The 56,794-nt window shown below is 60.1% G+C and carries 58 protein-coding genes (2 of these 58 only partly in view); 22 read left to right on the forward strand and 36 right to left on the reverse strand.

Annotated features, from left to right (window positions below):
• From AACY25_RS12610 to putP, 12 genes are all read right to left on the reverse strand, one after another.
• Positions 1-975: the 5' portion of a flagellar hook-length control protein FliK gene (locus tag AACY25_RS12610; RefSeq protein ID WP_339524888.1), read on the reverse strand. 276 nt of this gene lie to the left of the window's left edge; the window shows 975 of its 1,251 coding nt (coding positions 1-975); it begins with the start codon at positions 973-975; its stop codon lies beyond the left edge, outside the window.
• Positions 976-1,093: 118 nt separating this feature from the next.
• Positions 1,094-1,447: an Hpt domain-containing protein gene (locus tag AACY25_RS12615; RefSeq protein WP_339412131.1), complete on the reverse strand. Its 354-nt coding sequence runs from the start codon at positions 1,445-1,447 to the stop codon at positions 1,094-1,096.
• 31 nt (positions 1,448-1,478) lie between these two features.
• Positions 1,479-3,173: a fused response regulator/phosphatase gene (locus AACY25_RS12620; protein ID WP_339524890.1), complete on the reverse strand. Its 1,695-nt coding sequence runs from the start codon at positions 3,171-3,173 to the stop codon at positions 1,479-1,481.
• Positions 3,174-3,188: 15 nt separating this feature from the next.
• Positions 3,189-3,494: an STAS domain-containing protein gene (locus AACY25_RS12625; RefSeq protein ID WP_339524892.1), complete on the reverse strand. Its 306-nt coding sequence runs from the start codon at positions 3,492-3,494 to the stop codon at positions 3,189-3,191.
• A 162-nt stretch (positions 3,495-3,656) separates the two neighbouring features.
• Complete coding sequence (gene fliJ, locus AACY25_RS12630) at positions 3,657-4,103, reverse strand: flagellar export protein FliJ (protein ID WP_339524894.1); 447 nt, start codon at positions 4,101-4,103, stop codon at positions 3,657-3,659.
• A 3-nt stretch (positions 4,104-4,106) separates the two neighbouring features.
• Entirely contained in the window at positions 4,107-5,468 is a 1,362-nt protein-coding gene (gene fliI / locus AACY25_RS12635; RefSeq protein WP_339524896.1) for a flagellar protein export ATPase FliI, read from the reverse strand.
• Complete coding sequence (gene fliH, locus AACY25_RS12640) at positions 5,458-6,321, reverse strand: flagellar assembly protein FliH (RefSeq protein ID WP_339524897.1); 864 nt, start codon at positions 6,319-6,321, stop codon at positions 5,458-5,460. The genes fliI and fliH overlap by 11 nt, the downstream gene beginning before the upstream one ends.
• A 25-nt stretch (positions 6,322-6,346) precedes the next feature.
• Positions 6,347-7,363: a flagellar motor switch protein FliG gene (gene fliG, locus AACY25_RS12645; RefSeq protein WP_339524899.1), complete on the reverse strand. Its 1,017-nt coding sequence runs from the start codon at positions 7,361-7,363 to the stop codon at positions 6,347-6,349.
• Positions 7,356-9,149, reverse strand: a complete 1,794-nt coding sequence (gene fliF, locus AACY25_RS12650) for a flagellar basal-body MS-ring/collar protein FliF (RefSeq protein ID WP_339524901.1) — start codon at positions 9,147-9,149, stop codon at positions 7,356-7,358. The genes fliG and fliF overlap by 8 nt, the downstream gene beginning before the upstream one ends.
• Positions 9,150-9,163: 14 nt before the next feature.
• Positions 9,164-9,493 carry a flagellar hook-basal body complex protein FliE gene (gene fliE / locus AACY25_RS12655; protein ID WP_339524903.1) on the reverse strand — a complete coding sequence of 110 codons (330 nt, stop codon included), beginning with the start codon at positions 9,491-9,493 and terminating at the stop codon, positions 9,164-9,166.
• 94 nt (positions 9,494-9,587) lie between these two features.
• Positions 9,588-9,809, reverse strand: a complete 222-nt coding sequence (locus tag AACY25_RS12660) for a VF530 family protein (protein WP_339524905.1) — start codon at positions 9,807-9,809, stop codon at positions 9,588-9,590.
• Positions 9,810-10,126: 317 nt separating this feature from the next.
• On the reverse strand, positions 10,127-11,611 hold the full coding sequence (putP, locus tag AACY25_RS12665; protein WP_339524907.1) for a sodium/proline symporter PutP: 1,485 nt from the start codon (positions 11,609-11,611) through the stop codon (positions 10,127-10,129).
• A gap of 443 nt (positions 11,612-12,054) precedes the next feature.
• Here putP and AACY25_RS12670 point away from each other — a divergent pair, with 443 nt between their 5' ends.
• A complete protein-coding gene (locus tag AACY25_RS12670; RefSeq protein WP_445262141.1) occupies positions 12,055-12,915 on the forward strand; it encodes an HDOD domain-containing protein in 861 nt (286 codons plus the stop codon).
• Here AACY25_RS12670 and AACY25_RS12675 read toward each other — a convergent pair.
• The 5 genes from AACY25_RS12675 to AACY25_RS12695 form a co-directional block, all read right to left on the reverse strand.
• Positions 12,912-13,331: a group I truncated hemoglobin gene (locus AACY25_RS12675; RefSeq protein ID WP_339524909.1), complete on the reverse strand. Its 420-nt coding sequence runs from the start codon at positions 13,329-13,331 to the stop codon at positions 12,912-12,914. The two genes, AACY25_RS12670 and AACY25_RS12675, sit on opposite strands and share 4 nt — an antisense overlap.
• A gap of 2 nt (positions 13,332-13,333) precedes the next feature.
• Complete coding sequence (locus AACY25_RS12680; RefSeq protein WP_339524911.1) at positions 13,334-14,191, reverse strand: DUF3034 family protein; 858 nt, start codon at positions 14,189-14,191, stop codon at positions 13,334-13,336.
• A gap of 2 nt (positions 14,192-14,193) precedes the next feature.
• A complete protein-coding gene (locus tag AACY25_RS12685) occupies positions 14,194-16,530 on the reverse strand; it encodes a putative bifunctional diguanylate cyclase/phosphodiesterase (RefSeq protein ID WP_339524913.1) in 2,337 nt (778 codons plus the stop codon).
• Entirely contained in the window at positions 16,517-17,203 is a 687-nt protein-coding gene (locus AACY25_RS12690) for a methylamine utilization protein (RefSeq protein ID WP_339524914.1), read from the reverse strand. The genes AACY25_RS12685 and AACY25_RS12690 overlap by 14 nt, the downstream gene beginning before the upstream one ends.
• Before the next feature lie 164 nt (positions 17,204-17,367).
• Positions 17,368-18,120 carry a helix-turn-helix transcriptional regulator gene (locus AACY25_RS12695; protein ID WP_339524915.1) on the reverse strand — a complete coding sequence of 251 codons (753 nt, stop codon included), beginning with the start codon at positions 18,118-18,120 and terminating at the stop codon, positions 17,368-17,370.
• A gap of 248 nt (positions 18,121-18,368) precedes the next feature.
• Here AACY25_RS12695 and AACY25_RS12700 point away from each other — a divergent pair, with 248 nt between their 5' ends.
• The 5 genes from AACY25_RS12700 to cmoB all read left to right on the forward strand — a co-directional run bounded on the left by AACY25_RS12700 (position 18,369) and on the right by cmoB (position 22,082).
• Positions 18,369-19,103 carry a hypothetical protein gene (locus AACY25_RS12700; RefSeq protein WP_339524916.1) on the forward strand — a complete coding sequence of 245 codons (735 nt, stop codon included), beginning with the start codon at positions 18,369-18,371 and terminating at the stop codon, positions 19,101-19,103.
• Positions 19,104-19,143: 40 nt separating this feature from the next.
• Positions 19,144-19,536 carry a protease inhibitor I42 family protein gene (locus AACY25_RS12705; protein ID WP_339524917.1) on the forward strand — a complete coding sequence of 131 codons (393 nt, stop codon included), beginning with the start codon at positions 19,144-19,146 and terminating at the stop codon, positions 19,534-19,536.
• Positions 19,537-19,634: 98 nt separating this feature from the next.
• Positions 19,635-20,270 (forward strand): lysoplasmalogenase, encoded by a 636-nt coding sequence (locus AACY25_RS12710; protein WP_339524919.1) that lies wholly within the window; start codon positions 19,635-19,637, stop codon positions 20,268-20,270.
• A gap of 70 nt (positions 20,271-20,340) precedes the next feature.
• Entirely contained in the window at positions 20,341-21,117 is a 777-nt protein-coding gene (gene cmoA / locus AACY25_RS12715; RefSeq protein WP_339525017.1) for a carboxy-S-adenosyl-L-methionine synthase CmoA, read from the forward strand.
• Entirely contained in the window at positions 21,114-22,082 is a 969-nt protein-coding gene (gene cmoB / locus AACY25_RS12720) for a tRNA 5-methoxyuridine(34)/uridine 5-oxyacetic acid(34) synthase CmoB (protein WP_339524921.1), read from the forward strand. The genes cmoA and cmoB overlap by 4 nt, the downstream gene beginning before the upstream one ends.
• Here the strand turns inward: cmoB and AACY25_RS12725 are convergent.
• Complete coding sequence (locus AACY25_RS12725) at positions 22,079-22,369, reverse strand: hypothetical protein (protein ID WP_339524923.1); 291 nt, start codon at positions 22,367-22,369, stop codon at positions 22,079-22,081. The genes cmoB and AACY25_RS12725 overlap by 4 nt on opposite strands.
• Positions 22,370-22,539: 170 nt before the next feature.
• Between AACY25_RS12725 and AACY25_RS12730 the strand changes: the two genes are divergently transcribed.
• Entirely contained in the window at positions 22,540-23,412 is an 873-nt protein-coding gene (locus AACY25_RS12730; protein ID WP_445262142.1) for a LysR substrate-binding domain-containing protein, read from the forward strand.
• Between the two features lie 267 nt (positions 23,413-23,679).
• Here the strand turns inward: AACY25_RS12730 and pdxJ are convergent, their stop codons facing one another.
• From pdxJ to rpoE, 12 genes are all read right to left on the reverse strand, one after another.
• The gene (gene pdxJ / locus AACY25_RS12735; protein WP_339524925.1) at positions 23,680-24,426 is read right to left on the reverse strand and encodes a pyridoxine 5'-phosphate synthase; all 747 of its coding nucleotides are present in this window, start codon (positions 24,424-24,426) and stop codon (positions 23,680-23,682) included.
• Positions 24,419-25,117 (reverse strand): DNA repair protein RecO, encoded by a 699-nt coding sequence (recO, locus tag AACY25_RS12740; RefSeq protein WP_339524927.1) that lies wholly within the window; start codon positions 25,115-25,117, stop codon positions 24,419-24,421. Before recO ends, pdxJ begins: the two co-directional genes overlap by 8 nt.
• Before the next feature lie 62 nt (positions 25,118-25,179).
• Positions 25,180-26,082, reverse strand: coding sequence for a GTPase Era (era, locus tag AACY25_RS12745; protein WP_339524928.1), 903 nt, complete (start codon positions 26,080-26,082; stop codon positions 25,180-25,182).
• Positions 26,075-26,764, reverse strand: a complete 690-nt coding sequence (rnc, locus tag AACY25_RS12750; RefSeq protein WP_339524930.1) for a ribonuclease III — start codon at positions 26,762-26,764, stop codon at positions 26,075-26,077. Before rnc ends, era begins: the two co-directional genes overlap by 8 nt.
• A complete protein-coding gene (locus AACY25_RS12755) occupies positions 26,761-27,138 on the reverse strand; it encodes a DUF4845 domain-containing protein (RefSeq protein ID WP_339524932.1) in 378 nt (125 codons plus the stop codon). The genes rnc and AACY25_RS12755 overlap by 4 nt, the downstream gene beginning before the upstream one ends.
• A 105-nt stretch (positions 27,139-27,243) precedes the next feature.
• Positions 27,244-28,098 (reverse strand): signal peptidase I, encoded by an 855-nt coding sequence (gene lepB / locus AACY25_RS12760; protein ID WP_339524934.1) that lies wholly within the window; start codon positions 28,096-28,098, stop codon positions 27,244-27,246.
• 6 nt (positions 28,099-28,104) lie between these two features.
• Positions 28,105-29,904: a translation elongation factor 4 gene (gene lepA, locus AACY25_RS12765; protein ID WP_339524936.1), complete on the reverse strand. Its 1,800-nt coding sequence runs from the start codon at positions 29,902-29,904 to the stop codon at positions 28,105-28,107.
• Positions 29,905-30,051: 147 nt separating this feature from the next.
• Positions 30,052-31,431 carry a DegQ family serine endoprotease gene (locus AACY25_RS12770; RefSeq protein WP_445262153.1) on the reverse strand — a complete coding sequence of 460 codons (1,380 nt, stop codon included), beginning with the start codon at positions 31,429-31,431 and terminating at the stop codon, positions 30,052-30,054.
• An 82-nt stretch (positions 31,432-31,513) separates the two neighbouring features.
• Positions 31,514-31,969 carry a SoxR reducing system RseC family protein gene (locus AACY25_RS12775; protein WP_339524939.1) on the reverse strand — a complete coding sequence of 152 codons (456 nt, stop codon included), beginning with the start codon at positions 31,967-31,969 and terminating at the stop codon, positions 31,514-31,516.
• Entirely contained in the window at positions 31,966-32,913 is a 948-nt protein-coding gene (locus AACY25_RS12780) for a MucB/RseB C-terminal domain-containing protein (protein WP_339524941.1), read from the reverse strand. Before AACY25_RS12780 ends, AACY25_RS12775 begins: the two co-directional genes overlap by 4 nt.
• A 22-nt stretch (positions 32,914-32,935) precedes the next feature.
• Positions 32,936-33,529, reverse strand: a complete 594-nt coding sequence (locus AACY25_RS12785) for a sigma-E factor negative regulatory protein (protein ID WP_339524942.1) — start codon at positions 33,527-33,529, stop codon at positions 32,936-32,938.
• 31 nt (positions 33,530-33,560) lie between these two features.
• Positions 33,561-34,142, reverse strand: a complete 582-nt coding sequence (gene rpoE, locus AACY25_RS12790; RefSeq protein WP_339412179.1) for an RNA polymerase sigma factor RpoE — start codon at positions 34,140-34,142, stop codon at positions 33,561-33,563.
• Between the two features lie 365 nt (positions 34,143-34,507).
• Between rpoE and nadB the strand changes: the two genes are divergently transcribed.
• A complete protein-coding gene (nadB, locus tag AACY25_RS12795) occupies positions 34,508-36,124 on the forward strand; it encodes an L-aspartate oxidase (RefSeq protein ID WP_339524943.1) in 1,617 nt (538 codons plus the stop codon).
• On the opposite strand, the gene AACY25_RS12800 is transcribed toward nadB, so the two are convergent.
• Positions 36,093-36,545 (reverse strand): protein YgfX, encoded by a 453-nt coding sequence (locus tag AACY25_RS12800; RefSeq protein WP_339524944.1) that lies wholly within the window; start codon positions 36,543-36,545, stop codon positions 36,093-36,095. The genes nadB and AACY25_RS12800 overlap by 32 nt on opposite strands.
• A complete protein-coding gene (locus AACY25_RS12805; RefSeq protein ID WP_275963009.1) occupies positions 36,529-36,783 on the reverse strand; it encodes an FAD assembly factor SdhE in 255 nt (84 codons plus the stop codon). The genes AACY25_RS12800 and AACY25_RS12805 overlap by 17 nt, the downstream gene beginning before the upstream one ends.
• Positions 36,784-36,957: 174 nt before the next feature.
• On the opposite strand from AACY25_RS12805, the gene ygfZ reads away from it, so the two are divergent.
• The 3 genes from ygfZ (at position 36,958) to AACY25_RS12820 (ending at position 39,615) form a co-directional block, all read left to right on the forward strand.
• On the forward strand, positions 36,958-37,899 hold the full coding sequence (gene ygfZ, locus AACY25_RS12810; RefSeq protein ID WP_339524945.1) for a CAF17-like 4Fe-4S cluster assembly/insertion protein YgfZ: 942 nt from the start codon (positions 36,958-36,960) through the stop codon (positions 37,897-37,899).
• 49 nt (positions 37,900-37,948) lie between these two features.
• The gene (locus tag AACY25_RS12815; protein WP_339524946.1) at positions 37,949-38,785 is read left to right on the forward strand and encodes an HDOD domain-containing protein; all 837 of its coding nucleotides are present in this window, start codon (positions 37,949-37,951) and stop codon (positions 38,783-38,785) included.
• Between the two features lie 68 nt (positions 38,786-38,853).
• Positions 38,854-39,615, forward strand: a complete 762-nt coding sequence (locus AACY25_RS12820; protein WP_339524948.1) for a substrate-binding periplasmic protein — start codon at positions 38,854-38,856, stop codon at positions 39,613-39,615.
• Between the two features lies 1 nt (position 39,616).
• Here AACY25_RS12820 and AACY25_RS12825 read toward each other — a convergent pair whose 3' ends face one another.
• Both AACY25_RS12825 and AACY25_RS12830 read right to left on the reverse strand, forming a co-directional pair.
• The gene (locus tag AACY25_RS12825; protein WP_339524949.1) at positions 39,617-41,032 is read right to left on the reverse strand and encodes a sensor histidine kinase; all 1,416 of its coding nucleotides are present in this window, start codon (positions 41,030-41,032) and stop codon (positions 39,617-39,619) included.
• Complete coding sequence (locus tag AACY25_RS12830) at positions 41,025-41,696, reverse strand: response regulator (protein WP_339524950.1); 672 nt, start codon at positions 41,694-41,696, stop codon at positions 41,025-41,027. The genes AACY25_RS12825 and AACY25_RS12830 overlap by 8 nt, the downstream gene beginning before the upstream one ends.
• A 206-nt stretch (positions 41,697-41,902) precedes the next feature.
• On the opposite strand from AACY25_RS12830, the gene AACY25_RS12835 reads away from it, so the two are divergent.
• The 6 genes from AACY25_RS12835 (at position 41,903) to AACY25_RS12860 (ending at position 48,309) form a co-directional block, all read left to right on the forward strand.
• Positions 41,903-43,174 carry an OprD family porin gene (locus tag AACY25_RS12835; RefSeq protein WP_339524952.1) on the forward strand — a complete coding sequence of 424 codons (1,272 nt, stop codon included), beginning with the start codon at positions 41,903-41,905 and terminating at the stop codon, positions 43,172-43,174.
• Between the two features lie 29 nt (positions 43,175-43,203).
• Entirely contained in the window at positions 43,204-44,181 is a 978-nt protein-coding gene (locus tag AACY25_RS12840; RefSeq protein WP_339524954.1) for a Bug family tripartite tricarboxylate transporter substrate binding protein, read from the forward strand.
• Positions 44,182-44,304: 123 nt separating this feature from the next.
• Positions 44,305-44,748, forward strand: coding sequence for a tripartite tricarboxylate transporter TctB family protein (locus AACY25_RS12845; RefSeq protein WP_339524955.1), 444 nt, complete (start codon positions 44,305-44,307; stop codon positions 44,746-44,748).
• A gap of 2 nt (positions 44,749-44,750) precedes the next feature.
• Positions 44,751-46,268, forward strand: coding sequence for a tripartite tricarboxylate transporter permease (locus AACY25_RS12850; protein WP_339524956.1), 1,518 nt, complete (start codon positions 44,751-44,753; stop codon positions 46,266-46,268).
• A complete protein-coding gene (locus AACY25_RS12855) occupies positions 46,261-47,292 on the forward strand; it encodes an AbrB family transcriptional regulator (protein ID WP_339524958.1) in 1,032 nt (343 codons plus the stop codon). The genes AACY25_RS12850 and AACY25_RS12855 overlap by 8 nt, the downstream gene beginning before the upstream one ends.
• A 147-nt stretch (positions 47,293-47,439) precedes the next feature.
• Positions 47,440-48,309 carry a DUF6279 family lipoprotein gene (locus tag AACY25_RS12860; RefSeq protein WP_339524959.1) on the forward strand — a complete coding sequence of 290 codons (870 nt, stop codon included), beginning with the start codon at positions 47,440-47,442 and terminating at the stop codon, positions 48,307-48,309.
• Positions 48,310-48,316: 7 nt separating this feature from the next.
• Here AACY25_RS12860 and ung read toward each other — a convergent pair whose 3' ends face one another.
• Positions 48,317-49,009, reverse strand: a complete 693-nt coding sequence (ung, locus tag AACY25_RS12865) for a uracil-DNA glycosylase (RefSeq protein ID WP_339524960.1) — start codon at positions 49,007-49,009, stop codon at positions 48,317-48,319.
• A gap of 511 nt (positions 49,010-49,520) precedes the next feature.
• Between ung and AACY25_RS12870 the strand changes: the two genes are divergently transcribed.
• The gene (locus tag AACY25_RS12870) at positions 49,521-50,759 is read left to right on the forward strand and encodes an MFS transporter (RefSeq protein ID WP_339524961.1); all 1,239 of its coding nucleotides are present in this window, start codon (positions 49,521-49,523) and stop codon (positions 50,757-50,759) included.
• A gap of 103 nt (positions 50,760-50,862) precedes the next feature.
• Here AACY25_RS12870 and AACY25_RS12875 read toward each other — a convergent pair whose 3' ends face one another.
• Complete coding sequence (locus tag AACY25_RS12875; protein WP_339524962.1) at positions 50,863-51,744, reverse strand: AraC family transcriptional regulator; 882 nt, start codon at positions 51,742-51,744, stop codon at positions 50,863-50,865.
• A gap of 133 nt (positions 51,745-51,877) precedes the next feature.
• Between AACY25_RS12875 and AACY25_RS12880 the strand changes: the two genes are divergently transcribed.
• The 4 genes from AACY25_RS12880 to AACY25_RS12895 form a co-directional block, all read left to right on the forward strand.
• A complete protein-coding gene (locus AACY25_RS12880; protein ID WP_339524964.1) occupies positions 51,878-53,386 on the forward strand; it encodes a CoA-acylating methylmalonate-semialdehyde dehydrogenase in 1,509 nt (502 codons plus the stop codon).
• A gap of 99 nt (positions 53,387-53,485) precedes the next feature.
• Positions 53,486-54,733 (forward strand): ABC transporter substrate-binding protein, encoded by a 1,248-nt coding sequence (locus AACY25_RS12885; protein WP_339524966.1) that lies wholly within the window; start codon positions 53,486-53,488, stop codon positions 54,731-54,733.
• Between the two features lie 6 nt (positions 54,734-54,739).
• Positions 54,740-55,906 (forward strand): isobutyryl-CoA dehydrogenase, encoded by a 1,167-nt coding sequence (locus tag AACY25_RS12890; RefSeq protein WP_339524968.1) that lies wholly within the window; start codon positions 54,740-54,742, stop codon positions 55,904-55,906.
• A 219-nt stretch (positions 55,907-56,125) separates the two neighbouring features.
• Positions 56,126-56,794, forward strand: the 5' portion of a protein-coding gene (locus tag AACY25_RS12895; protein ID WP_339524969.1) for an enoyl-CoA hydratase. It continues 150 nt past the right edge of the window; the window shows 669 of its 819 coding nt (coding positions 1-669); the start codon lies at positions 56,126-56,128; the stop codon falls past the right edge of the window.

The raw sequence follows: 56,794 nt of genomic DNA on the forward strand, positions 1-56,794 counted from the left end.
GAAGGTAACCTGGCTCTGCTCCTGGTTGACGCTGATACGTACTTCCAGACGGCCCAGCTCGGCCGGGTCGAGCTGAATTTCGGCAGATTTGAGGTTCTGGCTGGACATCACCATCACCCGATCCACCACCGCTTCACTCCAACCGCCCTGCTGCATGGGCACCGGCTGCCCAACCACTGGCGCGCGCGCCGACAACGGGGTCTGTTGGCCAATGGCTTGGCTCAGTGCAGTGAGCTTGCTAACAAAGTTCTCAGGCGTGTTGTTCGCCGTGCCTTCCTTCAGCGCTTCAAGGCCTTTGCCGGTGAGGGCTTCGAGCTGTAACTCCGGCAGTTCCAGTGCATCACCCTCTACCGGCATTTCGTCCTGCATCACCTGGCTAGCCAGCAGGCTCTGACTAACGTTCTGCGCTTGCGTTGAGGGGGCAATCGCCTGATCGGCTTGCAGCTTTTCTTTCGCGCCCATTTCCAACGCCATGCGCACCGCCGGCAGCTGATTGAGCGAATCCAGCTCAGCATCGAAGCTGGCCTCGGTCATGCTCGCCGGACCAGAACTGGTCAGGCTGCCTGTAGTGACCAGCAGTGGCGCAGGCTCCGTGTCCGGCACCAACTCTTCAACCTCTTCCGCTGGCAGCTCGCCGGTTATGCCGAGCAACAGCAGTGGATCAAGCACTGCACCCTCGCTTGCCGGATCAGTCGGCAAAGGCTTGCCGCTATCGGCAACCTCCGCCTGCCCTGCGGCAGCCAGCGCCTGTGCATCTTGCGGATCTTCTTTGTCTACCTTGCTCTCACGCGCAGGCTTAGCAGGCGCATCACTGCGCTCAGCCGCCTTGGCCTGACGCTCCTTGGCGTACACCTGAGAGAAGCTGGAAGCCTCATTTCTATTGGGTTGCGCGGGTTTTTCCGGCGGTTTTGAGGCAGCAGCTCTGGGCTTTACTTCAGGAGCCGACTTAAGCAGCAGATCGGGGGCAACGGACATGGATACTCTCCGTTCGGGGTTGGTCGTGCGGGGAGTTTTGCAAGGCGCGGGCCAACTTGTTGGCAAGCAGATTCAGCGGGGTGAAATACAGCCACATCGGGAGATAGCAACAGCAAAGCTAGTGCCTATAACGCTGACGCTCGGACTTGAGCAGGATGCGCACGATGGCAAACTCGCGCTCGATCTGCTCGACCAACTCAGGGGCCTGCTCCAGCTGCTCGCGCCGTCCGGCCTCCTCCAGCTGCTTGCACAACCCAGCCAACATCAGTGCGCCCATATTGCTGCAGCTGCCTTTAAAGCTGTGCGCCGCCAGACGCAAGCTTTGCGCATCAGCCGCCCGCTCAGCCTGGCGCAATACCAGCAAGCGCTCTTCGGAATCGACCAGAAAGGTATCCAGCAGCACCGGATATTCATCCTCCATGACGTCCTGCAAAGCCGCCAATACTGCGCTATCAAGGTGAATATCGGACAACGGCTCGCTCCCCCTGGAGTTATGCCCAGGATTATGCCCCAGGCAACCAGGAAAACTCCACGCGCACACCCGGTTCGCCGTCGCCCCAAATGCAGCGCTCGCTCAATTGCCTGACCAATGCCAAGCCGCGCCCGCTCAAGCTATGGGCATCGCGGGGTTCTGTCGGCAATTGCTGCGCATCAAAGCCCGAGCCGCTGTCTTCAACTCGTACGATCAACCGTCCGCCCGCGCCCTCAGGCAGCAATTTCAAGTGAAAACGCACAAAGCCGTCGGTCAATGCCGCTAGCCGAATACTGCGCTGACGGTAGTACTCGGCAAAGCCCTCGGCATTGGCTTTGAGCGCCGAATCCAGGCCCAGCACGCCGTGCTCCAGCGCATTCGAATACAACTCGGCCAGCACACTGAACAGGGCGCCACCCTGGGGTCGCAAACCCTGCACCTCGAGCAACAGCTGCAAGAGAAACGGCAACGGATTGAAATGACGTAGGGTTTCCCCACGAAACTCAAAACTCGCCGACCAGTCCAGCGAATGGCTCTGACCGTTGTCGGCAAAGGCCAGCGGCGGCCGGCTCAGTTCGGCGTCATCGACCAGGCTGACCTCGAGCAGGCTGACATCATCCTGCTGCTCGCCACTGAAATCGGTAAGCGCCTGTTGGATTTCACCAAACAACGCCGTCTGCTGTCGATTGGCGGCAAACACATCAAGCAGACGCCCTTCACCAAACAGCACGCCCTGCTTATTGCAGGCCTCCAGCACGCCATCGGAGAGCAGGAAAACCCGATCGCCAAGCGCCAGTGGATAAACCTCATATTTGTCGTTGAATGCAGTCGGCTCCAGCACGCCCAGCGGCAAATGCCGCGATATCAGTGGCAAGCGCTCGCCGCTCCCGCGCAGCAGATAGCCATCCGGCAAGCCGCCGTTCCACACCTCGACCACCTGACGCTGGAAGCTGATATTCAGCACCGTGGCGCAGCAGAACACCCCGACCGGAAGAATGCGTTTGAGCTTGGCATTGATCTCGCGCAGCACCTCGGCCAGCGAATAACCCTTGGCCGTCATGCCGTAGAACACCTCGGCCAGCGGCATCGCGCCAATCGCTGCGGGCAGACCGTGGCCGGTAAAGTCACCCAATAGCACATGCATGCCGCCGGACGGTTTAAACGCAGCCAACAGCAAATCACCGTTAAACACCGCAAAAGGCGATTGCAGGTAGCGGATATTCGGCGCATCCAGGCAACCGGAGTGCGTGACCTTGTCGAACACCGCCTTGGCTACACGCTGCTCGTTGAGCAGGTGTTCGTTGTGCATGGCGATCAGGTCGCGCTGCTGCAGCACAGTATCCTGCAGGCGCCGCAGGCGATCCATGGCCTTGATCTTGGCTTCGAGAATGACCCGGTTGTAAGGCTTGGCGAGAAAGTCGTCACCGCCGGCTTCCAGGCAACGCACCAAAGCTTCGCCTTCGGTCAGGGAGGTGAGGAAGATGATCGGTACCAGCTCTTCGCCAGCGGACTGCTTGATTCGTCGCGCGGCCTCGAAACCATCCATCAGCGGCATCAGAGCATCCATCAGCACCAACTGTGGACGCTCCTGCTCGAACAGGGCCACCGCCTCCAGCCCATTGCTGGCGGTCAATACCCGGTGCCCCTGGCGACTGACAATAGTCGACAACAACATGCGATCAGCCGCGTTGTCCTCGGCGATCAGAATGGACAAGCGCTCTGGCATGACACGCGCTCCGTGTCAGGCGATTTTGAACAGCTGCTCGAAATTCGAGATAGCCAGAATTTTGCGCACGTCGGGGTTGCAGTTGAGCAGGCGAATCTGCGCACTGTCACCCCCGGCATGATCACGCAGCAGCAACAGCATGCCGAGCGCCGAACTGTCCAGGTAAGTGGTGTCCTTGAGGTCTACGACATAGCGCTGCGGGGTTGTATTGACGCGCTCGTAGGCGTTGCGAAATTCCTGATGCGCACCGAAATCGAAGCGTCCCTGAATCAGAATGGTCAGCTCTTGCCCATCGGTTGAGGGCAGCGAGGTGATGGCCATGAATTACTCCTATAAACGAAAAGACCAGGCCGCACGCTCAGGTGGGCCAGACGCAGGTTATGCATGATCAAGATGTAGCATCGCAATGCCCAGGCGGCAACTGTTTAGGCTGAGTTGATGTGTCGCCTTCAGTTTCAGGCAAACGGCAATTGCCGCTTAAGCCTAAGCGTCCCGGGCGGATATGCGCTGCGAGAGCTCATCGAGTAATTTCTGCTCGCGCTTGTCTTCGGCCAGACGCGCCTCGTCCTGATAGCGTTTTACCAGCTTGCGCAAGCCTTCCAGGCGGGCGTAGCGCTGCTGCCAGGCCTCGCGAACCTTTTCCATATTGGCGCGGTGCCAGTCAACGCTGTTGCGCTGCTGGCCGATGGCGGTTTCCAGCTGGGTAAGAAAGCGCTGGTAGTTCATCAGCCATTGCCCGGAAACACCGCGCTGGCCTTCACTGATCCATTGCTGCTGATAGTCTCCGCGGTAGCGCTCCAGGTCTCCCAGCTGCACTTCGGCCTGGCGTAGCAAACCCTGGCAATGGCCCAACTGCAGCGCTGCTTCACGCTCGGCACGCGCGGCCATGTCGACCACTGGGGTCAGCCGCGCAGCGCGGGTTTGTGCCATGGTTTACGCGCCCGTCGCGGCGGGATTGAAGACTGCAGCTAGCTGCGCGCTGCTGCGTTCCAGGCTTTCGTTATCCTGCAGACTCTGCCGTAGGTATTTGACCATGGCCGGTTGACGGGCGATGGCCAGGTCAGTGTCCGCATCGCCACCGGGCACATAGGCACCGACGCTGATCAGGTCGCGGCTCTGCTGATAACGCGACCACAGCTGCTTGAAGCGTTGTGACAAGCGCAGATGCTCTTCACTGACCACCTGCGGCATTACCCGGCTGATCGAGGCTTCGATATCGATGGCCGGATAATGCCCCTCCTCGGCCAGGCGACGCGACAGCACGATATGCCCGTCGAGTACACCACGGGCGGCGTCGGCAATCGGGTCTTGCTGGTCGTCACCTTCACTGAGCACGGTATAGAACGCGGTAATCGAACCGCCGCCCTTCTCCGCATTACCGGCGCGCTCCACCAACTTGGGCAGACGGGCAAATACCGAAGGCGGATAACCCTTGGTTGCCGGCGGCTCGCCAATCGCCAGGGCGATCTCACGCTGGGCCTGGGCGAAACGGGTCAGCGAGTCCATCAGCAGCAGCACGTTCTTGCCTTTATCGCGGAAATACTCGGCGATGCGCGTGCAATACATCGCCGCGCGCAGGCGCATCAGCGGCGCATCGTCAGCCGGCGAGGCCACCACCACCGAGCGTTTGAGGCCCTCGTGACCGAGGATCTCGTCGATAAACTCTTTAACCTCACGGCCCCGCTCACCGATCAGACCGACCACGATAATGTCGGCCTCGGTAAAGCGCGTCATCATGCCCAGCAGCACCGATTTACCCACGCCGGTGCCGGCAAACAGACCGAGGCGCTGACCACGACCGACAGTCAGCAGGCCGTTGATCGAACGGATGCCGACATCCAGCGGCTCGCTGATCGGATGACGGTTGAGTGGATTGATCGCCGGGCCATCCATCGGCACCCAGTCTTCGGCCTTCATCCCGCCTTTGCCGTCGAGGGCGCGGCCCGTGCCGTCTAGCACTCGGCCAAGCATCGACATGCCCATGGGCAAGCGCCCGGTATCCGGCAGCGGCACCACGCGGGCACCCGGGGCGATGCCGGCCAGGCTGCCGACCGGCATCAGGAAGATCTTGCCGTTGGAAAAGCCCATCACCTCGGCCTCGACCTGCACCGGGTGATAGCTGTCGTCGTTGATCACCAGGCAGCGACTGCCCAGAGCAGCCCGCAGGCCTTCGGCTTCCAGCGTAAGGCCGACCATGCGTAGCAGGCGGCCTTCAACCAGCGGTTGAGTGGGCAGCGCCACGGCCTCGCTGTAACCGGCGAGGCGTTTGGCGAAACTCACCCGATCAAGGCGCATCAGGGCTCGCCTGGCTATTTATCTGAAGAGCATCCACCTGAGGATCATCCTTCTGAGGAGCCTCCATCGGCAAGGCATCCAGATCAGTGTGCAAGTCGGCCTCCAGCGGATGCGACGCCTGTTCGCGCTGTTGCTCGAACAACTGCTTGATCGCCTGATTCAGCCGGGTTTCCACGGTGGCGTCGATACGGCTGAGCTCGCTCTCTACCCGGCAACCGCCAGGCAGCAGGGAAGCGTCTTCGAGAATCCGCCAGCTCTCTTCATGGCGTTCGCGCAAGGCTTTAATCATCTCGAAGTCTTGCGGATTGAGGTGAATGCGGATGTTACCGGCGCCCATCGGCAGTAGCTTGAGCGCCTCGCTGAGCACCTGGCGAATCTGGCTGGAGTCGCTGACCAGTTCACGCTGAATCACCTGGCGCACCATCTGCCCAAGCAGGCCGACCATGGCTTCTTCAAGCTGTTGGTCCTGCTCGGCAATCGGCTCGAACAGCTGGGCCATCAACTGCTCCAGCCCGGCCATTTTGGCGGCCAGGGCGATATCGGCTTCCTGCTTGGCTTTCAGCTGGCCGGCATGAAAACCGTCTTTCTCACCGGTGGCAAAACCTTCGTTGTAGGCGTCCTGCCGGATGGCTTCCAACTCATCCAACGTCAAGGGTTTGACGTCTTCCAGGGCCACTTCTTCGCTCTCAGCCGTCGCCGGCTCGCTCGCTTCAATCGATTGCTCGCCAGCCTGTTCCTCTTCGCTGGGCTCAGGCGTTTCCACTTCCGGGTCGAAGCTGGGCAGCGCCCACACATCAACGCCCTTGAGGTCCCTGGCGCGAATCAGTTCGCTGGGCGGCTCTTTACTGGACATGCGTTAAACCATTACTGGCCATGTGTTAAACCATTTCCTCGCCGCCTTTGCCGCCCAGGACAATTTCCCCGGCCTCGGCCATACGCCTGGCGATGGTAAGGATTTCCTTCTGCGCGGTTTCCACGTCGCTGACGCGCACCGGGCCTTTGGCTTCCAGATCGTCGCGCAGCAGTTCGGCGGCACGTTTTGACATGTTCTTGAACACCTTTTCCTTGATCGCCTCGTCGGCACCCTTGAGCGCCAGCACCAGCACATCCGAAGACACCTCACGCAACAGCGCCTGGATGCCACGGTCGTCGACATCGGCAAGGTTGTCGAAGACGAACATCAGGTCCTCGATCTGGCTGGAGAGGTCTTCGTCGACCTCCCGGATCGAGTCCATCAGCTGACCTTCAACCGAGCTGTCGAGGAAGTTCATGATATCGGCGGCACGCTTGACCCCGCCGAGCGCGGCGCGGGTGGTGTTGGAGCTGCCGGAGAACTGCTTCTCGAGAATCTGGTTGAGTTCTTTCAGTGCCGCCGGTTGTACGGTGTTCAGCGAGGATACGCGCAGCACGATATCCAGACGCACCTTATGGTCGAAGTGGCCAAGCACTTCACCAGCCTGATCGGGATCCAGATAAGCCACCACGATGGCCTGAATCTGTGGGTGTTCGTAGCGGATCACGTCGGCAACAGCGCGCGGCTCCATCCATTTCAGGCTGTCCAGACCACTGGTGCTGCCGCCGAGGAGGATACGATCGATCAGATTGCCGGCTTTGTCTTCGCCCAACGCCTGAGTAAGCATTTTGCGGATATAGCCGTCGGCACCGACGCCTAGGCTGGTTTGATCGCCGACGATGTCGACAAACTCGCCCATCACCTGCTCGACCTGCTCGCGCTGTACGTTACGCATACCGGCCATGGCCACGCCAACGCGCTGCACCTCTTTTGGCCCGAGGTGACGCAGCACCTGAGCGGCGTCAGTTTCACCGAGCGACAGCAGCAGAATCGCGGCCTTGTCGACCTTGCTCAATTTAGTGGCGGTTCGATTCTCACTCATCGGCGTTAATCCACTCTTTCACAACCTGGGCTACGCGGCCCGGGTCTTCAGCGACCAGGCTCTTGATGGCGTTCAATTGTGCATCATACCCCTCACTCGGGCTCGGTAGGAGGATGCTTTGTGGGCCGCCCAGGCTTACGCGGTCCTCGGAGAGATCACCGCCCAGAGCACCCATTTCACCCAGCTCGACATCGCCATCGCGACCATCACCCTGGCCTTTGCCACCGCTGGTGATGTTTTTCATCACCGGACGCAGCACGAACCAAACCAGAATAAAGATCAATAATGCCGGCACCAACTGCTTGAGTCCGCTCATGGCCATCAGGAACAGCTCACTCTGATACCAAGGCAACGCAACAGCATCCTCGCCCAGCTCAGCGGAGAACGGTGTATTGATCACGCTCACGCTGTCACCCCGGCTGGCGTCGAAGCCCACCGAGTCCTGCACCAGGCGGGTAAAGCGCGCCAGATCATCACTGCTCCACGGCACCCGGGTGGTTTCGCCACTGGCGGCGTCGACCCTGACCTGATCATCCACCACCACCGCTACCGACAGCCGGCGCAAACGGCCCTGCTGCTGCTTGGTGTAGCTGATCGAGCGATCCAACTCGAAGTTGCGCGTGGATTGCTCGCGCTTATCCGCCGGATACGGCGCAAGCATGGCCAGGCCGGTGGCCGGGTCAATGATCTGCTCACCGTTGGCATCCAGCAGCGGCTGCCCTGCGGGAACCGGGCCAGGCACCGCAGCCGCGCCAGCGGCTTGCTCAGGAGCTGCCGCCGCACCTGGCGGCTGATTAGCCAGAGCACCTGGCACACCTTGCGGCGGTAAGCTGCTGGTACGTTGTTCGTTGACCTGCTGTTCGCTGCGCAGCGCCGGTTGATCGGGGTTGAACATTTCCGAGGTGGATTCCACCGCGCTGAAATCCACATCCGCCGATACTTCGGCCTTGTAGCGGCCGGAGCCCAGGACTGGCTGCAGGATGTTGTGCACACGCTGGGTGAACAGACTTTCCATACGGCGGCTGTAATCGAATTGCTTGCCGGCCATGGTCAGCTCGGACATTTCCTGAATATCCGAGAGCAGATTGCCCTTCTGATCGACCACGGTGACCTGCGCCTTGTCCATTTCCGGCACGCTGCTGGCGACCAGATTGACGATGGCCATCACCTGGCTCGGCTCCAGGCCGCGCCCCGAATACAGCTCGACCAATACCGAGGCACTGGGCTTGCGCTCATCGCGCACAAACACCGAACTCTTCGGGATCGCCAGATGTACGCGAGCCGCCTTGACGTTGTTGAGGCTGGAAACGGTACGCGCCAGCTCGCCTTCCAGGCCACGGCGATAGCGGGTGGCTTCCATAAATTGGCTGGTACCGAGGCCTTGCTCCTGATCGAGAATTTCAAATCCGACGCTATTGTCCTTCGGTGCAACGCCAGCAGCAGCCAGGCGCATGCGGGCGCGGGCCAGGTCATCAGACTTGACCAGCAGTGCGCCGGAATTAGGTTCCACGGTGTATTTGATATCAGAGGCGGACAGCGTCTCCATCACCTGGGACGCATCCATACCGTCGAGGCTGCCATACAGCGCCTGGTAATCCGGCTGCTGCGACCACAACACAACGGCAAAGCCGATGGCCACGCTGGCGGCCAAACCGACCAACAGACCGATCTGGCGCAACATCGACATATCCGCGAGGTTTTCCAAAAAGGTCAGCCCAAACAGCGGCTTCTTCGGCTCATCACCCATAGTGGTGGCAGGTACATTTGCAACGACAGCTTCAGCCATAACTCAGCCCACCCTTAAACTGGCATCTGCATAATGTCTTGATAAGCCTGAACCAGCTTGTTACGCACCTGGGTCATGGCTTGAAAAGACACGCTGGCTTTCTGTGAGGCGATCATCACGTCTGTCAAATCGACGCCGCTGGTGCCCATTTCAAAGGCTGTTGCCAGCTTGCCGGATGCCTGCTGGGTTTCGTTGACCTTGCCCACCGCCTGCCCGAGCATCTCGGAAAAGCTCGGCGCACCGGGCTCCGGTGTGCTGGTGACAGGCTTCTGACGCGCCATGGCATCAGCCTGCATGGAGCGCATCTCCAGCATCAAGCGATTAAATTCAACACCCTGGCTCATCATTACCTCCACTGGCCGCGGTTTTTTGACGCTTCGCGGCGTTTGCAGAGGTATTGCAACAAGGGTGCCAGATTACTGAACTGGCTTTCGGCGCCTACTTACGCGCTTGCGAGCGGATATACAGGGCTTCGACCTTCTCCCGCGCCCAGGGCGTCTTGCGCAAAAACGTCAGGCTGGACTTGATGCTTGGGTCGCTCTTGAAACAGCGGATGTCAATCCGCTCGGCCAGTGCGTCCCAACCATACTGGGCAACCAGAGCGGTGAGAATGGCTTCAAGGGTTACGCCATGCAGCGGGTCTTTCGGTGATTGAGTCATGCAGAACCTGTACGGACAACTTGAGTGAGGCAAACCCCGCCACCATAGCCAAACCAGCCCCCAATCGAAAGCGCAGCGCGATGTCTAGCATTGATTGCGGCCATAAAAATGACGGGAGAAATTTTTAACGTCGCGCAGCGACGGCCCAGAGGATGGCGGCCACGGATGGCCAGCCATAAAAAAGCCGGCCCAACACCAAAGGTGTGGGCCGGCGAAGCACTATCGGATCGTCGTGGGGCCCGAGTCGGGCATCAGCATAAAATCCTGACTCGGTTGCTGCGCCTACAGACGATCAACTGCAGGCGCAGATAAATTCATCACGCCAGCTTGCGCTCGACCTCCTCGAACTGCGCTTGCAGCGCCGCGTCCGGCTCTTTGGTCAGCAGGCTGACAACGACGATGGCAATGCTCGCCAGGATAAAGCCCGGGATGATCTCGTACAGGTCGAAGATGCCACCAGACAATTGCTTCCAGACGACCACAGTGATGCCACCCAGGAGGATGCCAGCCAGAGCGCCGTTGCGGTTCATGCGTTTCCAGTACAACGACAGGAGGATAGCCGGGCCAAAGGCAGCGCCGAAGCCGGCCCAGGCGTAGGACACCAGGCCCAGTACCGTGGTATCCGGGTTCATAGCCAGAACCAGGGCAATGATCGCAATCAGCACCACCGCGCCACGACCAACCCACACGAGCTCAGCATCACCCGCATCTTTCTTGAGAATGGCTTTGTAGAAGTCTTCTGCCAGCGCCGAAGAGCTGACCAGCAATTGCGAGTCGGCAGTCGACATGATGGCAGCCAGTACCGCAGCCATCAGGATGCCGGCCACCACCGGGTGGAACAGGCTGTTGACCAGCACCATAAATACGGTTTCAGCGTCAGCCAGGTCGGTTTCCAGATAACCCACAGCCACCCAGCCGATGGCCAGGGCACAGAACAGGGTCAGAGCGGTCCAGCTGACAGCGATGCGACGGGCAGTCGGCATATCCTTGTCATCAGAGATCGCCTTGAAGCGCGCCAGGATGTGCGGCTGGCCAAAGTAGCCCAGGCCCCAACCCAGCAGCGACAGAATCGCGATGATACCCAGCGGTTGACCCTTGGCGTCATTGAAGAACGTCAGCAGTTCAGGGTTTTTCGCCTGGATGGCCAGGTGTGCAGCATCGATACCGCCCACGGCATTCAATGCGAACACTGGCACCAGCACCAGCGCGGCAGCCATCAACAGGCCCTGCACTACGTCAGTCCAGGCCACCGCGAGGAAACCACCGAACAGGGTGTAAGAAACCACTGCAACAGTGCCCACCACTACGGCGATCCGGTAATCGAAACCAAATACGGTCTCGAACAGCTTGCCCGCCGCCACCAGGCCGGAGCTTGCATAGAAGAGGAAGAACAGCAGGATGAAAATCGCCGATACCACACGCAAGGCGCGGGATGTGTCGTTGAAGCGGTTTTCGAAGTAGGACGGCATGGTCACCGAGTCGTTGGCTGCATGCGAGTACACGCGCAGACGACGGGCCACAAACAGCCAGTTCAACCAAGTACCTGCGAGCAGGCCGATGGCGATCCAGGTGGCTTCAAAGCCAGCAACCAGGGCGTAGCCCGGCAGACCCAGCAGCAGCCAGCCGCTCATATCCGAAGCACCTGCGGACAGCGCAGCGGTCGTCGGACCGATGGAGCGACCACCGAGAATGTAGTCGGATAGATTGCTGGTGCGTTTGTAGGCCACCAGGCCCAGCCACAGCATCAATACCAGGTAGACCACGAAGGTCACCCCTACAACAAAAACGTTTTGCTCGTTCATCTTGTTGTTCTCGTGTTGGCACGGCTCGGGCCGTGACTCTATTTTTAAGCGGCCAAAATAGCGGGCCACTCCCTTGAAACCAGCCGCCAAACGCACGCAAGCCAGTGGCGGAACATGCAACAAAGCTTAGCCGGCCGCATGAGAGTTCCCACCCACGCGTCAGCTGCTTGGTCATGGTTCTAGCGCAAACCCGCCGGTAGAACCAAGAAAACCTGGCCAAAACCTGCGCACTACGCGAATCGAGCACGGAATTTAGTGGCAGAGGCATGACCGCTTCTTACAAAAAACTCTGGAGTTATTGCAAAAAACTCCAAGCACAGGAACTTCTCGCAAACAGCTGTTTAAAGCGCAGAGCCACAGCTTTCGCCAATCTCGGTCATCCATCGCTGTGTATAGCATGCGGACAACGGCCATCTAGACTGCATCCACAAGGCTGGAGGTGTGTGTTGCAGAGCGAAGCATCCGATTACTCAATCTACCGGCGCGTAGTCTCGCAGTTGATGCAGGGCGAAGAGCAATTGCCCAGCCTGCCGACCATCACCCTAGACATCCGCCGTGCCCTGGGTGATGCGAATGTTTCCCTGAATGCCTTGGTGCGCCTGATCAGCCGTGACCCGGCCCTTAGCGCCCTGCTAATGAAACATGCCTCCAGCGCGCTGTATCGCCACACCCTAGCGCCCAAGACCCTGCACGAAGTGATCAGCATGCTTGGCATGGCTGAAGTCGACCGAATCACCATGGTGCACAGCATCAAAAGCCTGTTTACCTTGCACAGCCCAGGGCATAAGCGGCTGTTTGTCGATGCCTGGGAACGCCTGGTGATTAAGGCCAGCACCAGCGCCATGCTGGCCCGCTTGCTGGGTCATGTGATCGCGGAACACGCTTTGCTGGCCAGCCTGCTCAGCGAAGTGGGCACCCTCGCCGTACTCTCGGCGTTCAGAAATGAAAGCGTCACGCCTTCCAGCGAGCTGTATTACAAGCTGTGCCGTGAATACAGCAAATCGCTCGGCATCATCGTGCTGAAGAAATGGTCGGTGCATAACGAATATATCGAGATCATCCGCGACACCGGCAACTGGCAGCACAGTCCCGGGCATAGCCTGCAATTACTCGACCTGGTCAACCTGGCGCTCTACCACGCCATCAAGGAACGCACCCCAGATGCCGAGCTGCCGCCCCTGCAGGAGCTGGCCGCCTACCAGAAGCTGATGCCGCCGCAGGACTTTATCGGTGAGAACGGCGAACTCAGCCTGGTGATCAGCCACCGCGCCGATATTCTGGCGATTGCGCAAACCTTGCGTTAGCGATCAATCACCTGTGCACGCATGGGCGCAAGCCTTGCCAGTAGGCGGTTCTGCGCAGGCATGGGCACGCCTTGTGCGCTCATTGCATCTTGCAGGTTTTCCACCAGAGCGTTGAAGTCGCTGGGGGTTAGACTCTGGCCCTTGTGGCTTTCTTCCATGCTGTCGCCAGTGTAGGTGCACGGGCCGCCGGCCTCGACGCAGATCTGCTCCACCAGCTTGTCGCGCAGGCGCACGATATCGATATTTTCGAAGTGGCGGACGATGCGCGGGTCAGCGGCAATATTCAGCAGCATGCCTTCGACAATCCGGGTAATCCCGGCCTGCTCGCCCAGGTCACGGTACAGGCTGTCGTCTTTCGGCGGTTGCTGGACGCAGGCCGCCAGGGTGAACACAACGGCCAGCAGCAGACTGCGCATGCCTAGAAACTCCCCTGCACGGACAGGTAGACCCCGTCCTGATTATCCAGCGTGGCGATTTCACCGAGGCGCGCATAGGCCAGCACCACGGCCAGGTTCTTGTTGGGAAAGTAACCGAGAAACAGGTCGGTCCAATCGCTCTCCCCGGCAAAGCTCAAGTTATCCGGTTTCTCGCGGTACTCCACGCCTAACGCCCAGCGCGGATTGAACAGTACGGCGACGGAACCTTCCTTGAGCAGCGAGTGGCGATCACGGCGATCACCACCAAAACCTAGTAAACCCAGCTCATTAGCCCGGCTATAACGCAGTCCGCCATTGAGCAGCAGGTTGTAACCAAAGGCGCCGCCGAGAATCAGCCGGCTGGCAGTTAGATAGCCTTCGGTGTCTTCACTGCGCTGGGCGCCCACCAGGCTGGGAATCAGGAAATCCTTCTGGCGTTTGTGCTGAATACCCAATGACACCTGCGGCAGCTGGTCATAAATCAGGTCACCAAACAGGCGCACCTTGAGGCCGAAGATATCCTGACTCAGGCTGTTTTCCGGCAGATTCATGTTGCGCGCCAGGGTGCCCAGATCAAAGCGCTGGCGGGCGTAGGACAGCTCGATACGGTTATCGAACGCGACGCCAACACCGGCCACATCCAAACGGTAGTCACCGGTTTCGACCCGCGTGGCGAATACATCCGCGCCCCACTCGCCGCGCTCGCCATAGCCGGAAAGCACCGCCCAGGGTGTAATACCGCCACCGGCCGCGCCCTCAATGCTGCTGGCGCCACCCGTGGCCAACAAACGGCCATCGGCCCAGGCCAGGTTCGTGAGTAGGCCAAGCACCAGGGCAATGCAGCGTGGCAGCTGGGTCATGATCAATCCACCAGGGTCGAGGAGGCGTCAGTGTACTGCGCCATCCAGGTTTCAAAGGCTTGCGCCGCCAACGGCCGGCTGATCAGGTAGCCTTGGGCTGTATCACACTGCCAACGCTCAAGCAGCTGCAGGCTGCGCTCAAACTCGACGCCCTCGGCCACGACCTTAAGGCCCAGGCTATGGCTCATCTCGATGGTCGAACGGACGATCACTGAGTCCTCGCTGGCATCGTCCAGGTCACGGATAAACGACTGGTCGATCTTCAGCTCCTGCACCGGCATGCGTTTGAGCTGGGTAAGCGACGAGTAGCCTGTACCAAAATCGTCTACCGACAGGCTGATGCCGCACGCCCGCAAGCCCTGCAATACCTGCAGAGCAAGCTCTGGATTGAGCATCACCCCGCTTTCGGTGATCTCAAAAATCAGCTGCTCGGCCGGCACCCTATACGCTGCCAACAGTGCGATGACCCGCGCTGGCAGCTGCGGGTCGATCAGGTCGTCAGTGGAAATATTCAACGACACCTGCACACGCAGGCCGCGCCCGGCCCATTCGCATAGCTGGCGCATAACTTCCTCGATCACCCAGGCGGTCAGCAGCTGGATGCTGCCGGTGCGCTCGGCCAGCGGAATAAACTCCCCCGGCGAAACCATGCCCAGTTCCGGGTGCTGCCAGCGCAGCAAGGCTTCGGCCTGGCGCACCTGGCCGGCGGCAATATCCAGCTTCGGCTGATAGTGCAACAGCAGCTCGGCCTTGCTCGGCGCATGGCGCAGATCGCGAATCAGGCGGATCTGCCGCTGCTGGGCATCATCGCGGCCGCGCTGGTAGACCTGTAGATGGCTAGGCATGCCGGCGGCATCCTGCATGGCGATGCTCGCGCGGCGCAGCAGCTCCTCCGGGGCATTGCCATCGACGGGGTAACTGGCAATGCCGATGCGGCAATCCAGGGCGAAATCATGGGTAGCAACGCGCAGCGGCTTGAGCAGCAACTGCTGTACCTTGTCGGCGATGCCCACGGCGCTGTCGCTATCGGTGCTTTCCAGTAATAAAAGAAACTCGTCACCGATAATCCGCGCCACGCTATCGCCAGGGCGCAGAACCGCCTGCAAGCGTCGGCTCAATTGCTGCAGCGCCAGGTCTCCACCCTCTGCACCGAGGCTTTCATTGACTGCACGAAAGTTCGCCATACCCAGGTAGAGCAACGCCGTCGGCCGTCCGGCGGTGATCGCACTGCCCAGGCGTTCCAACGCCAAGGTGCGGTTCGGCAGGCCGGTCAGCGCATCATGCAGCGCATTGTGCGCCAGCTGCCGCTCACGCTCGGCAATGCCTTGCTGCATTGCTTTGAAGGCCGTGGCCAAACGCCCCAATTCATCACTGCGCTGCAGGTCCAGGCTGGCCTGATAATCGCCTTGGCGCACCCGCTCGGCGACTGCAGCCAGTTGCTGCACCGGCTGCGATACCGAGCGCGCTAGCAACAGGGCGCCAACAAGGGATGCGGTCAGCGCCACTAGGGCAATCAGCAGAATATTCTGATCAAGCGGGGCAAACGCCTGCTGCGCCTGACTCAGGGACTTGTGCAGCAGCGCGCGCACTTCAAAGCCATCACCGCTGGCCAGCACCAGGGTCTGATTAAGGTAGGACTCCTCACCGACCAGGCTCACCGCATCATCCGCCAGTTCGGCCATATTGCCTTGCAGCTGCTCACGCTGCGCGGGCGGCAGGGTGCTGATCCAGATATCGGCCACACCATCCTGGGTCGCCCGCAGGGTCAGGTCCAGGTGGGTCAGTTCGCGCAATTCGGCGGCAAATACGTCATCAACCTGAAAGCCCATCATCACCCGGGCAATCGGCAACGGCGCGGTGACCGTGGCCTGCACCAGCAGGTAGATCTTGTCGGCAATCGGCATCAAAAAAATCTGCACGCCCTCGCGTTGGCGCTGCATCACCTGGGCACTGAGGCGCTGGGCTGTCTCGCCGCTGATCTGCCGATCACTGCTGACCTCCAGGCTGCCATCCAGACCCAGCATCATCACCGCGCTGGCGTTGATCCGCGCACCATGGTTGGCCAGGGCCGAACGAATGGTCTCAGTGTCGCCACTGGCCACAGCATCCTTGAAGCCAAAATCAGCGGCCAGTACCTGCACCGCATCGTGTAACTGGCGACCACGCACTTCGAGCAACTGCTGAAACACCAGACTACCGACATCCAGCTGTTCGCGGGCCTGGCTGCGTACAGCGGCATTGGTGGCAGTTTGCACAGCCACATAAAGTGCACCCACCACCACCAACAGCAGCAAAACCAGTACACCGGCAATCCGTGCCTGAAAACTATTGCGCAGCATCGCGAGCCTTCTTGAATGCATCACCAAAGGCGCTGGCCGGCGCACTCGGCGCAGCCTGACTTGCGGGGGCCTGCATGGTCAGGGTAAAGCGTTGCTGGCTGCCAGCATCGGTTAGCTGCAACTGGCCGGCAGCCTGCGGCAACATCTCTGGCGCTTGCGGGTGCCACAGGCTGACCGTGAACGTGCCGGCCGGCAACTGCTCCAAATTCAGCTTGCCCTGCGCATCGCTGACGGCGAACCAGGGGTCGTCGGTGACATAGACATAGCCCACCATCCAGTCATGGATATTGCAGCCCAGCACCACCACACCGGGCTTGTCGAAAATCACCGGTTCGCTCGGCGTGCCCTGATACAGGCGCAGTTCAAAGCGCTTGGCGAGGGAGAACGAATAAACGTGATGGCGAATATTGTCGCTGTTGGGGAACGACACCGAGGTGCCGCTGCGCACGGCCAACACATTGGGCGCGAACTGCTGCGAGCGCTGATCCATCACCGCGGCAGCAGGTGCAACCAAAGGTGCAACCTCACTGCGCAAACTCAGTACAGCATTGGCCAAGGGCTGCCCTTGGCTATCCACGACCTCGGCCTGCAGGCTGGCGGCGTGCAAAGGCGTATTGAACAGCAATAGGCCGAGCAGCAAAAACGTGAACAATGGGGACAGGCGCTTGCTCATCAAGACTACTCGTACTTTAGGGGCACACTTGAAGTGGACAGCATCCTTGCCCAGGCACAATAAATGTCTCTGTGCGCCACAGCTTAGTCGCCAGTGTGAAGAAGTTCACGCTTGATCGGCCACACTTACCTGTGAGCACCGCCATTCAAGACGGTAGCGCGTGTTTATTCAGCGCTGCGCAAGCGTTTCGGCGTCAGGCCTAAGTAGCGGCGCATGGCGGTGGTCAGCGCGCTCTGACTGGAGAAGCCGCACTCTTCGGCAATGCGAATCAGCGGCATGCCGCTTTCGCGCAACAGTCGCACGGCGCGGTCCAGGCGGGTTTTCAGCAGGTACTGGTGCGGCGTAAGACCGACGCTGTCCTTGAACTGTGCATGGAAATGACTGGGGCTCAGGCAAGCCACCTGCGCCAGTTCAGCCACGCTGATACGCCGCGCCAGGTGCTTAACGATGTAACTGTCGAGCCGCTCCAAATTCAGTGCCCCCACAGCCCGCGCATGGGGCTCACCGAACAGGCGCAGGTGCAAGGCACGCAGCAGCACGCCGCCCAGCGCGCGGGGCAGCAGTGGATCGGTACCATAACGCTCCAGCTCGGCGCCGGCATAGCTCAGCAGGTTCTGGAAGTCGGCATCCAGTTGCGGGTAACGCGGGGTCTCAAACAGGCGGGTCAGCAGCTGCAGGTCTTCACTGGAGGTGCCCTGCTCATCCAGATCGATAACCAGCATGCGGTTATCGCCCATGCCGGCGAACTGGTGATCGGCATCCCCCGGCACCAGGCAGGCACGCATGCGGCACACTTCGCCACCGCGGCCATTGACCTCAAATTCGGCACGCCCGGCCAGCGATAACACCAACTGATGGTGGTCGTGGGTGTGCTCGTGGGCCTGGTCATCAAGACGCATCAACCGTGCGTTGAACATGAAAAGTGCAACCCTGAGAAACAGAGGTGAAACTTTAACCTTTTGCCCGGTAAAACTGCAGCCCGCACGACAAATGGGCAGCGATCGCACCAAAAACTGTCGATCTTACTGAAAGCGCCCAAATACAGGGCAAACGGTCGACCGCCCAGGAATTGCCCACCCCGAAATAGGGCCCTTGCGGGGCCTGGCAAGGGATTTGCTGAGTTTGCCTGCCCCTTGCGTACCGTTCGGGTTCAGGAATCCAGCTTATGGCCTTCAGCATTGCTCTCGCCCTGGCATTGGCGCTGTTAACCGCCGGCCACTTCCTCAGCCAGCTCGCCGGCAAACGCCACCAGCAGCATCTCAACGAGCTGCAAGCTGCGTTGCTGCAACGCGCCATCGACCTGCTGCAGAACCTACAGAAACACCGCGGCCTGGGCGCCCAGCAAGATTTGCTCAGCACCAGCCAACGCAACGCCCTTGCCCGCCAGCTTGATCAGCTCTGGCTGAACTGGCCCGGCGCAAGCCTTGCCCTTGCACCGCTACAGCAGGACTGGCCACGGCTGCGGCGCAACGCGGCGGACTTTACCGCGCATTGCCAGGTTATCGACGGTTTGCTGGAGGTTATCGCAATACTCGAAACCCGCCTGCACCAGGCTGGCAATCAACACGTGCAGGGCATCGCCCAGGCCTGCCATGGTCTAGAAAACCTCGCCCGCCTGCGCGGCCTGAGTGTACGCGCGGCCAATTACAGCCATTGCCCACCTAGTCTGAAACAGCAGATTCAGCAGCTTTGCCAGGAGCTTGAACAATCGCCAGTCGGCGCATCTCTGCAACAGGTACTGCAGCGTCTGGAGCATGAGCTGGTCGACAGCCGCGAAGTACGCCTAGCCCCTCACGAATGTTTTGCCCTGCTCACGCCGCTAATCGACGAATACATCCAACACGTACGAGCACCACTGCAGGCGGCGTTCGCAGCACAGACTCCCGCAGAACACCCCTAGCGGCTATGCTGGCAACCTCGACTTTTGCCAGGAGTTCACCATGCCCCCCCGCCTGACATTGGCCTTTAGCCTCGCGTTGCTCACCGCCTGCGCGCAAAAACCCAGCAGCGTCACCCTGGAACAGAGCCAGCAGAGCAAATGCCCGCTATCGCTGCACGTCGGCCAGCAATTTAACCTGCGCTTGCCGAGCAACCCCACCACAGGTTTCCGCTGGCTGCTGCGCGACTCAGCATCACAGGTGCTGAAAAGCCTCGGCCCCGAGGTTTACAGCAACCCGGAAGATGCCGGCTTGGTCGGCAGCGCCGGGGTTTCCACCTGGCGCTTCGAGGTCGCCCAGGTTGGCGAAGGCCAATTGGCCCTGACCTATGAACGCCCCTGGGAAGTCGGCGTAGTGCCCGCCCAACGCTTCAACTGCACGATCAAGGCGCGCTAGCGCTGGCGTTAAATGCTGCTCTAAATGGCACCCACGGCGTGGCGATCCAGTCGGCGACAGATCATAGTGCTGGCCTTTCAAGCATCAAGGAAAAGGTCATGCGTTATCTGCTGCTGGGTTTGCTGGGCGCTGCAGTGTTCCTCTGCGCACGGCTCGGTGGCCTGAGTGAGCTGGGCCTGCTCAGCAAAGGCATCCCGGTGATTGCCCTGCTGCTGTGGCTGAGAAATGCGCCGAACGGCCTGTATCGACGCTGGCTCAGCATCGGCCTGCTCTGCTCACTTGCGGGCGATATCCTGCTCGACTGGCCCGGCGATTTGTTTGTTTTCGGCCTAGGCGCCTTCCTCCTTGCCCACCTCGCCTATCTGCGCGCTTATCTGAGCGACTGCAAGCAACCTGCCTGGCTCGCCTTGCTCCTCGCCCTGGCAACCGGCGGGACGATGTTCGCCTTCCTCGCCAACGCAAATCTGGGTCCGCTGCTGATCCCCGTGGCCGGCTATGCCCTGGCTATCAGCGCCATGCTCTGGCGCGCCCTCGCCCGCCTCGGCCAGTCGGGCCTGAACACCCGCTCGACGCACCTGGCGGCCATAGGTGCAACCTTGTTTGTGCTGTCCGACAGCCTGATCGGCATTAATCGCTTTGTTGCGCCCTTCGAGGCTGCGCCATTGGCAATCATGCTCAGCTACTGGTTGGGACAATGGGCTATTGCTGCTTCGGCCTTCAAACAGGCCCGCTGAGCCATCACCATGCAGATTTGCGACCAAATAACGGCAATCAAGGTTTGGCTATACCGCGCACTTGGCTAAAATGCCTGGCTTTATCGACCAGTGCGCAGCCATCGTGAGCAAACAGCCCGACCGTCTTTTCGCCCAACCCCTGGCCCAGGTGCCGGACTTCGTGTTCAACGAAGATGTGGTGCGGGTCTTCCCCGACATGATTAAACGCTCGGTGCCGGGTTACCCGACCATTGTCGAGAACATCGGCGTACTCGCCGGCCAGTTTGCCCAGCCGCATAGCGTGCTGTATGACCTCGGCAGCTCCCTCGGCGCCGTCACCCAGGCGCTGCGTCGGCATGTGCAGATCGAAGATTGCCGGGTGATCGCCGTGGACAACTCCAGCGCCATGGTCGAGCGCTGCCGCGAGTACCTGCATGCCCAGGACTCGATGTTTCAGGAACTGCTGCCGGTCGAAGTGATTGAGGCCGACATTCTCAGCCTCAACTTTCAGCCAACCTCGCTGGTGGCGCTGAACTTCACTCTGCAATTTATCCAGCCTGAGCAACGCCTCGAATTGCTTACGCGGATTCGCCAGGCCCTATTACCCGGCGGCGCGTTGATCCTCTCGGAAAAACTGCAGTTCGAAGACACTGCCCAGCACGCCCTGCTAGGCGAGTTGCATATCGCCTTCAAACGGGCCAACGGCTACAGCGAGCTGGAAATCGCCCAGAAACGCAGCGCAATCGAGAAAGTCATGCTGCCCGACAGCCTGGAACAGCACCGCGAACGCCTGCTGGCCGCCGGCTTCAGCCAGGTTGTGCCGTGGTTCCAGTGCCTTAATTTCGCCTCCTTGATTGCCCTGCCATGATCAGCCGTCTCGACCTTGACGCCCTGCAGGCCGCGCTTGCTGGCACCCCGCTGCAGGACTGGTCCGCCGACCTGCCCGGGCAAATCGACGCCAAACTGGCCATCGGCCACGGCGACCTGCCGCGCTGGTACGGCGCAGTGCAGGCATTGCCAGAACTTAAGGTTGAGCAACTGGAGTTGCTGCACAGCTTCAGTTTCAACGGCCATTGCGACGATCCCACTCGCGCCGCACTGAAAACGGCCTTGCAGGGCTTGATTCCCTGGCGTAAGGGTCCGTTTCATCTGTTCGATGTACATGTCGACACTGAGTGGCGCTCAGACTGGAAATGGCAGCGGGTCGCGCCCTATCTCGATCTCAAGGGCAAGCGGGTACTGGATGTCGGTTGCGGCAATGGCTACTACATGTGGCGCATGCTTGGAGCTGGCGCCGACAGCGTGGTGGGCATCGACCCCAACTGGCTGTTCCTCTGCCAGTTTCTGGCGATGAAGAACTACCTGCCCGATCTGCCCGCCTGGCACCTGCCGCTGGCCTTCGAGGAATTACCCGGCAAGCTGCAAGGCTTCGACACGGTGTTTTCCATGGGCGTGCTGTATCACCGCCGCTCACCTATCGATCACCTGATCGATCTCAAGGATTGCCTGGTCAAGGACGGCGAACTGGTGCTGGAAACCCTGGTGGTCGAGGGCGATGCCCAGCAGGTACTGGTCCCTGAGGATCGCTACGCACAGATGCGCAACGTCTGGTTCCTGCCTTCAGTGCCAGCATTGGAGCTGTGGTTGCGCCGCGCCGGCTTCGTCGATGTGCGCTGCGTCGATGTCAGCACCACCAGCGTCGACGAACAGCGCTCGACTGAATGGATGCGTTTTCAGTCGCTGCCCGAGTTCCTCGACCCAGCCGATCACAGCCGCACCCTTGAAGGTCTTCCGGCACCGAGCCGCGCGGTAGTGATCGCGCGCAAAACCTAGGGTTTGGCGCGCTCGCGGCGGAGCCTACTCTTACGCGCGGCGATCACTTTAAGCGACTCTCCAGCGCCTTGCGCGACCGTAGCCTGGGTGCTGCCCAAGCGAACCAACCCCTGTGCGTCTTGCTGCAACAACTTGCGCATCTGGCGACGCCAACGCCATGCGGATAGCCAATCGACAATGGCATTTTGCAGGTCCATCGGCCACATGGCCGGCATATAGTATTCCGTGTCACGCAGATCATAAGCGCGGCGATTGGCGGGTATTTGGCGATCATCTGAATCAGTCATGGATTGACCCTCCTCATAAAGGACAACCGCGCCTGAAGCTGCTGCATGCAGTTATCAACACGGCTTGAAACTAGGATGAATCGCACCTATCGTTCAGACAAACGAGTATTTATAAATCTTAAGTTAAGAAATATTTAACTATGAATATCCAACCTATTGCATCTGCACCAATGGCGCTTCCGCTTCTGGAAAGCGATGTACTCAAAACCTTTGTCGGCATCGCTGAAAGCGGCAGTTTTACGCGCACCGCCGCACAGGTTTACCGCACCACGGCGGCTGTCAGCATGCAGATCAAGCGTCTGGAGGAAACCTTGGGGCGCGCCCTGTTCGTACGCGAAGCCAGGCGGGTACGCCTGACCCCGGAAGGGGAAATGCTGCTGGGCTATGCGCGGCGCCTGCTCAAACTCAACGAGGAAGCAGTCGCCCAGTTTCTCGCACCGGCACTGGCCGGCCGCGTCGGCTTTGGCAGCCCGACCGACCTCGGCAGCCGAGTACTCCCTGGGGTCCTGTCAATGTTCGCCCGCAGTCATCCAGCCGTGCAGGTGGACGTCGCGGTCGGCCGCAGCGCCGATCTGATCGAGAAATTGGATGCGGGCGAACTGGACCTGATTCTGATTAACGCTGGCAACGACGGTCAGGACGACTCGCGCGGCGAAATCATCTATTCCGAGGCGCTGGTCTGGGCGGGACGCGACGGTGGGCTGGCGGTGCAGTACTCGCCCCTGCCGCTGGCCCTCGCGTATCCAGGCTGCGCCTGGCGCAGGACCGCACTGGACGCCCTTGACCGATTCGGTCTGCCCTACCGCATCGCCTACTCCTGCGAACAATGTGCCGGGCAGGAATCGGCCATGATCGCTGACCTGGCCGTGGCCCCATTTCCCCGCAGTCTGGTTAGGCCACCCCTGAGGCGCCTGGGCGAAGAGTACGGCCTGCCACCATTGGGCGAATATCACATCAAGTTGCTACGTGGCAGTAACCAGGGTGATGCGCCTGCAGCGCTAGCCGCACAGGTGCTGGCGGCGTTCCGCGATCAGCACAATTGAGTGAACTCATGGCGTGCTGATATTCGGCTCGTTGATCCCGGCGCTCGACGTGCCGATCGTGCGTAAACCCGCGCTCATCAAACAAAAAATAACTCTTTGCTTTATGTACAGAAATTAAATCCGCACAAAGACCTGTAGGAGCGGGCAATGCCCGCGAAACGCATCGCGGGCATGGCCCGCTCCTACAGCCGAAAGACGCAATTGCCCCCAGTTTGCTGCGCGACAGCGCGGCGTCTTAACGACGGGGGATCTCCTACAGGGATGCAGTCAGCCGCGCCCTGACGCCGCAACAATCAGCTGTTTCATCTCAATCACCGCCTGCTTAAAGCCGACGAACAAGGCGTGAGCTACCAGGGCATGGCCGATATTCAGCTCGTTGATCCCGGCAATCGCCGCCACCGGTTCGACGTTGTGGTAATGCAGGCCGTGGCCGGCATTGACGATCAGGCCATGCTGCAGGCCGCAGGCCACACCGTCGCGAATCCGCGCCAGCTCGCGAGCAGTCTCTTGCGGGGTATGCGCATCGGCGTAACGCCCGGTGTGCAGTTCGATGGCCGGTGCGCCGACGCGCTTGGACGCCTCGATCTGCTGTGGGTCAGGGTCGATAAACAGCGACACTTCACAGCCGATCTTGCTCAGGCGCTCGACCGCTTCGCGAATCCGCGCTTCCTGCCCGGCGACATCCAGACCGCCTTCGGTGGTCAGCTCTTGGCGGGTTTCCGGCACGAGACACACATGCTCCGGGCGAATACTCTCGGCAAAAGCGAGCATTTCCTCGGTCACGCCCATCTCGAAGTTCATCCGCGTTTGCATGACCTGCTTGAGCACACGCACATCGCGCTCCTGGATATGCCGGCGGTCTTCACGCAGGTGCACGGTGATACCGTCGGCACCGGCTTCTTCAGCGTCCAGAGCGGCCTTGATCGGGTCGGGATAGCGAGTTCCACGGGCCTGACGCAGGGTGGCCACATGGTCGATGTTCACACCCAGCAGAATACGATTGGCATCAGTCACGGCTTGGCTCCTTGAGCGTCATAAACAATTCGCGGCTAACCAGCGGTCGGCCACCTAAATGAGGGGCAAGGGCCTGGCGCATCAGCCGTTTGGCCGCGGCGAGCGCGCCAGGCGCAGCCCAATCGGCCTCCGCCATGGCCAGCAACTCAGCCCCTTGAAAAGCACCAGGCTGCAACTGGCCAATCGGCACCAGCCCGGTTTCAGTATGCAGACGATACAGGCCAGTGGCGGCTATGGGCTGCCCCTCACTGTCCAGATCCAGGGCGAAACCATAGCCCAGCTCATCGAGAAGACGCCATTCAAAAGAACGCAACAAGGGCTCCAGCGCACGGCCCTCGGCAAGGGCCAGCACAGTCATGGCGTAGTGCTCGAACACTGCGGGATGAGGATCTTCGGCGGGCAGCAGGCGAATCAGCAGCTCGTTTAGATACAGACCGGAAAACAGCGCCTCCCCCACCAACAGATTGGGGATACCGGCAGGGTCGAGGCTGCCGACATTCTTCAGCTCGCCACGCCCGCGAAACTCGGCCTCCAGGGGAATAAATGGCCGCGCCAGACTGCCGGCTTTGCCCCGTGCGCCGCGCAGTACCGCGCGCAAACGACCCTTTGGGGTGAGAAAATCCACCAGCGCGCTGCTTTCACGGTAAGCGCGGCTGTGCAGTACATAGGCAGGTTGACTGTCTGCGAGCATGGCCGGTGGCGACTCAATGTGACGGGACGCAGGAACGGGCGCAAAGGCGCGCCCGTGCAGGGCTAGATGTTGTCGTAACCCAGGGAGCGCAAGGCGCGCTCATCGTCGGACCAACCACTTTTAACCTTGACCCAGAGGTTGAGCATGATTTTGGAGTCGAACATCACTTCCATATCCTTGCGCGCTTCCTGGCCGATGCGTTTGATCCGCTCGCCCTTGTCGCCAATGATGATCTTCTTCTGCCCATCACGCTCCACCAGAATCAGCGCGTGGATATGCAGGATGCGCCCATCGCGCTTGAATTCCTCGATCTCCACGGTGATCTGATACGGCAGTTCGGCACCCAACTGACGCATGATCTTCTCGCGCACCAGCTCGGCAGCGAAGAAGCGGCTGGAGCGATCAGTAACCTGATCTTCAGGAAAGAAGTGCACGCCTTCCGGCAAGTGCTCACCCACCAGTTTTTCCAGGGTGTCGAGGTTATGCCCATGCTGCGCAGAGACCGGCACGATCTCGGCCTTCGGCAACTGGGTCGCCAGCCACTCCAGATGCGGCATCAGTTCGGCTTTGTCCTCGATGCGATCGGTCTTGTTGATCGCCAAGATCACCGGACCTTCAACGTACTGAATACGCTCAAGCACCATCTGGTCTTCATCGGTCCAACGGGTGCGATCGATCACGAAAATCACCACGTCGACATCCTTCAGCGCCGACGAGGCGTTCTTGTTCATATAGCGGTTAAGTGCTTTCTCGTTGTTCTTGTGCAGGCCGGGGGTGTCGACATAGATCGCCTGTACCTCGCCCTCGGTTTTGATCCCGAGCATGTTGTGCCGTGTGGTCTGCGGCTTGCGCGAAGTAATCGCCAGCTTTTGGCCGAGGATGTGATTGAGCAGCGTTGACTTGCCCACGTTGGGCCGGCCGACGATGGCGACGTAGCCACAGCGTGTAACAGGTGTATCAGTCATTGCCATTCTCCACACCCAGGGCGATCAGCGCGGCAGCGGCCGCCACCTGCTCGGCAATACGCCGGCTGGCACCCTGCCCCAGGGTTTTATCATTGAGTAAGGTGATCTGACATTCGACCACGAATGTCCGACAGTGCGGCTCGCCCTGAATATCCACCACTTCGTAACGTGGCAACTCACAGCCGCGCGACTGCAGAAACTCCTGCAGACGGGTTTTCGGGTCTTTGTTGGTGTCGACCAGCGTCAGGCTGTCCAACTCAGTGGCCAACCAGGCCAGAACACGCTCGCGAGCCGCCTCCATTCCAGTATCAAGATAGATGGCACCGATCAGCGCTTCCAGAGCATCAGCGAGAATCGATTCGCGGCGGAAACCACCGCTTTTCAGCTCGCCGGAGCCGAGGCGCAGATACTCACCCAGATCAAAGCCGCGAGCCAGAATGGCCAGGGTCTCCCCCTTGACCAAGCGCGCACGCAGACGCGACAGCTGCCCTTCACGGGCCAGTGGGAAGCGCTGAAACAGCGCTTCACCTGCGACAAAATTAAGGATGGCGTCACCGAGAAATTCCAAGCGCTCATTATTGCGCCCGGCGAAACTACGATGGGTAAGGGCCAGGATCATCAGTTCCTGGTCCTTGAAGGTATAACCGAGCTGCCGCTCGAGACGGGCTAACGACGCACTCACGGCATACGCACGCGGAATTCTTTATCGAAACGCACGACCAGATCGATATTCTCGATCAACGGCTCGCGTTTCTCGTATTTCAGGTGCACACGAAATTCGTTGTTTTCAACTTTTATTTTAATCGCGTCTTGAATATTCAAATCACGGATGCTGTTGATCTGCATGCCCTTGCTGATATGGCCATAGAAGTCGTTAACATTACGAACATCAGCTGCTTTATCGGTCTCAACCGAAGTAATCATTTTCTCCAGAGACATATAGTCGAAGTAATGTGGCAATACCTTGAACGCCGCGCTGGCCAAAAAGACGACCACAGCCAGCACCATCAACCAACTAAGAATCGACATTCCCTTTTGCGAATGCGCAGATTTCATATTTGTCCCCAAATTCGAGTTATGTGAAAGCCGTTACGGCTGGAGGCAAGACTATATATAGCCTGCGGCGCTGTATTTAACAGCGTCGCAAATTTGTCAGTAGGATTAGTGAATCAAACCCACGCGAGAAAAATTAGGTAGATTGCTCGACTTCGGATCCGGCCAGCTCATCCAGATGGCGAAGGCTTTGCCGACAATATTCTGATCCGGCACCATGCCCCACAGCGGTTTTGGAATGGCTGGATCATTCCAGTAACGGCTGTCATTGGAGTTGTCACGGTTGTCGCCCATCATAAAGTAATGCCCTTGCGGCACCACCCACTCACGGCCCGGCTCAAGCCGATAACGTTGCATTTCCTTACGTATCTGGTGTTCGGCCTCACCGAGCTTCTCGCTGTACAGCGTCGCACTGCCCAGGCTGCCCGGCTCATCGCCAATCAATTGCTGCGCTACAGACTCGCCATTGATGGTCAGGCGTTTGTCGCTGCTATAGGCAATACGGTCGCCGGCCAAGCCGACTACACGCTTGATGTAGTTGATATTCGGATCGCTGGGATAACGAAACACCATGACATCGCCACGTTGCGGGTCGCCCACTTCGATCACCTTGATGTCCAGCACCGGCAGGCGGATGCCATAGGCGAACTTGTTGACCAGAATAAAATCACCCACTTCCAGGGTCGGCTTCATCGAGCCGGATGGAATCTGGAAGGGTTCGACCAAAAACGAGCGCAACACCAGCACAATCGCCAGCACCGGGAAGAACGACTTGCCGTATTCCACCAGCAAAGGCTCTTTATTCAAGCGTTCCACCACCGCTTCATCAGGCTCACTGACCTGACCGTGGTAGGTGCTGATAGCGGCTCGCCGGCGCGGGGCCAGAAAGATCAGGTCGAACAACGCCAGCGCGCCACAGACGGCGACGGCGATAACCAGTAACAGCGGGAAATTGATCGACATAGGACCTTAACTATCCAACCTGAGCACAGCGAGGAAAGCTTCCTGTGGAATTTCCACATTACCGACCTGCTTCATGCGTTTCTTACCGGCCTTCTGCTTCTCCAGCAGCTTACGTTTACGGCTGACGTCACCACCGTAGCATTTGGCCAATACGTTTTTGCGCAGCGCCTTGACCGTAGTCCGCGCAACGATCTGCCCACCAATTGCAGCCTGGATCGCCACGTCGAACATCTGCCGTGGAATCAGCTCTTTCATCTTCTCGGTCAACGCGCGGCCTTTGTAGTGGGCGTTGTCCTTATGCACGATCAAGGCAAGTGCATCGACCTTGTCACCATTGATCAGCACATCCAGCTTGACCAGGTTGGCCGACTGGTAGCGATCAAAATGGTAGTCCAGCGAGGCGTAGCCGCGGCTGGTGGATTTCAGGCGGTCGAAGAAGTCGAGCACCACTTCGTTCATCGGCAGGTCATAGCGAACCTGAACCTGAGAACCGAGGAACTGCATATCGCGCTGCACGCCACGTTTCTCGATGCACAGGGTAATCACGTTACCCAGGTGTTCCTGAGGCACCAGGATAGTGGCCTGTACGATCGGCTCACGGAAATCCTCGACCGAGGAGATATCCGGCAGTTTGGATGGGTTATCGACGTAGATCGTCTCACCGGTCTTGAGTACGACTTCAAAGATTACGCTCGGCGCCGTGGTGATCAGATCCAGGTCGTATTCACGCTCCAGGCGCTCCTGGATGATCTCCATATGCAGCATGCCAAGGAAGCCGCAACGGAAGCCGAAGCCCAGTGCGTCGGAGCTTTCCGGCGAATACTGCAGTGAAGAGTCGTTCAGGGTCAGCTTCTGCAACGCATCACGGAAATCTTCGAAGTCATCAGAACTCACGGGGAACAGGCCGGCATAGACCTGCGGCTGAATACGCTTGAAACCGGGCAGCACTGCGACGTCTGGTGTCGAACTCAGAGTCAGAGTATCGCCTACTGGCGCGCCGTGAATGTCCTTGATGCTGCCGATGATAAAGCCGACTTCACCCGCTTTGAGATCGACGGTGGCGGTGTGCTTTGGATTGAACACGCCTACGCTGTCGACCAGGTGAACCTTGCCGGTCGACTTGACCAGAATCTTGTCGCCCTTCTTCACGCGGCCCTGACGCACGCGCACCAGCGAGACCACGCCCAAATAGTTGTCGAACCAGGAGTCGATGATCAGCGCCTGCAGCGGCGCATCGATATCACCAGTCGGCGCCGGAATGGTCTGTACCAGACGTTCAAGCACTTCATCCACGCCCAGCCCGGTTTTGGCACTGCAGGTCACGGCGTCGGTGGCATCAATGCCGATAATCTTTTCGATCTCTTCCTTGACCCGATCTGGATCGGCCTGGGGCAGGTCGATCTTGTTCAGCACCGGCATGACCTCAAGGCCTTGCTCGATGGCGGTGTAGCAGTTGGCTACCGACTGCGCCTCTACCCCCTGACCGGCATCGACCACCAGTAATGCGCCCTCACAGGCCGCCAGGGACCGGCTGACTTCATAGGTGAAGTCGACATGCCCTGGGGTATCGATGAAGTTCAGCTGATAGGTGATACCGTCACGGGCCTTGTAGTACAGGGTGACGCTGTGCGCCTTGATGGTGATCCCGCGCTCGCGCTCCAGGTCCATGGAGTCCAGCACCTGGGCCTCCATTTCACGGTCGGCCAAGCCGCCACACATCTGGATAAACCGGTCGGCCAGGGTCGACTTGCCGTGGTCAATGTGGGCGATGATGGAGAAATTGCGGATATGACTCAAATCACTCACGGATCAACACTCAAAAAGGTCGCAGGCGACTGCCCGCCGAAAATAGCCGCGAAGTGTACCCGAAAGCCACCTTGCACGTCATCAAGACCACACGACAGCACCATGTAAAAGGGCGACCGAAGTCGCCCTTTTACCCTGTCATTGCCGTTAGTCGGCCAGCTTGAAGGTGATAAAGCTGGCACGCCCCTGCCGCAGCACGCGCATCGACACTGAGCGATTCTTCGGTAGCGCCTGCGCCACCTCGGCAAAGGTTTTGGCCGAATTGATCGCTTGATTGTTCAAATGAGTAATCACATCACCCGGACGCAAGCCAATCAACGCCGCCGGGCCGTCCTGCACTTCGGAGATCACCACCCCCCCTTTTAGGTCGAGGCTCTTCTGCTGCTCAGCGCTCAGCTCAACCACCTTCACCCCTAGACGGTTGCTGCTGCGCTCGACTCCAGGTGTAGCGGCATTGGCCAAGGCCTCACCATCTTCTGGCAGCGCACCGATTTTCAATTGCAACTTTTTACGCGCCCCATCGCGCACCACGTTCAGCTCGACGCTAGTGCCTGGTTTGAGGGCGCCAACCAGATGCGGCAGATCAGCGGACATGATGATCGACTTGCCATTCAGGCTAAGAATCACATCACCGACCTGCAGACCACCCTTAGCGGCCGGGCCATCTTCCAATACCTGCGCCACTAGCGCGCCAGCGGGCTTTTCCAGACCAAACGACTCAGCCAGATCCTTATTCACTTCCTGAATCACCACACCCAGCCAACCGCGACTGACCTTGCCTTCAGCCTTCAACTGGTCGGCCACATCCATCGCCACACTCATCGGGATGGCAAACGACAAGCCCATAAAACCGCCGGAACGGGTAAAAATTTGCGAATTGATACCGACCACTTCACCCGCCAGATTGAATAGCGGACCGCCGGAGTTCCCCGGATTGATCGCTACGTCAGTCTGAATAAATGGCACATAACTCTCGTTGGGCAGACTGCGACCCTTCGCACTGACGATACCGGCCGTTACCGAGTGATCGAAGCCGAAAGGCGAGCCGATCGCCAAAACCCACTCACCGACCTTCAGATCTTCTGACTTACCCAGGTTGACGATTGGTAGGTCACTACCTTCAACCTTAAGTAACGCAACATCGCTACGCGGGTCAGTACCAATCAACTTGGCTTCCAGCTCACTGCGATCCGACAGACGCACGATAATTTCATCGGCATCGGCAATCACATGATTATTGGTCAGCACATAGCCATCGGCAGAAATGATAAAGCCCGAACCTAGGGACTGAGCTTCACGCCGACCGCCGCCAGGAGCGCGCGGCACCTGAGGAACATTACGTTCGAAAAACTCGCGAAACATCGGCGGCAGGCCTTCCAAATCAGGCACATTGAGCGAGCCGCTGCCAGCCACCGCACGATCTGGCATCTTCTGCCGCGTACTAATATTGACGACCGCTGGTGACGCCTGCTCCACCAACTCGGTGAAATCCGGCAAGCTCGCTTGCGCAACCAGCGCCTGCCCCATAAGCAACACGGCAAACAACGCAGTAAAAGAAGATTTCAGACCAAGCTTCGACATACAACTCCCCATTAAGCCAGCAAAAGTCTTAAAACGCCGCTGCGACACCGCCAAGCAATGTACGCAACACCACAGGCTGCAAAGCCGGATCGCCGGCCCTAAGACGACTACGCCAGCGCACAGCGCAGCAGGCAAACAAAAAACCGAGCAGTGCACTGAGTATCACCCAGGGCTCACCCAAGCCCATTTGCTCGGCCAGTACCGCCGCAGCAAACAACCCAAGCAATGGCAATAAATAAACCAACAGCGAGCCGCGTACCAGCAGATCCTCGCGCACACCGATAATGACCGCATCACCAACATTGAGCGGCAAACTTGACAGTGCACGGATATAACCACGACGACCGCTTGCCCCAAGCTGGTCAAGCAGGCTCTGGCCACAACCGGCCTTGACTGAGCAGCTGGAACAGGTGCTTTTGCGCAGAGTTTCGACCCAGACAGCACCGGGCTCAACAGCCACGACTCGCCCCTGCTCTTCAATCACTGCGTCACCTCTATAGCCGAACGCATCGACAAGGCCACTCGCTCAGCCGTACCCAAGGGTATTTCACCGACCACGGTGACCATGACGTCGCCGTCATCGGTTTTCAATCGACGCGAAACTGCCACGGTCGGCCCTAACTGGGTACGAACATCCTCAACAACCGCGCCGCGCAGCGGCTCCATATACACAGAAAACCGTGCCAGCCCGTCGTCATAGACCTGGCAGGCGACCGATTCATTCGATGCAGGACTACGGCGCTCGGTAACTGAACTGAGGCGAAAGCCGGGTGGCAGCCATTCCGAGCGCCAAGCCTCGATTGCCTCAGACTGAGCAACAGGCAAACGCACGGGGCGACACCGTGCACCGGCCTCAAGATCGGAGGCCGTGGGGGTATCAGTTTGTAGCTGGGTAAACTGAAAGCGTTCCAGCAGCTGCCCCTTGTCATTGACTAGCAAAGACTTGAGCGGCAAGCCTGTTTGCTTATCAAGGTGCAGCTCAATGCCATATCGGTGCTGGTCGCGCGGCACCAATGCCAGTACACGCGTAGCCCGCCCCGCCACGCGGGACTTGCCCAGCACTCGAAGCTCGTACCACTCACTCAATTGCTCGGCATTCAACACCCGAGCGGGCCATAGCTGGCTGTCGATCAATTGGTCAGCCAACGTACCGCTGGCGCATTGCACTTGGCCATTGATGCGTAACACTTCCTGAGCAGCACCATCTAATTGCAGCAAGCGCTCGCGTAGGATGCCGCCCTCATCGACGCTATGCCAGATGCTGTGCGTCGAAAAACTGCCATTGCGCTCGTATACAAACGTGCCTTGAAAACTCTGTGTACGCTCGGCATCCGCCAAACGCTGCAATAAGACTCGCCCCTCCTCGGCAGCGACCGGCAACGCCAGCCAGCTACCCAGTAGCAGAGCGCTAAATGGAATAAAGCGCATGCGCCTCCTTAACTACGGGCCGTTAACGGTTTTCGAGACTGGCCGCACGCGCATAAGGTAGCGCACTTTCCCCCGTATTCATGGCCGCTTGCTGCGCATGCTGCCGCAGATAGGCTGGCAAACGCTGCTCGTGCCATCCAGGCTGACCTTGGCCCACGGCACTGGCCGCTGGAGCGACTTGCTCTTCAGAAAGATTGAAGCCCGCCAACGTCGCAGTCCCATTGGCTTGCGGAATGTTGAGTGGCGGCTGCGTAGCTTGCTGCGCCAACTGCGTACCGGTGATGTCGTCTTGGTTGTACAGGCGCACACCCGCCAGCACGGCGACGGTAACCGAAGCTGCAACAGCCAGACGAGCGACTGTACGCCAAGGACCACGCTGCAGTTGCTGGGCTACAGGAGCAATATCGTCAGCCAGAGCCGCAGACACGGCGGCAGCAATATCGAGGCGCGGCTCAAGCAGCTCTTTATGCATGACGGCGCGCGCGATCTGGTAGCGCGACCACGTGGCTCGCAGCTCAGGGTCATCACTGGCCGCCAGCACTCGCCGTAGTTCAAGTTCATCCGCTTGGTTATCCATCACCGCGGACAGCGATTCCTGCATGGTTTCATGACTCATGGCGGTTCCTCTCTTGGCTGACGCCGCTGTCTTAGGCTTCCTGCAACAAAGGTTGCAAGGATCTATCAATGGCCTCGCGCGCCCGGAAAATTCGCGAACGCACGGTGCCGACCGGACACTGCATGACGCTCGCAATGTCTTCGTAACTCAGACCATCAAATTCACGCAAGGTTAGCGCTGTGCGTAAATCTTCCGGCAATTGTTCAATGCTGCGGTGTACGGTGGCTTCGATCTCGTCGCGCAATAACGCCCGCTCCGGCGATTCGATATCCTTGAGGGCATGATCACCATCGTAAAACTCAGCATCTTCGGCGCTTACATCATTGTCTGGCGGACGTCGACCACGTGACACCAGATGATTCTTCGCTGTATTGATGGCAATGCGGTACAACCACGTATAGAACGCACTGTCACCTCGAAAATTACCCAACGCCCGATACGCCTTGACGAAGGCTTCCTGCGCCACATCCTGTGCTTCATGGGTGTCATGCACAAAGCGCACGATCAACCCGAGAATTTTGTGCTGGTACTTGAGCACCAATAGATCAAATGCACGCTTGTCACCACGCTGTACGCGCTCGACCAGCTGCTGATCATCTTCCTGGGTTAGCATGAAAACTCCTCATTAGGTTTGAAGGAGTGCAACACCAACCCTGAATCAATCTGCCAAAGTAGACTGGGGCATTGCACAAAAGTTCTCTCCTTCAAACAAGCTTCCTGCAGAAAACTTAAAAAGCCCTGCGCGGAACAGCGCAGCAAAGGGAATCCGCTGCTGCGCCTGTAGTCTGAATCACCCTCAAGCCAGGCAAATACAGGCCCGTTGCATACCGCCTGACTCAGACGAGTTCTTATCCAAACAACCGCCTATGGAACTCGAAACACTTAAAAAGTTCCCGAGTAACGCACTTGGTCATAAGCTGGCTATTGTGCCGTTCACCCCCTCTATATACTAGAGGCCGCCTTTCGCGGAATTCGGACATGAGCCAACATTTTCAACACGACGTTCTGGTTATCGGCAGCGGTGCAGCCGGCCTGACCCTGGCTCTTACTCTGCCAGAGCATTTGCGCATTGCCGTATTGAGCAAAGGCAATCTGTCCAATGGCTCGACATATTGGGCGCAAGGCGGCGTGGCGGCTGTGCTCGATGATACTGACACGATTGAATCGCATGTCGAGGACACCCTCAACGCCGGCGGCGGTTTGTGCCGCGAGGACGCCGTACGCTTCACCGTCGAGCACAGTCGCGAAGCCATCCAGTGGCTAATCGATCAGGGCGTGCCCTTTACCCGCGACGACCAGACCGCCCGCGAAGACGGCGGCTTCGAGTTCCATCTAACCCGCGAAGGCGGCCACAGCCACCGACGCATTATTCACGCAGCAGACGCCACCGGCGCGGCAATCTTCAACACCTTGCTGGAACAGACCAGGCAGCGTAGCAATATTGAACTGCTGGAGCAGCGCGTCGCCGTCGACCTGATCACCGAGCGCAAACTCGGCCTGGAGGGCCAGCGCTGCCTGGGCGCGTACGTGCTTAACCGCGCCAGTGGCGAAGTCGATACATTCAGTGCGCGCTTTGTGATTCTCGCAACGGGCGGCGCGGCCAAGGTTTATCTCTACACCAGCAACCCGGACGGCGCCTGCGGCGACGGCATCGCCATGGCCTGGCGCGCCGGCTGCCGGGTCGGCAATCTGGAATTCAACCAGTTCCACCCGACCTGCCTGTACCACCCGAAAGCCAAAAGCTTTTTGGTCACCGAGGCGCTACGCGGTGAAGGTGCGCTGCTCAAGCTGCCGAACGGCGAGCGTTTTATGCCGCGCTTCGATGAGCGCGCCGAACTGGCACCACGGGATATCGTCGCCCGCGCCATCGACCATGAGATGAAGCGCCTGGGGATCGACTGCGTGTTCCTCGACATCAGTCATAAACCAGCTGATTTTGTGAAATCACACTTCCCCACCGTCTATGAGCGCTGCCTGGACTTCGGCATCGATATCACCAAAGAGCCGATCCCCGTAGTACCAGCGGCGCATTACACCTGCGGCGGGGTACTGGTCGACCAGAGCGGCCGCACCGATATCCCCGGCCTGTATGCCATCGGCGAAACCAGCTTTACCGGCCTGCACGGGGCCAACCGCATGGCCAGCAACTCGCTGCTGGAATGTTTCGTCTATGCCCGCTCAGCGGCCGAAAATATCCTTGCCCAGCTGGAGCAGATCAGCATGCCAAGCGCCCTACCCGGCTGGGACGCCAGTCAGGTCACCGACTCCGATGAGGACGTGATCATTGCGCACAACTGGGACGAACTACGGCGCTTTATGTGGGACTACGTCGGCATCGTGCGCACCAACAAGCGCCTGCAACGGGCCGAACATCGGGTACGTCTGCTGCTCGATGAAATCCACGAGTTCTACAGTAACTACAAGGTCAGCCGTGATTTGATCGAGCTGCGCAACCTGGCCCAGGTCGCTGAGCTGATGATTCTCTCCGCCATGCAACGCCACGAAAGCCGCGGCCTGCACTACACCCTGGACTATCCACAACAGTTGGCCGAGGCCAAGGACACTATTCTGCTGCCGCCCACCTATGGCGACTGAACTTCAGCCGCACCCGTAAGCGCCGGTGTTGATCCCGCGCCAGGCTGTCGCGGCCGATGCACAACGAGCGCACGCGGCGCTGCCCAGCTAGGCGAAAACGCAGCAACACAATCATCGGCAAGGCCAGGCTATCGGGATGCAGCTCGATAGCCTGCCAGCCCTGCGCCGCGCTGTGCACCTGCCAACCATCCGCCGTGCAACGCAGCGCCCGGTAAGCCGACGGTGCACTTAGCAGCAAATGCCGCGGTAGTACCCAAGCGGCATGAGCGAGACAGAAACCAATTCCGGGTAATAGCGCCCAGAGCGGGATTTCTACCAATACCAGGCTAAGCAGCGCCAATCCCTGGATCAGGGCATAGCAGAGCAGCAGCTGCCGTGAAGGCTGCCACCGACAATCGAAGACATCACTGGGGCTGGACACGGTCCAAAATCATCCGAACCATACGTTTAAGATCGGCATCTTCCGGTTCGCCGCGCTGCATAAACCAGCCGAACATATCCTGATCTTCGCATTCGAGCAGTTTGCGATAACGCTCTCGGTCAGCCTCATCGAGGTGCGGATACACCTCCCTGACAAACGGCACCAGCAGCACATCCAGCTCCAGCATGCCGCGGCGGCTGTGCCAAAAAAGACGATTGAGTTCAACCGAGTCAACCATGGGTATGCTCCTTGGATAAGGCGCGCAGTATACCGATGAAAAGCGCCGCTGTTGACCGCGTGCATCACCCAACTAAGTAACGCCCACAAGCGAAGCAGCAGCAAGCGCTGACAAGGTGCGAGACGCGCTCTATGATGAGCCCCCTAACTTTTATCCAGCGATACCTAATTCACCATGGCCGATACCGCGTTTTACTGCACCCTCAGCCACGAAGGCATCCTCTCCGTGCGCGGCCCGGACGCCAACAAGTTCCTCCAGGGCCAGGTCACCTGCAACCTCAACTACCTCAGCGACAGCCACTCCAGCCTAGGCGCGCGCTGCACACCCAAGGGCCGCATGCTGTCGAGCTTTCGCATTGTCAGCGTGAGTGACGGTTTCCTCCTGGCGATGGCCAGCGAGCTGCTCGAAACACAGCTCGCCGACCTGAAGAAATATGCCGTATTCAGCAAATCCAAACTCAGCGACGAAAGTCAGGATTGGCTGCGCATCGGCCTGAGCGGCGGCGATGATGCCCTGCGCAGCCTCGGACTAGAGCTCGCAGAACACGCTGACAGCGTGACTCATAACAATGAATTGCTAGCCGTACGCCTGAGTGACGGCCGCGCCGAACTCTGGATTCCTGCCAGCCAGACCGAATCCATTCAAGCGCAATTGGCTGGCCAATTGCCTGAAGCTCCGCTGAATGACTGGCTCCTGGCGCAAGTGCGCGCCGGCATTGGCCAGGTTATGGGCAGCACCCGCGAGCTGTTTATTCCGCAGATGATCAACCTGCAGGCCGTAGGCGGCGTCAGCTTCAAAAAAGGCTGCTACACCGGCCAGGAAATCGTCGCGCGCATGCAGTACCTGGGCAAACTCAAACGCCGCCTGTATCGCCTGGAGCTGCGCGACACTCAAGTGCCAGAGCCGGCCACTGCGTTGTTTTCCCCCACCCACGCCTCCAGCGTCGGTGAAGTGGTGCTGGCGGCGCGCAGCGCAGCCGGCGTCGAACTGCTCGCCGTATTGCAGGACGAAGCCGCACTGAATGGCGTGATTCACCTGGGTTCTGCCGAAGGCAACACGCTGAGCGTGCTCGATTTGCCGTATACACTGGATTCAGACCGCGAAATACAGCGCTAAGCGCTTACTACACTTATTACTACTGCTGACCGTCTAAAGAGAATTGCCCATGAGCAAGCTTGCCGAGAAAGTCCAAAAGGAACTGATCCAGGCCATCGACAACGATGAACTGGTGCTGCCGACCTTGCCGGAGGTCGCGCTGAAGGTCCGCGAGGCGGCAGAGGATCCGGACATTGGCATCGCGCAACTGAGCAAGGTGATCGGCAACGATGCGGCCCTGACCGCGCGCATTATCAAAGTGGTCAACAGTCCGCTGCTGCGCACCAACAAGGAAATCACCGACCTGCAGATGGCCGTTGGTCGCCTCGGCATCAACTACACCTGCAACTTGGCCACGGGCCTGGCGATGGAGCAGATGTTCCAGGCCACCAGCGACGTGGTTGACCGCAAGATGCGCGAAGTGTGGAACAAAAGCACGGAAATCGCCGGCATCTGCCATGTGCTGTGCAAGCACTACACCCGCCTACTGCCCGACCAAGCGACTCTCGCCGGCCTGGTGCATCAGATTGGCGTGCTGCCGATCCTCACCTACGCCGAAGAGCACAGCGAACTGCTGGCCGACTCGATCAGCCTCAACCACGTGATTGAGCAGATCCACCCGATCATCGGTGACAAAATCCTGCACACCTGGGAGTTCCCCGAGCTGATCGCCATGGTGCCCGGCCAGTACCTGGACTTCACCCGCGACAGCGCCAAGGTCGACTATGTCGATATCGTCCAGGTCGCCACCCTGCAGAGCTACCTAGGCAGCGAGCATCCTTACACCCAGCTGGACTGGAGCCAGATCCCGGCCTTCCGCAAACTCGGCCTGGACCCCAATCAGAACCTCAACGATGACGAAGACCTCTCCGCCGCCATGGAAGCGGCTATGAGCATGCTCCAGTAGAGCCTTTCACGCGCATGCAGCCGAATGCAACTAGACTGAAGACAGTCCCCGCCATCGGCATACGGCTCATGCGCACCCTGCTGTTATCCGTACTGTTCAGCCTGTTCTGCGGTGGTCTCGCTGCCGCCGATTCAGTGCGCCTGACCAACGGTGAATGGCCGCCTTATCTGGGCGAGCAACTGCCGCACAAGGGCGTCGCCTCACGCATCGTCGCCGAAGCCTTTGCCCTGCAAGGTATCGACGTGGCCTGGGAGTTCCACCCCTGGGCGCGCTCGCTGCAACTGGCCGAACGCGGCCAACGCGCCGGCAGCGCGGTATGGCTGCGCAGCAACGAACGTGAGGAAAAGTTCTTTATCAGCGACCCGGTAGTGGAAAGCGGTTACTACCTGTTCCACCGCAAGGGCTACAGCTTTGACTGGCAGCAGGTGACCGACCTGCAAGGCCGGCGCCTGGCTGGCACCCGCGGCTATGACTACGGCGAAGCATTTCAACAGGCCGAGGCCAGCGGACAACTGCGGGTCAATCGAGTGACCAGCGATGAAACCGCGTTTCGCCAACTGATTGCCGGCCGCGTCGACCTGTTTCCGATGGATAAAGTGGTCGGCTTCGACATGCTGCACCAACACTTCAGCGCCGCCGAGCGCGCCCAGCTGAGCTTTCACCCCAAACCCTTACGCAGCGACAGCCTGCACCTGCTGCTCTCACGGGAAATACCCGGCAACGCCGAGCTGATCGCCCGTTTCAACCAGGGCCTGGCGCAGCTGCGCGAAAGCGGCAAAATCGCCCAGTACCTACTGGAAATCCAGCAGCCACTCAGCCTGGCTCCCTGATTTAGGCTTCAGCGCTGGTGAACTCGACGCGGACCAGCAAGCCGTGCGGCTGCGCCTGATGCAAACTGATCTCAGCCTGATGCGCCCGGCAGATCTCGCCAACAATCGCCAAACCCAACCCCGCCCCCCAACCCTTGTTGCTGCGCCGATAGAAGCGCGCAAACACCCGCTCATGCTCTTCCGGCGGAATCCCCGGGCCGTCGTCTTCCACCTCCAGCACCCCCGCCGGTAAAACTCGCAAAACCACATTACCGCCTGCGGCGGTGTGCGCCAGGGCATTGTCCAGCAGGTTGCACAGCAACTCGTTGAGTAGCGTCGGCTCACCACTGAGCCACACCGGCTGCTCAGCCTCCAATGCCAGAGCAATACCCCGCGCGTGGGCCAATGGCGCAAGCGCCATACCCAGTTCACGCGCCAGCTGGCTGAGGTCCAGACGCTGCGCGCCGCCTTCGGCAATCGCCCGCGCGCCGCTTTCGATGCGCGCCAGCGAGAGCAACTGATTGGCCAGATGGGTGAGTTTGTCGGTGTTCTGCGCCGCTTCTTCCAGAGTGCTGCGCCACACCGCCGGTTCCTGAGCGCGCAAGCCCAGCTCGACCCGCGCCTTGAGCGCCGCCAGCGGGGTACGCAGTTCATGGGAGGCATCGGCAATAAACTGCGACTGGCGTTCGAACAGATTGCGCAAACGGTCATTGAACTGGTTCAGCGCATCAATCAGCGGGCGCAGCTCGCGCGGCATGCCAACATCCGACAACGGCTGCAGATCATCACTGGTACGCGCCGCCACACTGCGGCGTAAGGCTTCCAGCGGACGCAACGCAGCGCTCACCGCCAGCCACACCAACAATAAGGCGCTGAGCGATAGCGCACCCATGCGCAACAAGGTGCCGAGTAACAGCTCGCGGGCCATGCGTTCACGCGCGCCCTGGGTTTCCGCCACGCGGATTTCCGCCACGCCGTTGACTCCCGGCTCGCTGACCGGCTGAAGCAGGCTCACCACCCGCACGCCCTGATTGCGGTATTCGGCATCGTAGAAATGCGCCAGCGCCGGATAATCCTCAGTGCGCTTGGTGCCAGGTGGTGGTGACGGCAGGTCTTCATAACCAGACACCAGCGCCCCTTGTACATCCAGCACTTGGTAGTAGATACGCCCAGCACTGTCATAGGCGAAGGTGTCCAGCGCCACGTAGGGCACATTGGCGTTCAGCCGGTCGGCGGTGGTGTACAGCCCATCCGCTATCGCCCGTGCCGAGGCCAGCAAAGTGCGGTCATAGGCAGTATCTGCTGCATGCCGCGCGCTCCAATAGGCACTCAAGCTGCTGACCAACAGAATCAGCGCCAGCAACAGCGCCAATCGGCGGATCAGCCGCCCGCGCAGGCTACCGGGCTGGTTCTCCACGGAGTGGCCGCGCTCAGTCACCGACTGCTTCCAGTAGATAACCCAGACCACGGAAGGTGACGATACGCACCTCGCCGCCTTCGAGTTTCTTGCGCAGGCGGTGCACATAGATTTCGATGGCGTCGCTGCTGGCCTCCTCATCCAGGCCGAATACCTGGGCAGCCAGCTGCTCCTTGCTCATCACCCGCCCCGGCCGCGCGATCATCGCTTCCAGCACCGCCTGTTCGCGGGAGGTCAGGGTCAGCAGGCCATCGGCCAGGGTAAAACGCCGGGTATCTAGGTCATACAGCAGGTTGCCGCAGCGTTGCTGACGCTCGCCACCGAGCACGGTACGGCGCAGCAGCGCCTTGACCCGTGCCTCCAGCTCACTCAGCTCGAAGGGTTTGGCCAGGTAATCATCGGCGCCCAGGTTAAGGCCATGCACGCGGTCCTTGACCTCGCCGCGGGCGGTGAGCATCAGCACCGGCAGGGTATTACCGCGCTCACGCAAACGCGCCAGCACCTGAAAACCGTCCAGGCGCGGCAGGCCGATATCGAGAATCGCCAGGGCGTAATCCTCGCTGCTCAGAGCCAGATCGGCGGCTACGCCGTCATGCAGCACGTCCACCGTCCAGCCGGCACTTTTCAACGCCTGGGCCACGCTGGCCGCCAGTTGTACATGGTCTTCAACCAGCAGGATTCGCACGCTAATGGCACTCCACGACATTGTTCTTGTGCGCCCAGTGTAACGGTGCAAAGACCGCTGCGAACGCCCCAGCAACTTTCTTTCAAGCTGAAAGCCTGGTGAAAGCTTGACCCCCTAGCATCGGTTTCAGGTGGCTCGATCCACCGACCTGAACGACTGACGCAGTGGTGCGCAGCCGTGACAAAAACAACAATGGAGACCACAGGATGCCAACTGCATCTCATCAGGCGCTTGCGCCTGCTCACCTGCTTAGCCTGGCAATTGCCGCCGCGCTGCTTGCCCCCGCTGCCCATGCCGATTTTGTGGCTGACAGCAAAGCCAGTCTGACCACCACCAATATCTACCTCAATCGTGATTTCCGCGAAGGCACAAGCAGCCAGCAGAACAAGCGTGAAGAATGGGGCCAAGGTTTCTGGCTGGACGTCCAGTCCGGCTACACCGAAGGCACCGTTGGTTTCGGCCTTGATGCGCTGGGCCTGGTTGGGGTCAAGCTGGATTCCGGCGGCGGGCGCACCGGCACAGACCTGCTACCGGTACAGGACGATGGCGGCACGCCAGACCAATTCGGCCGCCTGGGCCTGACTGCCAAGGTCAAGGTCTCCAATACCGAACTGCGCTACGGCTCGCACGTACCAGAACTGCCGGTGGTCAAGGCCAGCGACAGCCGCCTGCTGCCGCAGGTGTTCGAAGGCGGCCTGCTGACCTCCAGCGAACTCGACGGCCTGACCTTTACCGGCGGGCGCCTGGACAAGGTGATCGACCGCGCCTCAACCAACTCAGAGGAGCTGATCCTCAATAGCAAGAACCGCCGCTTCGCCGCCGGCATCACCGCGGATCATCTGGACCTGGTGGGCCTCGACTATGAGTTCGCCAAGGGCCTGACCGGGCGTTATTACTTCGCCGATCTCGACGATATCTACCGTCAGCACTTCTTCGGCCTGCTCGCCAGCCAGCCGCTGGGCAGCGGCACCCTGAGCGCCGATGTACGCCTGATGCTCAGCGACGACAGCGGCGCGGCAAATGCCGGCAAGATCGACAACCGCGCCTTCAACGCCATGCTCACCTACGCCATCAGCGGCCACAAACTCGGCCTGGGCTTTCAGGACATGAGCGGCGACACCGGTTACGCCTATATCGATGGCAGCGACCCGTTCCTGGTCAACTTCGTGCAGATCAACGACTTCGCCAACGCCGACGAGCGCTCCTGGCAGGCCCGTTACGACTACGACTTCGGCAAGCTCGGCGTACCCGGCCTGAGCTTTATGACCCGCTACATCAAAGGCAGCGACGCGCAAATCGCTGGCACTGACGACACCGGCGGTGAGTGGGAGCGCGACATCGAGGTCAAGTACGTGGTGCAGAGCGGGCCACTGAAAGATGTCTACGTGCGCCTGCGCAACGCCAGCTTCCATTCCGACTTCGCCCGCGATGCGGACGAGAACCGCGTCATCGTCGGCTACACGCTGCCGATCTGGTAAACCACAATAAGAGCTCAGAGGAACACGCCATGAAAACTGCCTTTACCCGCATCGCCCTGGCCACCGCCTGTATGGCCTTTGCCGGCCAGCTGCTGGCCGCCGAACCCAAGCGCCCGGAATGCATTGCCCCGGCCAAGCCCGGCGGCGGCTTCGACCTGACCTGCAAACTGGCGCAGAGCGGCCTGAAAGACAGCGGCCTGCTGAAAGCGCCGATGCGCGTCACTTACATGCCCGGCGGCGTCGGCGCGGTGGCCTACAACGCAGTAATCGCGCAGCGTGCCGATGACCCAGGCACCATCACCGCATTCTCCAGCGGTTCCCTGCTCAACCTGGCGCAAGGCAAGTTCGGTCGTTACGACGAAACCGGCGTGCGCTGGCTGGCAGCGGTGGGCACCGATTACGGCGCCATCACCGTACGTGCCGACTCGCCGTATCAGAGCCTGGACGATCTAGTCCAAGCCCTGAAGAAAGATCCAAGCAGCATCGTCTTCGGTGCCGGTGCCACCATCGGCGGCCAGGACTGGATGCAAACCGCGCTGATCGCCCGCCTGGCTGGGATCGACCCGAAAAACCTGCGTTACGTGGCCTTCGAAGGCGGCGGCGAAACCCTCACCGCTATGCTCGGCGGCCATGTACAGGTCACCAGTAGCGGTCTGGGTGAAGTCACCCCGCAACTGGCAGCGAAGAAAGTACGCATCCTCGCCGTACTCTCCGATGAGCGTCTGCCAGGCAAACTGGCCGATATCCCCACCGCCAAGGAACAGGGCTACGACATCGTCTGGCCGGTAATCCGCGGCTTCTACATGGGCCCAGAAGTCAGCGACGAGCAGTTCAACTGGTGGAAGCAGCAATTCGACACCCTGCTCGCCCGTGAGGACTTTGCCACCCTGCGTGAACAGCGCGACCTGCTGCCATTGGCCGTCACCGGCGACGAGCTGAAAGCCTTGGTCTTCAAGCAAGTTGAGGAATACAAGGCATTGGCTGGCGAATTCGGCCTGATGCAATAAGCGGCCACGCCGTAATTCGTAACCTTTGTAGGATGGGTTGAGCGCAGCGATACCCATCAATGGGCGCCTGCGCGATGGGTATCGCGATGCTCAACCCATCCTACCGACCTCAGGTAAATTCCTATGTACGTTCGCCTGTTCGCCGCGAGCTGGCTGCTGTTTTGCGCCGTTCTCGCCGTCATCGCCTGGGGCTTCCAGGCACCCTTCGCCTACGACCCGGTGGGTCCGCGCGCCTATCCATTGCTGCTGCTCAGCCTGATGGCGGCCGGCAGCCTGTGGTTGGTATTCAAGCCCGGCATGCTCGATCAGCGACTCAACACCCGTGCCGCCGTGCGCGCCACCCTGTGCGTGCTGGCCCTACTGGCCTACGCCCTGCTGTTCGAAATACTCGGCTTCGTCATCAGCACCACGCTGGCCACCTTCGCCCTTGGTCTGCTGTTTACCGGTCGCCTGCTGCCCTGCGCTATCAGCGCGGTGCTGATGGGTGTGCTGCTGTATGGCCTGTTTGATTACCTGCTGGATGTGCCGCTGCCCCTCGGCCTGTTCGAAGCCTTTGTGGAGAGCTGAAAATGGAAACCCTGAATTTCTTGATGCAAGGCTTCGAAGTCGCCACGCGACCGGAAAACCTGCTGGTGGCCTTGTTCGGTGCATTTGTCGGCACCATCGTCGGCCTGCTCCCGGGCCTGGGCCCGATCAATGGCGTGGCACTGCTGCTGCCGCTGGCCTTTGCCCTGGGCCTATCACCGGAAACCGCACTGATTCTGCTCGCTGCCGTGTACCTGGGCTGCGAATACGGCGGACGCATCTCAGCGATTCTGCTCAACGTGCCGGGCGACGCCGCCGCGGTGATGACCACCCTCGACGGCTACCCACTTGCGCGCCAAGGCAAGGCCGGTATCGCCTTGTCGCTATCGGCGGTCAGCTCGTTTATCGGCAGCATCATCGCCACCTGCGGCGTGGTGCTGTTCGCGCCAATCCTGGCGAAATGGGCAGTGGCGTTTGGCCCGGCCGAATATTTCGTACTGATGATTTTCGCCATCGCCTGCCTCGGCGGCATGGTCGGCGACAAACCGGTGAAAACCCTGATGGCCGCCCTGATCGGCCTGGCCCTGGCCACCGTAGGGGTGGACTCGACCACTGGGGTGTACCGCTTCACTTTCGGCAGCGTCAGCCTGTCGGATGGTATCCAGTTCGTCATCGTGGTGATCGGCTTCTTCAGCGTCAGTGAAGTGCTGCTGATGCTGGAAAAAACCCACAACGGCCAGAAAGCGGTGAAGGCCAGCGGCCGCCTGCTGTTCAACTTCAAAGAGTTCTGTTTCACCTTCTGGACCATGGTGCGCAGCGCTGTGGCCGGCTTCGTTATCGGCGTACTGCCGGGTGCCGGCGCGACCATCGCCAGCGCCATGACCTATATGACTGAAAAACGCATGGCAGGCCCGAACGGCAAATTCGGCGACGGCGACCTGCGCGGCCTGGCGGCACCAGAAGCGGCCAACAACGCCTCGGCCTGCGGCTCGCTGATCCCCATGCTGACCCTCGGCGTACCTGGCTCGGGCACCACTGCGGTAATGATCGGCGCACTGACGCTGTACAACATCACCCCTGGCCCGCTGCTGTTCGAACAGCAACCAGACGTGGTCTGGGGTCTGATCGCCTCGCTGTTTATCGGCAACGTGATTCTGCTGGTGATGAACATCCCCCTGGTTGGCCTGTTCGCCCGCATGCTCAGCGTGCCCAACTGGGTGCTGGTGCCGGCGATCACCGTGATCAGCATGGTCGGCGTTTACGCGGTGCACAGCACCACCTTCGACCTGGTGCTGATGATCGGCCTCGGCGTATTTGGCTATATCCTGCGCAAGCTGGACTTCCCGCTGTCGGCGCTGATCCTCGGTTTCGTTCTCGGCGAGCTGATGGAAGACAACCTGCGCCGCGCCCTGTCGATCTCTGCCGGTGAGCTGAGCATCCTCTGGAACAGCCCAATCAGCCTGTGCCTGTGGGCACTCACCGCGTTGATGCTAGCCCTACCAGGCCTGCGCTGGTGGCGTGCGCGCCGTGCGGCGCAACTGGCCAATACCGCCAATGCCTAAGCCGTCTGCGCTCACCGGCTGGCAAAGCTGGTGGGCCACACCCCTGGTCGGCTTATTAGGCGGCTATCTGGCCAGCCTGATCGGCTGGCCTTTGCCGTGGATTATCGGTTCACTGCTGGCGGTGATCGCCGCGCGTTGCAGTGGCTGGTTGATCACCGAGCTGCCCGGCGGACGCAAGACCGGCCAATGGCTGGTGTCCAGCGCTATCGGCCTGCATTTCACCAGTGAAGTGCTGAGCCAGCTGCTCAGTCACTTCGGCGTGATTCTGCTCGGCGCCTTGCTCACCTTACTGCTCAGCTTGATCGGCATTATCGTGCTACGCCGCGCCGGCCTGGATCGGGCCACCGCGTTCTTTGCCAGCATGCCCGGCGGTGCGAGCGAGATGGTCAACCTGGCCCTGCGGCATAACGCCGAAACAGCCAAGGTGGCCGCCGCCCATAGCCTGCGTCTGCTGCTGGTGGTGTTGCTGATTCCGGCAATCTTCACCTGGAGCCTGCCACCCATAGCGCCGCCTATACCTGCAGCGGTGAGCTGGCCCTGGCTGGCGGCGCTGCTCCCCAGCGGCGCGCTGCTGGCCTGGTTATGGGGACGTTTGGGTCAACCCAACCCGTGGATGCTCGGCCCACTGACCGTCTGCGCTGTGGCCAGTGTGAGCTTCGATCTGCACCTGGGTTTGCCTGATGGTCTGGGCCAAGTCGGCCAATGGCTGATCGGTTGCGCACTGGGTTGCCACTTCGACCGTAACTTCTTTCGCAGCGCGCCGGGTTTTCTCGCGCGCATCCTGCTGTTCTGCCTGCTTGCCATGCTCGCCGCCGCCGCGTTGGGCCAAGGCCTGGGCTGGCTGGCCGGGGAAAACCAGAACGCGCTGATGCTCGGCATGATGCCCGGCGGCATCACCGAGCTGTGCCTAACCGCCGAGGCCTTGCAACTCTCGGTGGCGCTGGTCACCGCCCTGCAGGTGCTGCGCCTGTTTCTGGTGATGTTTCTCGCCGAGCCGTTGTTCAGGCTCTGGCAACGCTGCTGAAAATGCTTTGAGGTCCACGTTTAGCCCGCCTTGTGCGGGCCCTTTTTTGCCCGCAACGCGGCAGTTTTTGTTTAACAGATATGTCTGCAGCCACGCAGACTTGTGTCACGGGGGTACCCTCAGGTTTGGTCTAACGAGGCACCCCACATGAGCGAACTGCGCTGGCCCGCCGTGAAAACCCTGCTACTAATGCTCTGCCTGAGCCTGTTGGTCACCGCCTGCAGCCGCATCGGCCTGGCGTATCGCAACCTCGACTGGCTGGTGCCCTGGCGGCTGAACGATTACCTGAACCTCAACAGCGAGCAGCAGGCCTGGCTGAAACCCCGCTTGCAAACGCATCTGCAATGGCACTGCAGCGCCGAACTGCCGCGCTATATCAAGTGGCTACAAACCACCGAGAGCATCCTCGCCCAGCCGCAGCCGGACAGCGCTCAGCTGCTTGAGCAGTTTGCCCAGTTCGATGCCGCGCTCAAACGCATCGGCGTCGAGATCACCCCCACCGCCATCGAGCTGCTGCAGGGCCTGAGCGAGCAGCAGGTCAACGAGCTTTACGCCGCGATTGACGAAGACAATCTGGAAGATCGCCAGGACTTTCTCGACCCGCCCCTGGCCACCCAGATCAGCGAACGCCAGACGCGTATGCAGGAACGCCTGCGGCCCTGGCTCGGTCGCCTGAACAGCGCGCAGATAGAGCATATTGCCGACTGGGCCAACGGCCTCGGCGAGCAGAACCGCCTATGGCTGGAGAATCGGCAACTGTGGCAGGCAGAGCTGCGCAAGGTGGTTGCCGAACGCGATAGCGCAGACTTTGCCGAGCGGCTGACGCCCGTACTGCAACAACGCGAGCGCTTCTACAGCGACGAGTATCGCGCCAGTTATGGCCGCTCACGCCAGGCGCTGGCCACGCTGTTCAGCCAGCTGCTGAGCAGCAGCGATGAGGCGCAGCGCGAGCGCCTGAGTCACCGATTGCGGGACCTGCGCAGGGATCTTGCCGAGCAGCAGTGCGACGCCGCTTAACAGGCTGTTAGGCCTCGGGTAAACGCCAATCGATCGGGCTCAACTCATGCTGCTGGAGGAACTTGTTGGTACGGCTGAAATGGCCGTTGCCGATAAAGCCACGGTGCGCCGACAGCGGCGAAGGGTGCACGGATTTCAGCACCAGATGCTTGCTGACATTGATCAGCTTTTCCTTGCTCTGCGCATGAGCACCCCAGAGTAGAAACACCAGGCGCTCCTGCTGCTGACTAACCACCTCAATCACCTTGTCGGTAAAGGTCTGCCAGCCGATCTTGGCATGAGAGCCGGCGATACCATGCTCCACCGTCAATGAGGTGTTAAGCAGCAGCACACCCTGCTCCGCCCAATGCTGCAGGTTGCCGTGGCCGGGAATATCGATATTCAGATCGCGTTTGAGCTCTTTATAGATGTTCACCAGCGACGGCGGGGTCTTCACCCCAGGCTGCACCGAGAAGCACAGACCATGGGCCTGCCCCGGACCGTGGTAAGGGTCCTGACCGATCACCACCACCTTGGTCTGCGCTAACGGGGTGGAATTGAGCGCATTGAAGATCAGCGAACCGGGCGGATAAATCTGCTTGCCTGCGGCCTTCTCGCTACGCAGAAAATCCCCCAGCTCACGCATATAGGGCTTCTCGAACTCTTCATGCAGAGCCGCCTTCCAGCCGGCTTCGAGTTTGACGTTATCTGCGGCGCTCATGCCTGAATCCTGCTTATTCCAACGAAGACGGCACGCTAAGGAAGGCGGCTAGGCAAGTCAAGACGAGCACGTGGAACAACCCGCAAACACGTCACCTCCATACCGTCGCTAAAAGCCGACCTACGGAGCACAGGAGACAGGCCACGTTCGACGCTTCCGAAACCGTGGCGTTACCCCCTACTGCTTTAAGCGGTCGCAATGGCGTGCAGTGCTTGCGGCAATTGAACAGTACTTTCCTGATCCGCAAATAAGCCAACAACATGGCGTTATACAACATATCCAGGACGCTTTTATCCATCGCCCGAACTACCCGCTCAGTAGAGTGAACCGTAGCAACGTGCTGGAGCTCGACACCGCTAACTTTGCGTGATCAAAAGTAAAAATCCACGCGCTTTCTTACGGGTGGACGCACGACCTGGTGCCGTTAAGCCCTGGATGCCTGCGCCTCAATCACACCGTGTTGCAGCCCGCTCCTGAACTGTAAATTCCAACCGCCCATACGGTGCAGACCATGCGTTCGAATGCTGCGATTGTAGTGTTGCTAACCAGCCTGGTCGCGGCGACCTATGGCTTCGGGATTTACCTGTTTGCTCAACTCGTACCCGACATGCAGGCCTCCCTGGGCTTCGACTTCTCGTACGTGGGCAGCATCACCGCCTCGGCGCAGCTGGGCTTTCTACTCTGCGCCCTGCTGGCCGTCTGGCTGACGCCAAAAATCGGCGGCGGCTGGATGATCGTTGCCTCCGGGGCGGTGTGTGCACTGGCGCTACTGCTGATTCCGCTGTCAAACAACATCCTTGTTATCGGCGCATTACTGACCCTGCTGGCAGGCACGGCGGCAACGGTCTTTGTACCAATGGTCGATGTTATCGCCAGGGTCACGGCCTATCGCTACCGGGGGTTGGCCATGGGTCTGGTATCCAGCGGGACCAGTTATGGCGTTGCGATCAACAGCCTGTTGGTGCCTCTGTATGCTGCGCAAGGCGAATGGCGCAGCGTGTGGTGGTGGGTGGGGGTACTCACCGTGGCCATGGCTCTACTGGTACTGGTGGTGTTCAAGAAAGCCGGTTTGCTCAGTACGATCTCACAGCCGGTTGTTGCGCCCCTGGCTCTTGAGCTGGTAGTACCCAGCAAACGCTCAGCATTGATTAAGCCCTGGGTATTGCTGATCTGGTCGATGAATTTCTTGATCGGGTTTGCCACCTTTCCGTTCCAAACCTACCTCTCGTCCTATCTGCGCACCGAGCTGGGTTTTGACGTGCAATACAGCGCTCAGGTCTGGGCCGTGATCGGCTTCGTTGGCATGTTCGCAGGGCTGGCAGTCGGTTGGCTATCAGACCGCACGGGGCTCCGTGCCGCCATGTTGCTGGTCTATGGCTGTGTGGTAACGGCAGCACTGATATTCGTGATACACCCCTCAGGTCATTGGCCATTAATCGCTGCGGGGCTGTTCTCCACGGCCTTTTATCCGATTTTCGGCCTTATCCCTGCTTACGTTTCCAAGCTGGCATCATCCAGCACCATGGCGGTATCCATATTTGGTGTTGCCAACGTGATGCAAGGTTCTGGCGGCATGCTCGGCAACTACGGTGCAGGGCTGCTGGCTAATTACAGCGGCAGCTTTACTGGGGTATACGCAAGCATTGGCGGCGTGGGCGTAGTGCTGATCGTCTTGACTTTAAAGCTGCCCAAGGAAGCCCCCGAGGCGATATCAGCCGGTTTGGGCATGAACCATCCGACGGCAAGTTAGCGACTTGCCAATAGCCGGCAATCCATCGGTTTGCACTTCGCGTTAATAACTCAGACCCGGCGCCTTGGCCGGAAAGCAGCCGCGCGCTCCCAAAACCTCTGACTTAGCCCTGATGCAGCGCCCGGTAATGACTCGGCGCCATGCCCACCACTTTGCGAAACAGCCGCGAGAAGTAATACACATCGTCATAACCCAGCTGCTCGGCCACCTGGCGGATACCCTGCTCGCCTTCATCGAGCAGGCGGCAGGCGTGGGCCATTTTCAGTTGGATAAAGTCCTGAATCGGCGCATGGCCGGTCAGGGCGCGGTAGGTCTTGGCGAAGTGAAAGCGCGACAGTTTGAACTGCGCGGCCAGCTCATCAAGATTTAGCGAATCATGCAGATGGGCGCGCATCACCGCCTGCACCGCATCCACATCCAGTACCCGCCCGGACTTCAAAGTGGTGCGCGCCGGCAGCACCGCCAGGGAGGTCAACAGCACTTGCAGCTGGTGCGCGGCATGAACGAAATGCGCCTGGTTCAGACCCTGCTTGCGCAAATTAAGCAAGGCATCGAACTCTGCAAGCAAGCGCGGCTGCACCCCAATCCGCCACAGCGGCCCCTTGCCCAGGGGCTTGAGAAAATCCGCTACCAACTCGCCATCAAAATGCACCCAGTACAGCGTCCAGGGCTTGTCCACGTCCGCACCGTAGGCGTGGGTCACGCCTTTTGGCAACAGCAGCAAATCGCCACCACTAACAGCTAATCGTCCATCCGCCGTCTCCAGCCAGCCCTGCCCGGCGCGGCAGTAAATCAACAGATGATCATCCGGCTGCGGACGATGCATGCGGTGCCCCGCAGCCTGCGGGTAGAAGCCCAGAGCCAGGGGGTAGCAGCCTTGCGCCAATGGGTTTTTAGCCAGCAGGCGGCGCAGCCGGGGCGGCGTGATAAAGCGCACGCCATTGGCCGGCAGTGGCCAGTTGGAGGTATCGACCTGCGCGTTCATAGGCACCTGGCTACTGATTCAATCCCAAGATAGTCCATCTGCAGACCAAGATCGTCAATCCACAAAGCCGAACAAGGCAGCTATAACACTGACAAAACAACAATCGGACCTCAGGTCCCGCGTGGAGAAAACAATGGCCAAGGCAATCGCGCAGTTGATCGACGGTGAATGGCGCGAAAGCCGCGCCCGCGAATTTATCGAAGTCACCGACCCGGCGACCCAGGAAGTTCTGGCGTTGGCACCCAAGGCCACCGCCGAGGAAATCGAAGCGGCGATTGCCAGTGCCAAGGAAGCCTTCCTCACCTGGCGCGAAGTGCCGGTCTCAGACCGCGCGCGGGTGATGCTGCGTTACCAGCATCTGTTGAAAGAGCACCACGACGAGCTGGCGGAAATCCTTGCCGGCGAAACCGGCAAGACCCTGGCCGATGCCAAGGGCGATGTCTGGCGCGGCATCGAGGTGGTCGAGCAGGCCTGCAACATCGCCAGCCTAATGATGGGCGAGACCATGGAGAACGTGGCCCGCGACATCGACACCGCCAGCTGGATTCAGCCGCTGGGCGTATGCGCCGGCATCACCCCATTCAACTTCCCGGCGATGATCCCGCTGTGGATGTTTCCCCTGGCCATCGCCGCCGGCAACACCTTTATTCTCAAACCGTCCGAGCAGGATCCGCTGACCCCCAATCGCCTGGCCGAGCTGTTTATCGAAGCCGGCGCGCCCAAGGGCGTATTGCAGGTGCTGCATGGTGCGCGCGAGGTGGTCGACAGCCTGCTGACCCACCCGGATATCCGCGCCATTTCCTTCGTCGGTTCGGTGCCGGTCGGCCAGCACATCTACCGCACCGGCACCGCCCACCTCAAACGCGTACAAGCGTTTGCCGGGGCGAAGAACCATATGGTGATCATGCCCGACGCCAATAAACAGCAAGTGCTGAGCAACCTGGTGGGCGCCAGTTGCGGCGCGGCCGGGCAGCGCTGCATGGCGATCAGCGTGGCGGTGTTTGTTGGCGAATCGAAACAATGGATCGACGAGCTGCAAGCGCAGATGACCGACCTGCAGCCCGGCTACTGGACCGACGGCCACGCCGCCTTCGGCCCGCTGATCAGCCAGCAAGCGAAACAACGCGTGCTACGGCTGATCGCCGAAGGCAAAGCGGAAGGCGCTGAATGCCTGCTGGACGGCTCACACTGCGCAGTCGAGGGCTACCCCAACGGCAACTGGATCGGCGCCACGCTGTTTCGCGGCGTGACGACCAAGATGAGCCTGTACCGCGAAGAGATCTTCGGCCCGGTACTGGTTTGCATGGAGGTCGATACGCTGGAACAAGCTATCGAACTGGTCAACGCCAGCCCTTACGGCAACGGCACTTCGATCTTCACCCGCTCCGGCGGCGCGGCGCGGCATTACCAGCACGCGGTGGAAGTTGGCCAGGTCGGCATCAACGTACCGGTGCCAGTACCGCTGCCGTTCTTCTCCTTTACCGGCTGGAAGGGTTCGTTCTACGGCGATTTGCACGCTTACGGCAAACAAGGCGTGCGTTTCTTTACCGAAACCAAGACGGTCACTAGCCGCTGGTTCGATGAGGACTCTCTAGCCGCCGGATCGCTGGCCGGACCGAATATGACTATTCAATTGAAATGAGAACGTTGTCACCTGTTAGACCAATAGACGATCTCAACAATTAGTCGAATGGCGTAAAAAGTTCTCCGAGTACTTACAACAAGAACAAGGAGAACTGCCATGCAACGCTTGACCACTGCCCTGGCCCTCTGGGCCGGGCTTACTGCCTGTGCACAGGCGGCTGAGCCGATCACCCTCGGCCTCAACTACCCACGCACCGGCCCGTATAAGGAAGAAGGATTGGCACAGATGCGCGGAGCCTTGCTAGCCATCGACGAGCTCAACGCCCAGGGCGGTGTGCTCGGACGTACGCTGCGTCTGTCCAGCAAGGACACCGCGTCGCGTCCAGCCAAGGCGGTTAAGAACGTCGACAAGCTGGCCAGTGAAGGCGCTGCCGTGCTGTTTGGTGGCTCTTCCAGCGCAGTGGCCATCGCCTCGGGCAAGCGCGCCGCAGAACATGGCCTGCTGTATTTCGGCACCCTCACCTACTCCAACGACACCACCGGCAAGGATGGCCATCGCTACATGTTCCGCGAGTGCAACAACGCCTGGATGAGCGCGCGGGTGCTGGGGCAATACCTGAGCAAGAACCTGCCGAACAAGCGTTACTTCTACATCACCTCCGATTACACCTGGGGCCACACCACCGAAAGCTCGTTGCGCCAGACCACCGGCACCGAAGACAGCGGCCAACATCCGGGGCTCAAGGTGACCTTCCCCGGCGCACACCTGTCCGACTATCAGGACGCCCTGACCCAGGCCGCGGCAAGCAATGCCGAGGTGCTGACCCTGGTGCTGTTCGGCGAAGACTTGGTGCGTGCCATGCGCATCGCCAAAGACCTCGGCCTGACCAAGCGCATGCAGATCGTTGCTCCAAACTTGACCCAAAGTATCGTAGAGCAAGCGGGTCCAGGATTGATGGAGGGCGTAATCGGCACCGAACCCTGGACTTGGCGAGTACCGACGCTGGAGAAATCCGTGCGCGGCGAAGCCTTCGTTAAGGACTTCAGCGAACGCTATGCGATGTACCCGTCCAGCTCTGCTGCGTCGGCGTACAGCATCGTCTATCAGTGGGCCGATGCCGCCAAACGGGCGAACAGCCTGGACAGCGAAGCGCTGATCAAGGCCCTGGAAGGCCACAGCTATCAGCTGCTCAAAGATCAACAAACCTGGCGCACCCTCGACCACCAGAACCTGCAGACGGTGTATGCCGTCAAAGTCAAAGAACGCGCCGAGGTGCTCAAGGACCCGCTCAAGCAAGACTACTTTGAAATCGTCGATCGCCTCGACGCCACCCAAGCGGCACCCAGCCTCGCCGAATGGCAGGCCGAACGACGCGCCGCCGGGCAACCCCTGACCCTGCAATGAGGACTTATGGATTTCGAACTCAGCGATGAACAACGCCTGCTGGTAGACAGCGCCCGCCAGTTTGCCAGCCGTGAACTGGCCCCGCATGCCGCCGATTGGGACCGCGACCACCACTTCCCGGTGGATGTGATCAAGCGCGCCGCCGAGCAGGGCTACCTGGCGCTGTATATCAAGGAAGACGACGGCGGTCTGGGCCTCTCCCGGCTGTCCGCCTCGCTGATTTTTGAACAGCTGTCGGCCGGCTGTATCGCCACCACGGCATTTCTGACCATTCACAATATGGCATCGTGGATGCTCGCCTCCTTCGCCGATCAGGCATTGAAAGATGCCTGGTTGCCGCGCCTGGTCAGCGGCGAACTGCTGGCTTCCTACTGCCTTACCGAGCCGGATGCCGGCTCTGACGCCGCGCACCTGCGCACCCGCGCCCGGCGTGATGGCGACGACTATGTGCTGGATGGCAGCAAATGCTTTATCTCCGGCGCGGGCAGCACCGATGTGCTGATCGTGATGGCGCGCACCGGTGACGACAGCGGCGCCAAGGGCGTGTCCTGCTTCCTGGTGCCGGCCGATGCCGAGGGCGTGAAATACGGGCGCAATGAATTGAAGATGGGCTGGCGCGCGCAGCCGACCCGCACCATCACCTTTGAAGGCGTGCGCATTCCGGCAGGCAACCGCATCGGGCCTGAGGGCCAGGGATTTGTTTACGCGATGAAGGGGCTGGATGGCGGGCGGATCAATATCGCCAGCTGCTCACTCGGCGCTGCTCAGGCCGCACTGGAGCAATCGCTGCGCTACGTAGAGGAGCGTAAACAGTTCGGCAAGCCGCTGAGCGACTTCCAATCCCTGCAATTCAAGCTCGCCGACATGCTTACCGATCTGACCGCCAGCCGGCAGATGGTGCGCCTGGCCGCACACAAGCTGGACCATGGCCACAGCGAGGCCAGCCTGTATTGCGCCATGGCCAAGCGCTTTGCCACCGATCACTGCTTCACGCTGTGCAACGAGGCGCTGCAACTTCACGGCGGCTACGGTTATTTAAACGACTATCCGCTGGAGCGCTGGGTGCGCGACAGCCGCGTGCACCAGATACTTGAGGGCACCAACGAGATCATGCGGGTGATTATCGCCCGCCGCCTGCTGGATCAGGGCGGCATGCTGGATCGCTTGCTGTAACAGCCTTGGTACTGTGAATAATCGTAGGAGCGGGCCATGCCCGCGATGCAATTCGCGGGCATGGCCCGCTCCTACGTCGAGGCGTCGAAGCGTCCGCGTGGCAATGACGGCCCGGACGCTCCGCGCCCCTACACCAGGCAAGCGAGACGCAGAGCGTCCCGGCTAGTACCCACGCTGAGCGTGGGTACCATCAGACAAAATGTGTTTACGAGGATTGTTATGAGCCACGCCATCGAAGCCTACCACCCGGGCGTATTCGACCTGACCCACAAGCTCACCGTGGAAAAGCACGGCCATACCGCGCTGATCACCATCAACCAGCCGCCGGCCAATACCTGGGATCGCGACTCGCTGATCGGCCTCAAGCTGCTGGTCGAGCACCTCAACCGCGACGATGACATCTACGCCCTGGTAATTACCGGACAGGGTGGCAAGTTCTTCAGTGCTGGCGCCGACCTCAAGCTGTTTGCCGATGGCGACAAGGCCCGCGCCCGCGAGATGGCCCGGCGCTTCGGCGAAGCCTTCGAGGCGCTGCGCGACTTCCGCGGCGTATCGATTGCCGCGATCAACGGCTACGCCATGGGCGGCGGCCTGGAATGCGCCCTGGCCTGTGATATCCGCATTGCCGAGCGCCAGGCGCAACTGGCCTTGCCGGAAGCCACGGTTGGCTTGCTGCCCTGTGCCGGCGGCACTCAACACCTGAGCTGGCTGGTCGGCGAAGGCTGGGCCAAGCGGATGATCCTCTGCGGCGAACGCATCGACGCGGAAACCGCCCTGCGTATCGGCCTGGTCGAGCAAGTTGTCGACAGCGGCGAGTCCCGTGGTCATGCCCTGCTGCTGGCGGCCAAGGTCGCGCGGCAAAGCCCAGTGGCAGTGCGCACCATCAAG

It is taken from the genome of Pseudomonas sp. EA_35y_Pfl2_R111 (assembly GCF_963970955.1).
Taxonomy (GTDB): domain Bacteria; phylum Pseudomonadota; class Gammaproteobacteria; order Pseudomonadales; family Pseudomonadaceae; genus Aquipseudomonas.

Coding starts and splice junctions, on each gene's coding strand:
- AACY25_RS12620 (WP_339524890.1), bottom strand. CDS start 3,173: ATGCCAGAGCGCTTGTCCATTCTGATCGCCGAGGACAACGCGGCTGAT.
- AACY25_RS12625 (WP_339524892.1), bottom strand. CDS start 3,494: ATGGCCATCACCTCGCTGCCCTCAACCGATGGGCAAGAGCTGACCATT.
- fliJ (WP_339524894.1), bottom strand. CDS start 4,103: ATGGCACAAACCCGCGCTGCGCGGCTGACCCCAGTGGTCGACATGGCC.
- fliI (WP_339524896.1), bottom strand. CDS start 5,468: ATGCGCCTTGATCGGGTGAGTTTCGCCAAACGCCTCGCCGGTTACAGC.
- fliH (WP_339524897.1), bottom strand. CDS start 6,321: ATGTCCAGTAAAGAGCCGCCCAGCGAACTGATTCGCGCCAGGGACCTC.
- fliG (WP_339524899.1), bottom strand. CDS start 7,363: ATGAGTGAGAATCGAACCGCCACTAAATTGAGCAAGGTCGACAAGGCC.
- fliF (WP_339524901.1), bottom strand. CDS start 9,149: ATGGCTGAAGCTGTCGTTGCAAATGTACCTGCCACCACTATGGGTGAT.
- fliE (WP_339524903.1), bottom strand. CDS start 9,493: ATGAGCCAGGGTGTTGAATTTAATCGCTTGATGCTGGAGATGCGCTCC.
- AACY25_RS12660 (WP_339524905.1), bottom strand. CDS start 9,809: ATGACTCAATCACCGAAAGACCCGCTGCATGGCGTAACCCTTGAAGCC.
- putP (WP_339524907.1), bottom strand. CDS start 11,611: ATGAACGAGCAAAACGTTTTTGTTGTAGGGGTGACCTTCGTGGTCTAC.
- AACY25_RS12675 (WP_339524909.1), bottom strand. CDS start 13,331: ATGCGCAGTCTGCTGCTGGCCGTTGTGTTCACCCTGGCGGCCTGCGTC.
- AACY25_RS12680 (WP_339524911.1), bottom strand. CDS start 14,191: ATGACCCAGCTGCCACGCTGCATTGCCCTGGTGCTTGGCCTACTCACG.
- AACY25_RS12685 (WP_339524913.1), bottom strand. CDS start 16,530: ATGCTGCGCAATAGTTTTCAGGCACGGATTGCCGGTGTACTGGTTTTG.
- AACY25_RS12690 (WP_339524914.1), bottom strand. CDS start 17,203: ATGAGCAAGCGCCTGTCCCCATTGTTCACGTTTTTGCTGCTCGGCCTA.
- AACY25_RS12695 (WP_339524915.1), bottom strand. CDS start 18,120: ATGTTCAACGCACGGTTGATGCGTCTTGATGACCAGGCCCACGAGCAC.
- AACY25_RS12700 (WP_339524916.1), top strand. CDS start 18,369: ATGGCCTTCAGCATTGCTCTCGCCCTGGCATTGGCGCTGTTAACCGCC.
- AACY25_RS12705 (WP_339524917.1), top strand. CDS start 19,144: ATGCCCCCCCGCCTGACATTGGCCTTTAGCCTCGCGTTGCTCACCGCC.
- AACY25_RS12710 (WP_339524919.1), top strand. CDS start 19,635: ATGCGTTATCTGCTGCTGGGTTTGCTGGGCGCTGCAGTGTTCCTCTGC.
- cmoA (WP_339525017.1), top strand. CDS start 20,341: ATGCCTGGCTTTATCGACCAGTGCGCAGCCATCGTGAGCAAACAGCCC.
- cmoB (WP_339524921.1), top strand. CDS start 21,114: ATGATCAGCCGTCTCGACCTTGACGCCCTGCAGGCCGCGCTTGCTGGC.
- AACY25_RS12725 (WP_339524923.1), bottom strand. CDS start 22,369: ATGACTGATTCAGATGATCGCCAAATACCCGCCAATCGCCGCGCTTAT.
- AACY25_RS12730 (WP_445262142.1), top strand. CDS start 22,540: ATGGCGCTTCCGCTTCTGGAAAGCGATGTACTCAAAACCTTTGTCGGC.
- recO (WP_339524927.1), bottom strand. CDS start 25,117: ATGCTCGCAGACAGTCAACCTGCCTATGTACTGCACAGCCGCGCTTAC.
- era (WP_339524928.1), bottom strand. CDS start 26,082: ATGACTGATACACCTGTTACACGCTGTGGCTACGTCGCCATCGTCGGC.
- AACY25_RS12755 (WP_339524932.1), bottom strand. CDS start 27,138: ATGAAATCTGCGCATTCGCAAAAGGGAATGTCGATTCTTAGTTGGTTG.
- lepB (WP_339524934.1), bottom strand. CDS start 28,098: ATGTCGATCAATTTCCCGCTGTTACTGGTTATCGCCGTCGCCGTCTGT.
- AACY25_RS12770 (WP_445262153.1), bottom strand. CDS start 31,431: ATGGGGCAGGCGCTGGTTGCGCAAGCGAGCTTGCCGGATTTCACCGAG.
- AACY25_RS12780 (WP_339524941.1), bottom strand. CDS start 32,913: ATGCGCTTTATTCCATTTAGCGCTCTGCTACTGGGTAGCTGGCTGGCG.
- AACY25_RS12785 (WP_339524942.1), bottom strand. CDS start 33,529: ATGAGTCATGAAACCATGCAGGAATCGCTGTCCGCGGTGATGGATAAC.
- rpoE (WP_339412179.1), bottom strand. CDS start 34,142: ATGCTAACCCAGGAAGATGATCAGCAGCTGGTCGAGCGCGTACAGCGT.
- nadB (WP_339524943.1), top strand. CDS start 34,508: ATGAGCCAACATTTTCAACACGACGTTCTGGTTATCGGCAGCGGTGCA.
- AACY25_RS12805 (WP_275963009.1), bottom strand. CDS start 36,783: ATGGTTGACTCGGTTGAACTCAATCGTCTTTTTTGGCACAGCCGCCGC.
- ygfZ (WP_339524945.1), top strand. CDS start 36,958: ATGGCCGATACCGCGTTTTACTGCACCCTCAGCCACGAAGGCATCCTC.
- AACY25_RS12815 (WP_339524946.1), top strand. CDS start 37,949: ATGAGCAAGCTTGCCGAGAAAGTCCAAAAGGAACTGATCCAGGCCATC.
- AACY25_RS12820 (WP_339524948.1), top strand. CDS start 38,854: ATGCGCACCCTGCTGTTATCCGTACTGTTCAGCCTGTTCTGCGGTGGT.
- AACY25_RS12835 (WP_339524952.1), top strand. CDS start 41,903: ATGCCAACTGCATCTCATCAGGCGCTTGCGCCTGCTCACCTGCTTAGC.
- AACY25_RS12840 (WP_339524954.1), top strand. CDS start 43,204: ATGAAAACTGCCTTTACCCGCATCGCCCTGGCCACCGCCTGTATGGCC.
- AACY25_RS12845 (WP_339524955.1), top strand. CDS start 44,305: ATGTACGTTCGCCTGTTCGCCGCGAGCTGGCTGCTGTTTTGCGCCGTT.
- AACY25_RS12850 (WP_339524956.1), top strand. CDS start 44,751: ATGGAAACCCTGAATTTCTTGATGCAAGGCTTCGAAGTCGCCACGCGA.
- AACY25_RS12855 (WP_339524958.1), top strand. CDS start 46,261: ATGCCTAAGCCGTCTGCGCTCACCGGCTGGCAAAGCTGGTGGGCCACA.
- AACY25_RS12860 (WP_339524959.1), top strand. CDS start 47,440: ATGAGCGAACTGCGCTGGCCCGCCGTGAAAACCCTGCTACTAATGCTC.
- ung (WP_339524960.1), bottom strand. CDS start 49,009: ATGAGCGCCGCAGATAACGTCAAACTCGAAGCCGGCTGGAAGGCGGCT.
- AACY25_RS12870 (WP_339524961.1), top strand. CDS start 49,521: ATGCGTTCGAATGCTGCGATTGTAGTGTTGCTAACCAGCCTGGTCGCG.
- AACY25_RS12875 (WP_339524962.1), bottom strand. CDS start 51,744: ATGAACGCGCAGGTCGATACCTCCAACTGGCCACTGCCGGCCAATGGC.
- AACY25_RS12880 (WP_339524964.1), top strand. CDS start 51,878: ATGGCCAAGGCAATCGCGCAGTTGATCGACGGTGAATGGCGCGAAAGC.
- AACY25_RS12885 (WP_339524966.1), top strand. CDS start 53,486: ATGCAACGCTTGACCACTGCCCTGGCCCTCTGGGCCGGGCTTACTGCC.
- AACY25_RS12890 (WP_339524968.1), top strand. CDS start 54,740: ATGGATTTCGAACTCAGCGATGAACAACGCCTGCTGGTAGACAGCGCC.